The organism is Anoxybacteroides voinovskiense (genome assembly GCF_014196205.1).
GTDB classification, from domain to species: Bacteria; Bacillota; Bacilli; order Bacillales; family Anoxybacillaceae; genus Anoxybacteroides; species Anoxybacteroides voinovskiense.
In genome coordinates this window covers 57,672-100,759 of the sequence record NZ_JACIDE010000011.1, presented here as the reverse complement: position 1 = coordinate 100,759, position 43,088 = coordinate 57,672, and the positions used below count along the sequence as shown (strand labels likewise).

Here is a 43,088-nt window from a genome sequence, read left to right as displayed (position 1 = left end):
AAAAAGACGAGAAAAGGAAAGGAACCAGAGCTTTACCACTCTGATTCCTTCACGTGAACTGAATTTATACTGTCTACTTTTCGGATCGCAGTGCAAAATGAATACCTATTTGCTCAAGACGAGAACGATTTTGCTCAGTTGTCCCCATGTTTCTAAGAACAGAAAGAATATGTCTAGCTTGATCTCTTTCTTTCCTATAGTAGACCACTCCATTTTTTGAGAGATAAAAAGAGATTTTTCCATCTACCTCTTCAATCGGCTTAAAACCATTTTCAATAAATTGTTTCAATTTATTTGCATTAGCCCAGCCGCTATAGACACGGCAAGCTTTCTGAAGCTTTCCATTCTTTACGACCATCTGATCCTTTCTTATAGGATAAGAAACATCATATCTCTTAGTAATTTCCCTTGTAATATAGCCCGTTTCTTCTACATCTAAGTAATATTGCGTTGGAACAATACTAGTCTCTAGAGATAATTCATCTACCTCACAAGGAAACCCCTCAGGTAATAATATTTCTGAAGGGGGATTAGCTGGTCCATTTTTGGTTATTGAATTTTCTGCAAACCCTTTCCATAGATTACTTTCAGGACGTGTATTTGGATCAACTACATATCCGATAGCTAATCCCTTGAAGTCTACATTTTTTACGTACATGAGAATATATTCATGGTTCACCTTTATATCAAACTGATTATCTGTATGTCCTTCGATATTCCAGATCAGTTGAGCAATAAAATTATCCTCCCCAAATATCTCATCACAAATTTTCTTCAAATTCGCAATTTCATGATCATCAATACTAATAAAAATAACCCCATCTTCCCTTAACAAATTCCTCGCCAGCTTTAACCGTGGGTACATCATATTTAACCAGTCTGTATGATACCGACCGCTTGTTTCGGTGTTTGCTTTTGTTGTTTGCTGCGTCATTTCTTTATAGTTTTTAATGTTATCGCGGAAGTCGTCTTTATAAACAAAGTCTTTTCCGGTGTTGTATGGCGGGTCGATGTAGATCATTTTAATTTTGCCAAAGTATGATTTTTGCAATAGCTTCAATACTTCGAGGTTATCCCCTTCAATATAAAGGTTTTCCGTTGTGTCCCAGTTTTTGCTTGATTGTTTGTCTGGTCTGAGCGTTCCAGTGGACGGCGTTTGCGCGAGTTTCATGGCTTGTGTCTTGCCGTGCCATGTAAATTCGTATCGCTCGTTTCTTTTTTCAATTTCTTCGCCAAGCACAAGCTTTAGTTTCTCAAAATCGATTTTTCCTTCCGTCACGACTTCTGGGAATAGCTGTTTTAATGCTTCAATGTTTGTTTGCACTAAATCCAAAGATTTTCCGTCTAGCTTTTCCATCGTTTTTCCCCTTTCATTTTAATCGTTGTTTTAATTGTTCGATTTGCGTTGTTAATTCGTGAATGTTCATGTTCATTTCTACTTTGCGATTAAATTGCGTTTCTTTTTTTAGCTTCGCTTTCCACGCAGCGATTTCTGTTTCTAGTTGCTTGATTTGTGCGATCAGTTGCTGCGATTGTTCGTTTGCTGCGATATAAAACGCACCAACTGCACCGACATGTTGAAACGCTTGGACAGCACGGTGAATATCTTGATAAAACTGAAAGAAATGCGCAAATGATACGTTTTTCATATGTACGGAAGCGATAAACTGCCGAACGGTTTCATTCGTTTCATTGAGCGGAAACCACGGAGTGTAAGCTTGTTGTTCTAAAACCGCCTGTGACTGGTCCACTTTGTTTCGCCGCTTTATACACGTATGGACTTGGATGTTTTCTTTTTTCGTAAACATGATGACAACCGGATTCGGAAGCGCGCCTTGAATCACTTCACTAATCGTTGAAACATGGTTATCTTTTGCTTCTTCTCTTAGCCGAATGGTAATAAACATAACCCCTTCGTAATGGTACTCTTCATTAATGAACGGCTGGATATTCATGTTGCTTGGCGTTAATACATACGTTAACTCGATCCGCTCCACATATTTCGTAATATAGTCTTTTTCTTTTTTGTTTAAATCCGCAAAATCGTAAAATGTTTTTTTATCCAGTTTTTTGTGAAGCGGACGAACGTGAGAATCCAAACCAATCATTTGATAAAACGCAACTCCAGCCATCATTCTCACCCTTTGATAATAAGATAAGAAACGATTTCAAAATCTTGTAAATTCGTATTAGCTGTTGTCATCAGTTGATCTAAATTTCCTAAGCTGAAAATGTTCAACGTTGCATGTTGATCGATTTTTCCGACAATCTCTTCTACCGCTTGTTCAAGCAATTGTTTATATACGCCCATCTCTTTTCCGTTTTTCGTTTCCTCGTAAAATGCCGCATATAACCGGTTTTCTATTTCGTTTTTTCCGTGGCATAATGACCGGTATAAATCCAAAATTTTTTTCACATGGACGTGGTTGTATAATACTTCTCCATTTTCTTTCATATACACTAAGTAGTACGGGTGAAGGGTGTTTTGTTCATGGGTAGTCGTAAAATGATTGATTTGCTTTAAACAAAAAATAACCCCTAGATGAATGTCGTCTCTTAGTTTTTCATTTTTATTGGTTGTAATACTAAACAGTCCGAAAGGTGCTGTTTCGATCATTTCTTTGTTTTGTTTCATAAAATTCAATAAGTCCATGCGAAAATCATCCATCGTAAAGTCGGTTAGCGAAATATTTCCAGAAATATCTTCTAAATCTATTACTTCGCTTTGTAGTTTTTCCAGTTGTTTTCTCCGATACTCAAGGTCTTTCATTTCGTTGCTGTTGCCAGAAAGGACATCTTCTTCCCCGGTCGATGAAATATCGAGAATTGCCATACGGTCTTTTACTCTACCGACAAGGTTGATGTACTCGTCGAGTTCCATTGGCGGCCAAAAGTTCACAAGCTGAATTTGCTCGTTTTTGCTTCCAATTCGGTCAATCCGGCCAAACCGTTGAATAATGCGCACCGGATTCCAGTGAATATCGTAGTTAATTAAATAATCACAGTCTTGCAAGTTTTGTCCTTCCGAAATACAGTCTGTCGCAATTAAAATGTCAATTTCGTCTGTCATATCAGGCATTAGTTTTCTTCTCTCTTTCGACGTAGGAGAAAAATGCATTAAAACGTTATTAAAGTCCGTTTTTTGCATCGGAAACGTCGTTTTCGGCCGGTCTTTCCCTGTCACTACTGCACAGTGAAGATGGAACTCTTGCCGAATCCAGCGATGCAAATGTTCATATAAGTATTTTGCGGTATCGGCAAACGCCGTAAAAATGAGTATCTTTTTATTTTGTCCATTGATTGGGTGTGCGATTTTCTGTTGAATCATCTTTTTAAGCGTCAACATTTTTTGGTCGCGTTCCGGTGTCACTTGGCTAGCATAATCCAATAACTTTTGTAGAATGGTACGATCATATAGTAAATCTTGCTTCCAACGGATACGATCGATATCACGCAGGGCGATTTTCACTTTTGCCCCGACAAATGCTTCTTCTAATTCATCGTCTTCCATGTCAATCTCAGCCAACTCGCCAATGTTAGTAGCCTCGTTCTCGATCCTAGACAATTGAGTATCAATTTGTTCAATAATACTTTTTAATGTTAGCGAGAAAGAGTAGATGCTGCTTTCTAAACGCTTTAATAAGTTCGTTTTCATTAAATAGACGAGATTGTTTTCACGGTCTGTTTGTTTAAGCACACGTCCATTGGCGACTTTCGTGTCGTATTTTTCGTGATAAAACGCCTGCTTATGCGGTAAAATGTATTTCATCGGCGAATAAAGCGCAAACCGCAAACGTAAAATATCGTTATTAATGATAGCGAGCGATGGGAATTCATGATTTGCATCAATCGTCTCTTTTATATTGATCGGCTTTAACCGTTGCGGGAATTTCCCGATCGCGTTTACATTATAATATTTTTCAATATGACGGCGCGAGCGAGCAATCGTTAGTGAATCAAGCAATGTAAAATAGTCCCAGCTCAGCATATCCAATAGTCGTTCTGTCGTTCGTTCTTCTTCAGGTAAGTTACTCCATTTTTTAAATTGCGACTGTGCACGGCGAATCGTTTGGTTAATGCTTTTAATATTGGCGGTTTCCGCTAATGCTTTATCATTCCCTTCCGTAATGAAAGCAATTTGGTTTTTTAAATCGTCCAGTTTGTTGTTAACAGGAGTTGCGGAAAGCATCAACACTTTTGTTTTCACGCCTGCTTTAATAATATCGTTCATTAAACGTGAATAGCGAGTAATATGGCTTTTCCGCGGGTCATTGTTACGGAAATTGTGCGATTCATCAATGACGACTAAATCGTAATTTCCCCAGTTGACGTATTCTAAATTAATGTTTCCGCTATATCCGCTTTTGCGCGACAGATCGGTATGATTTAGCAAATCATAAGAGAAGCGGTCTTCTAGCAAAATATTTCGCTTGTCATTCGCGCGGTAAATTTCCCAGTTTTCGCGTAGTTTTTTTGGTGCAAGCACAAGAACGCGATGATTTCGTAATTCGTAATATTTAATGATTGCCAATGCTTCAAATGTTTTTCCTAATCCGACGCTATCAGCAATAATGCAGCCTCCATATGTTTCAATTTTATTAATCGCTCCAACCACACCATCGCGCTGAAAGTCATAAAGTTTATTCCAAATCGTTGTCTTTTCAAAGCCCGTTTTCGTTTGTAACGTGCTGTAATCGCGCGTTTCTTGCAGAAAATCTTTAAAAAGATTGTAAAGTGTAACAAAATAAATGAATTCGGGTGTGTGCTCTTGGTACAATACCTCTAATTGGCGCAAAATTTGCTCCTTTACATCTTGCAAGGCATACTCGTTTTTCCAAATATCATCAAATTGGCGTAATAATTCCATATTCTCCTTTTCATCATCCGTAATCGTGTTAATATACATGTTGGACGAGTTGCTGTAGCCTAGTCCTGGGCTCGAAAAAGGAGCGCCACCGACCAATCCAATTTGCGTTCCGTCTTTATTTTGGACATGGTATAGCCCGCCTTCAATTTTGCGCGTAGTAACCGATTTTATTTTCGCTTTTTGCTTCAACCATTTCGCAAACTCTTTTGCTATGTACGCTTGGTTTAGCTCGGCTTTATATTTTTGCTCTTCTTCCACACCGTATAACAATGTTTCGTTTTTTGCGATTTTTTCATTCGCTAAATGATTGCCCCTCACAAATGCTGGTTCCGTAAAAATGAAACGCAACTCCTCGATTTGTGAAAGCTCCTTTTTTAATTCTACAAAAGCATATAACGTAAAATGAGCTGCCGCAATAGAGAGTTTGCTTCCTTTTTGCATATGCTTTTTGAGCGCATCTCCTACTAAACCACGTTGCTTGTTATCAATCATTCCTTTGGACATGTAACATCGGAACTCCTTATTTGTTAGTTAAAACCTATTTCGACATGGTTTTATTGTATCAAAATAAAGATGACAAAAACTGTCGAAATTAGTCGGAAACGTGCGTCAATACGAGAAAAAACTCTGCAACTATAATAAAAAGCAATCCCCCTCCCTCACTGCCAAGGAAGGGGGCATTTCATCAATAAAAACAAAAGGAGCGACACGATGCCGCTCCCTTCTTGACCTGCCGTCCGTATGAACGACAGCGTTTATTCTATGCACAATTATACAACAAAAACACGACATGTCAACACACACCATCCTTGTAACGCAACGAGCTCGCCTATTGCATAGTGGTAAAACAAAAATCCATAGCCCCTCCCGCTATGGATCCACTCCATCCACAAAACTTCAGGCGGGTTGGCACTCCCGCATCTCCATCGAGGGCGATGGCTGCCTGTTCCTCTGAACGCTTTGTGTCATTTTTATCTATTACGCCGGTATTGTCAAGCATTCATGACACCCCAAGCCATGCATACATGAGGAAAAAAACAAAAATCATCGTCAACATCGTACCTAACACGGTTTCATTATGAATGTCTCGACCTTGGTGCAGTTTTTTCAACAACAACACAACATTGAAAAACCATAGCCCTGAGACAATAGGCAAGACGACCAAATGAAGATAAATCATACATTCACTTCCTTTTCTTCCATTATAGCAACAATACAAAAAAGACAGAAGCTATTTTGCTTCTGCCGTTATCCTTTAAACAAGTTCTAGCGCCGCGGTTTCTTTTAAACCAAGCGTTTGCGCGGCGAGCGCTTGGACGTCGCGTAAAAGCGTTTCGTTTTTCATGAGCGACACGCCGTAGGAAGGAATCATTTCTTTAATTTTCGGCTCCCATGCTTTCATTTGTTCTGGGAAGCATTTTTCGATCACTTCCAGCATGACATGGACAGCGGTCGAAGCGCCTGGGGACGCGCCAAGCAAAGCAGCGACGGAGCCATCGTGTGCCGCAACGACTTCTGTACCAAATTGAAGCGTGCCTTTTCCGCCCGTTTCCGTATCTTTAATGACTTGCACACGCTGTCCGGCGACAACTAACTCCCAATCTTCGCTTTTCGCGTTCGGAATAAATTCGCGCAATTCTTCCATACGCTGTTCTTTCGATAACATTACTTGCTCGATTAAATATTTCGTCAACGGTATATTTTTCGCCCCTGCCGCAAGCATCGTCACAAGGTTATGCGGCTTGACAGACGTGAGTAAGTCGAACATCGAGCCGTTCTTTAAAAACTTTGGCGAAAAGCCGGCAAACGGACCGAATAATAGCATTTTTCGATTATCAATAAAGCGCGTATCTAAATGCGGAACGGACATTGGCGGCGCCCCGACTTTCGCTTTTCCGTACACTTTCGCATGATGTTGTTCGACGACTGCTGGATTATTACATACCATAAATAGTCCGCTCACCGGAAAGCCGCCGATGCCTTTCCCTTCAGGAATGCCAGATTTTTGCAATAAATGCAAACTTCCGCCGCCAGCACCGATAAAGACGAATTTCGCCGTATAACGTTCGACTTCCCCGCTCATTAAATGGCGCACTTTGACTTCCCATAAACCATCACTTGTCCGTTTCATATCGTCCACATGACGGTAATATCGAATATCGACCCCTTTGTCCGCTAAGTAGTCAAACAACATGCGCGTTAACGCACCGAAGTTGACGTCTGTACCTGATTCGATTTTTGTCGCGGCGATTGGCTCTGTGACGATGCGATCTTCCATCATGAGCGGAATCCATTCGTTTAGCGTTTGCGGATCATCGGAAAATTCCATTCCGTGAAATAACGGATTGCTCGCTAATGCGTCAAACCGTTTCTTTAAAAACGCGACATTTTCTTCCCCCTGCACAAAGCTCATATGCGGAAGCGGCATAATAAAGTCTTTTGGATTGCGAATGCGGTTGTTTTGTACAAGATAAGACCAAAATTGCAATGACTCGTGAAACTGTTCGTTAATTTTAATCGCTTTACTTACATCAATCGACCCATCCGGTTTTTCGACTGTGTAGTTTAATTCACAAAGTGCGGCATGACCCGTTCCAGCATTATTCCATTCGTTTGAACTTTCATCTGCTGGTTGCCCTAGTCTTTCAAAGACGGTAATGTCCCACCCCGGCGCTAATTCTTTCAGCAATGTCCCTAACGTTGCACTCATAATCCCCGCGCCAATCAAAATGACATCTGTTTTCGTTTGTTTGCTCACCATATGAACCCCCTTGATTTACAAAGCACGCAAGTTGGCTTGCAGCGCCAAACTACGACCTTCCATCCCTTTTCAAATTAATTATAACACAATTAATTAATAGTATGTCACTATTATTCATAAATTTAAAAATGTGCTTATATTATTTTTGTTGTGTAGTAGTTTTTTATCCACTGACACAAATCGACACAATTCTGTCTATATTGATTTTACAAAATCGTTTGATATTTTGCTAGCATGATTTTTATTCACTATTTGGATCACGAAGAGTTATTGCAAACGTCGCATTTCGCTCAAATGGCTTAACAAGGAAAAAAGCGAACAGGCATCGATAGCTGTTCGCTTTTTGTTTACTCTATGTTTATTTCTTGCGCGCGAATAAACTCCTCATAAAACGCTGCTAAGGAAGTGTAAAAGTAAGGGATAAGCCATAATAGTCCGATGCCTAGGGTGAGAATGGCTAAAAGTCCCCAGCCGAAAAAAATTAAATACAATAAAAATAGTTTCCACTTATACCCTTTCATCCGTTTTTTGCTTTCGGTAATGGCTTGGAGCACACTGTATTCTGGATGGTCTTTTAATAGAAAAAAGGTTTGCGAGTATGCGAGCGCCTTAATAATGCCAGGGATGATAAGCAAAAGACTCCATAGAAAGACGAAAATACTGTATAAAATAAACGTGCCGATTAACTTAAACGCCCGTTTTACTGGCGTATACGTGGAAAACATGTGTGAGACGTGAAGGTGTTGTCCTCTGTATACATCTAAAAACACCCAATACATCGCAATGCCTAATGGAATGAGTGCAAAAGAATACAATAAATTAACGATGCTCGCTGCTAACGGCGGATTTTCTTGCTCTATCCATGCGTTCCACCCACCGCTTGCAAAAATTTCAATGGTGGTCGGAACGATCGTGTTCAGGAAAAAGTACACAAGCATAACTAAAACCGCTGCGCCCCATTTTCCTTTTAACGCCTGCCTCGCTTGCCGCCTCAATGTAGATAATGCCATACGAATTCCTCCTACATGATGATATATAGACGAGTTCTTTTCCTAATTTATCACATGTCCTAAAAAAATTCCATATCCTTTTTTATAGAACAAATTTCCCCGATACATCCAAAAAACAACAAATTCACTTTCTAAATGACGATTGCCAAATATTTTTATATAATCATATATATGGAGGTGAAGGGATGAAAAGTATTAAACCAGGGCGCGGACCTTCGTTTCAAGGAGTAGCAGGGAGCATCGTTGCAATTGTGTTCGGCGTTTTTTGGACGGTGATGGCGTTTTCTATTACCGCCGATTCGCCTTTTCCAGCCACAAAGTTTTTTCCTTTCTTTGGTCTCATTTTTATCGGGTTCGGTATTTTTCAGGCGGTTTATCACTATAAAAATGCAACAGGGAAAAACCGTATGTCCGTTATCGACATTGTCGATAGCGAGGAAGAACCAGACCCGCTAAATGCTCGGTTTGGCAAAAATCATTCTTCCGCAGAAAAGATGGAAGCAAGCGGAGAAAATCGGCACTATTGCCCATATTGCGGCCAACACGTGCAAAACGATTTCATTTTTTGTCCAGCATGCGGAAAACGTATTTAAGGGGCTTCTTTTAGCACAACCAACCTCCCCTCTTTTCGTTCACGGATGTACAACCATTCCCTTTCGTATGCTATAGTAGTAAATGGAAGGTGGGATGTTATGCTAAAAGAGTTTAAAGCATTTGCGATGCGGGGGAACATTGTCGATTTGGCCATCGGGGTAATTATCGGCGGAGCGTTTAATAAAATTGTTTCTTCGCTTGTAAACGACATGGTGATGCCGCTCATTGGCTTAGTGCTCGGTGGTGTTAATTTAAGTGGGCTCTCCTTCACGATCGGGGATGCCTCTATTAAGTACGGGATGTTTTTACAAACGATCGTCGATTTTCTGATTGTTGCTTTTTCCGTATTTTGCATCGTCAAAGTGCTCAACAAGTTAAAGAAACAAGAAGAACAACAAAACGCGGCACCGGTTGTCACGAAGCAAGAAGCTCTTCTAACCGAAATTCGCGATTTGTTACAGCAGCGGCAAGTGGGACAATAAGCGAACAGCGTGAAGCTGTTCGCTTATTTGCCAAAAAATCCTTTTAACGCAAAGGCGACGTTTTGCGGCCGTTCGGCGAGGCGGCGCATAAAATAGCCAAACCAGTCGTTGCCAAACGGAACGTAAATGCGCATCGTATAGCCTTCTTTCGCAAGCTGAAGCTGCATGTCTGTCCGGAACCCGTACAACATTTGAAACTCAAACTGTTCTTTCGGAATACCGTGTTCTTTCGTAAATTGCTTCACTTTTTCAATGATATGATGATCGTGCGTCGCAATCGCCGTATAGCTACCGCTTAACAAATGCGTTTGAATAATCGTCATGTAATTTTCGTCAATTTGTGCTTTTTCTTGATAAGCGACTTCCGGCGGCTCTTTATATGCCCCTTTGACTAAACGAAGCGACACGCCTTTTAAGTCTTTTACATCTTGTTCGGCGCGATACAAGTACGCTTGAATGACCGTTCCGACGTTGTCGTATGTTTTGCGAAGTTCGCGCAATAAATCAAGCGTCGCTTGACAACGTGCAGAATCTTCCATATCAATGCGGACGAAGTTGTTATATTGCTTCGCCGTTCCGACAATTTGCCGCATATTGTCTAAGCAAAAGTCAAAGTCAATATCAAGCCCAAGCTGCGTTAGCTTCACCGAAAGGTTGCTTTTTACGCCTGCTTTATGAATCGCTTCGAGCGTGCGTATATTATATTGCGTCGCTTCGAGCGCTTCTTCGCGACTGGAAACAAATTCCCCTAAATGGTCAAGCGTACATACAAGCCCTTTCTCGTTTAGCTCTTTTACTTTTGCCATCGCGCTTTCAATCGTTTCCCCAGCAACGACATGGGAAGCGCCGAAGCGGAGCCCCCATTTGCGCGCTGCTTGATTAAGCATTTTGCTTTTGGAAATCGATAAAAATACATTTTTTGATATCGTTTCAATCACGCTGCTTCCCTCCTAAAACGCCTCACATACCGTTTTTGCTTGCATGTGAAGAAGTAAATAGTCAGGACCGCCTGCTTTGGAATCCGTGCCGGACATGTTAAAGCCGCCAAACGGATGATACCCGACAATGGCGCCTGTGCAGCCGCGGTTGAAATAGAGGTTTCCAACATGGAACTCTTCCCGCGCTTTTTCTAAGTTGGCGCGATTATTGGAAATGACTGCGCCTGTTAGCCCATAGTCCGTGTTGTTGGCAATTTCAAGCGCATGGTCAAAGTCTTTTGCTTTTGTAAACGCAACGACTGGTCCAAAAATTTCTTCTTGCATAAGGCGTGCCGTCGGTGCAACATCAGCAACCACCGTCGGTTGGATAAAGAAGCCTTTCGAGTCGTCCCCTTCGCCGCCTGTCATGAGCTTTCCTTCTTGTTTGCCAATTTCAATGTAGCTCATAATTTTGTTATACGCCGCTTCGTCGATGACCGGTCCCATAAACGTGCGTGGTTCTTCTGGGTTGCCGACGGTTAATTGCTTCGTTAACTCGACGACGCGATTCAATACTTGATCGTACACGTCTTCAAGCACAATTGCCCGCGAACATGCCGAGCATTTTTGCCCAGAAAATCCGAACGCCGAAGCGACGATCGATTGTGCGGCTAATTCTACATCTGCTTCTTTGTCGACGATAATCGCATCTTTTCCGCCCATTTCGGCAATGACGCGTTTGAGCCATTTTTGCCCCGGCTGAACGATCGCCGCGCGCTCGTAAATCCGGCAGCCAACCGCGCGCGATCCGGTGAACGAAATAAAGCGCGTTTGCGGGTGCTCGACTAAATATTCGCCAACTTCTGCCTCACCGCCTGGCAAATAGTTCAATACCCCACTAGGAAGACCTGCTTCTTCCATCACTTCGACGAATTTTGCCGCAACGATCGGTGCGCGATCCGATGGACGTAAAATAACGGGATTGCCAGTGACGATTGCCGCCACCGTCGTTCCTGCCATAATGGCGAGCGGGAAGTTGAATGGGGAAATGATGAGTCCAACACCTAGCGGAATGTAACGGAACGTATTACGTTCCCCGCTTCGGCTAAGTACCGGAACCCCGTTTTCTAACGAAAGCATTTGCCGTGCATAATATTCAAGAAAATCAATCGCTTCGGCTGTGTCCGCATCCGCTTCTTTCCACGGCTTGCCAACTTCTTTCACTAAATAAGCGGAAAATTCATGTTTTCTTCGCCGCAAAATGGCAGCCGCGCGGAATAACACGTTGGCGCGCGCTGCTGGCGTTACGTTTTTCCACGTTTCAAACGCACGAAGCGCCGCTGTCATCGCCTCGTCTGCGAGCGCTTTCGTCGCTTTCGAAACAATGCCGACGACTTCTGTTTTCTTCGCCGGGTTATAGGAAACGACTTTCTCTTCCGTCGTTACGCGCTTTCCACCGATGATGAGCGGATATTCTTTTCCAAGTTGTGTTTGCACGTATTGCAGTGCCGATTGAAACGCCTCTACGTTTTGTTCGACAGAAAAATCGGTAAACGGTTCGTGCTGATAACGTACTGCCAATGTTCTCGACCCCTTTTTGTCCATTTTATGAACATTATAATGAATATTTTGTGAAAATTCTTTGTTCACGGTCGCTAAGGATTGTACGGTTCGTTTGTGCACAGCACACAAATCAACCCTTATACTGGAAAAAAAGGATGTCGAGATAGAGCATCATTCGTTGTTCAAAGTCTGATAGCGAAAGACCGGTAAGCTCTTGAATTCGTTTTAGCCGGTAATGGAGCGTGTTTGGGTGCACATATAAATGTTCCGCCGTTTTTGTCGCATTGCCGTCATATTTGATGTATTGCCTTAATGTTTCTAATAGCTCCGTTTGGTTTTCTTCGTCATATTTTTGTAGCTTCCGCAGCTGCTCATTTTTATAGCCTTTTCGCTTATATTGCTCGTAAACAACCGGAAGCCAACGGTAAATGCCGAGCGACTCGTAAAAGTGGGCAAGCGGTTCTTGAAATTGTTGCTTAATGTTCATCACTTCCGCCGCTTCCGCGTAGCTTTTTCTTAAATCAAGCAAACTTCGATATGCCCGGCCGACACCGACAACGACATCCCGTTGCAAATCGCAATGAAAATCGTTTTCTAACTTTTCAAGCAACGTGTTCGCTTGATTTTTAGCCACGATTGGCTCGCTCATCGTTCCAATAATGACCATCCATTGGTCGTGATGTTCGATAAAAAAGACAGGATTGCCGAGCGATTTCGTTAAAAACGTCATATACTGATGGAGCGTTTCTTTTTTTTCCTCGGCTAACACGCGAAAAAGCAGGACAACGAAAGCAGCGGGCAACCGCACCCCTTTGAACTGTGCTTCCATTTTCACATCGTGCTCGCTAACGTCATCCGGTTGAAGCAACCGTAATAGCCAGTGCTGAATTTCTTCTTGTCGCTTTTTCGTCACGCTCATCTTTTGTTCTAGCAGCTTCGTTGCTGTTTTTGCTGCGTACAGTAAAAAGTTTCGTTGTTCTTCGTTCAGTTCACCGTTCGTTTCTTGCACCCATAAATAACCGTATATATGTCGGTCGCTTTTTAAGCAAACAACCGTACGTGAACCAAGTCCAATTTCCGGCAATGGCGGGATTTTCACGATACCATCTGCTTCTTCAATGCGCTGAATCCAACCTTTGTCATGCAAATAATGGACGACGTGCGCCGCTGCCCGTTTGCCTAGAATGGTGCTCATCCGCACCGCATCAGGCGCATTATGGTTGCCGCTGTACGCCATTAGCTCTAAATCGCGCGATTCAATCGTCACTGGACAATGAATCGCTGCGGAAATAAAATCGACAAGTTCATGCAAGGAGGCAAACTTTCGCTCATCCGCCGACCAGTTTCCCTTCATCGTTCATCCCCCCTCGCTTTTATTATACACGAAAAAGAAAAAACGCCCGCTAGCAAACAGGCGTTTATGTATTCGCTTTCATTCCGTTGGTGGCAAAAACGTCTTCGGCATGACGACGGCGACCACTTCACCGCGAGCGCAAAGGGTATCCCCTGCATACACTTCCGTCTTTACTTTCCATTTTTTCGGATGAATTTCTTCGACCGTCCCGATCGCCTTTAGCGGAACGCCTTGTGGAGTCGGCTTGAGAAACTCTACATTCAACGAAGCAGTCACAAAGCGTGGCGGTGCTTCTCCGCTTCCTAGTTCATAGCCGTTTTTCCGATGCAACGCAAGCGCGGCAGAACCTGTCCCGTGGCAGTCAATGAGCGACGCAATCACCCCGCCGTACACAAAGCCAGGAATGGCGGTATGTTCTGGACGTGGTGTGTAAATCGTTACCGTCTGTTCTCCTTGCCAGCCGGTGCGAAAGTGATGACCATGCTCGTTCAAACGTCCGCACCCATAACACCACGCAAAATCGTCCGGATACTCATCTTGCACAGCATGTACAACTTTTTCTTCCATGAATCATCTCCCCCTTTTCCATAGTATAGCGTAGTTTTCACACGCTAGACAAGAAACAGAGCGGTTCTTTTTTTGAACCGCTCCTTATTTATTATTCTACTTCCGGTTTTTCTGCGGTAACGCCAACATCTTTCCACGTCAACTTCGAGCTTGGGTCGACGGTGAAGTTTTTCACTCGGTTGTTTACTGCATACAGCGCTGAGCGATAAAGCGTTGGAATGACAGGAACTTCCTCGTTCATTAACGCTTGCCATTCGTTGTAAACCTTTTTCCGGTATTCTTTATCAAACGCTTGTTCCGAATGCCCTTTTTCGAGCAGTTCATCGTTTTTCTCGTTCACCCAACGCGAGTAGTTGAACATGACGTTGCGTCCATATAGTCCGTATGGGTCGACGTCCGTGCCTGTTCCCCATGCAGCGGCGAATACATCGACTTTCGGGTCGTCTTTTTCGACCATATCATAGAACGAGTTAAACTCCGCTAGCCGCCCGTCGACTAATTGAACGTCTAGTCCGACATCTTTCCAACATTGCATATAAAACTTCGCTAACGGTTCGGCTACATCAGAACCGCTCATCGAAAGGAAATGAATCGTAAATTTCTTTCCGTTTGGATCTTCGCGCAGCCCATCGCCATCTTTATCTTTATACCCTGCCTCATCCAACAGCTTTTTCGCTTTTTCTGGGTCATACGAATAGCCTTTTGCCTCTTTATCATGGTAGCCTGGGAACGATGGTGGGATGAGCGTTGTCGCAGGGAAACGCAGCCCGTGATACAGTTTGTCGCCAACAGACTTGTTATCAATCGCGTATGCCATCGCTTGACGCAGCTTTTTATTTTGGAATTTTGGATTGTCCATGACGTTTTCTTGCTTTTTCGCATCCCAATGCCCGAGCTTAAAGCCGATATAGTTGTACGCTAAGTCGATTTTGCCAACGAATTGAATATTTTTCGTTCCTTTTGCCCCAACGTATTGGTCGGTTGGGAATTCGGCAAGATCAATTTCGCCTTTTTTCAAGGATTGAAGGACGACTTTCGGGCTGACGACTTTCACAATGACGCCTTTTAAGTTCGGCTTTCCGCCGTAATAGTCATCGTTGCGCACCATTTCCACCGATTCGCCTGGGACGATTTTCTTCACTTTGAACGGTCCGAACCCAATCGGATTTTTGCGAATTTTATCGGATTGAGCCAATTGCTTAATTGGAATATCTTTTAAATAATGCTTTGGCAGCGGATATGCCCAAATGCCGGTTAGCACTGATGGATTCGCATGTTTCCACGTAATCGTAAGCGTTTTTTCATCGATGACTTTAATACCAGAAATCGTTGACGCTTTTCCGCTATGGTACTCATCCATGCCGACAATATCTTGCATGAGCGCATCGCCATAACGCACCCCTGTATAATCTTTATTGCCGATGACTAAATACGCATACTCTAAATCTTCTGCCTTCACCGGCTCCCCATCATGCCACTTCACGTTGTCTTTAATTTTGATCGTCATCGTTTTTTTGTCTGCGGAAAGCTCGTACGTTGCCGCCCCATCATTCGTAATCTCGTAATCTCCGTTTGTGCGGAATAGCGATTCATCAAAAAACTGCAAAATTTCCGCATCTGGCTGCCCTGTGTAAAATGCGTAGTTCAGCGTCCCCTCAAACGGTGTATCTGACACTAACCCATACGTAAGGACTCCGTCGACAATCTTTCCATCGTTTTTGACCGTCATCGGGAAATTGCCGATGTCCTCTTTTGGTGCGGTTTGCTCTGTCTTTTTGCCTTTGTCATTACTGCTTGTCGAGCTAGTGCATGCCGACAATACAAGCGAAAGCCCGGCTAGCACACTGAAAAACTTCCAATACCTCTTTTTCATTTGCATCTCCCCCTTTTATCCTAATCGTTGTCTTGCATCAGCCGCACGTTTTAACGCTTGGCCGATAAAATTTATACACAACATCATTACTAAAATAAGCAACGATGCTGGTAACCAAACCCACCATTTGTTTTGCAATACGTCGGGATTTGTCGCATAGCTGACTAACGTCCCTAAGCTTGGCGTGCTTTCTGGGAGACCAAATCCTAAATAGCTTAATCCTGACTCAATTCCGATATTGCCTGCAAGATTCAATGTTAAATTAACGATAATGATCGAGCTTAAGTTCGGCAATATTTCCCGAACGATAATTTTCCAATCGGGCGTGCCGAGCGTCTTCGAGGCGCTCACATAGTCCAACTCTCGTTCCGCTAACGTCTTTGCGCGAATGAGCCGCGCTTTTCCTGTCCAGAGAAAGGCGCTCATAATCAAAATAAACGTAAACACGTTATATTTCGGAACGATTGCCACGAAAACAATGACTAACATTAAAAACGGCAAAATAAGGATAAAATCAATGATACGCATAATCACGTTATCGATTACTCCACCGAAATAGCCTGCAATTAAGCCGACCGTTAATCCGATCAACCCTGTCAGCAACGTAATGGCTAACCCAATCGTAAACGAATTTTTCGTTCCAATGATGAGTTGCCCTAAAATATCCCTTCCACCGTAGTCTGTTCCGAGCCAATGCTCAGCAGACGGCGGGGCGTAGATGGACAAAAGATCGACTTTGACGATTTCTTCTTGATCCAACACAATGGAAGCCCCGTATACAATGAAGAGAATGAGCGAAAGAAGCAAAAGAGAACTAAGCGCCAGTTTATCTTTTACTACTTCTCGCCATAGAACAGAAAAGGGTGAATGTTCTGTTTTTTTCATTCTTATCCCCCCTCCTCTACTCAATTCTTATCCGCGGATCGACCGCGCTTAAAATGATGTCCGATAGCAATGTTCCGACTAATGTCGCGAGCCCGGAAATCATGACAAGTGCCGTCACGACGCTATAATCCCGCTGCATAATCGATTGTAGGAAAAGCTGGCCAATCCCTGGATAACTAAAAATCGATTCTAAAAAAACAGATCCGCCAATTAGTCCAGTAATTTCATAGCCTAAAAATGCGGCAATCGGCAAAAACGAATTGCGCAAAATATGGCGCGAATAAATTTTCGCTTCCGGCACTCCTTTTGCCCGTGCCGTGCGGACAAAATCTTTTACTTTCGTATCAATAATTTCGCTTCGCAAATATTGAATGATTCCGACCGTACTAATTAACGCGCCTGATAAAGAAGGCAATAAAAGATGGTTAAACTTACTTATGTAATACTCCCATGTCCCTTCTTCTAGTTGAATATCGACGCTACCGCCCGTTGGAAACCATCCGAGCTTAAATCCAAACAGAAAAAGCATGATGAGCGCGAAAATAAATAGCGGGGTCGCAAAGCTAACATAGCTATATCCGACAATCAGTTTATCTGCCCACGAGTCTTGCCATCGGCCGGAAATCACTCCTAGCGGAACGGCAATCGCGTATGTCAGCACTAAAATACATACCGAAAGCAAAATCGTATTCCACATTCTCCCTGCTAATAAATCGGTCACAGGCTGTTGGTGGACGTAGGACATGCCTAAATCCCCGTGGAGCAAGTTTTTTATCCAGCGTGTATATTGAACATATAACGGATCGTTTAGCCCTAATTTTTCTCGCATCTCGGCTAACGTTTGCGCATCCATTTTTGGGTTGTTCGCTAGCTGACCAGTTAAAGCATCGCCAGGCATCGCTTTTGCTAGCAGGAAAATAAGCACACTTAAAATAAATAGTTGCGGAATCATCATGACGATACGTCGCAATATAAATTTGACCATCCTCTCGACTTCCTCTCTTACGGGATCGCAACCGAATGGGTTTTGGAAATGCGTTTTAGCGGATATGCTCTTCCTTCGACATCAAAATAGCGAGAATACGATTGTTCATATTCTTTTTCGATTTGTTGCCGCAGTTTTTGCTGCTCTTGCCGTTTTAACGGGTCAGCGTTCGGAATAGACGACAGCAGCCTCTTTGTATAAATATGTTGCGGATTTTGAAATATTTCTTCCTTCGTCCCTTCTTCGACAAATTGCCCGCGGTACATAATGCCGATCCGGTCACACATATGGCGAATAATTCCTAAATCATGGCTAATAAACAAATACGTCAACTGAAATTCTTTTTGAATGTCTTTCATGAAATTTAACACTTGCGCCTGCACCGATACGTCAAGTGCTGAGACAGGTTCGTCGGCAATAATTAGCTTTGGATTGAGCGTTAGAGCGCGAGCAATGCCGATACGCTGCCGTTGACCGCCGGAAAATTCGTGCGGATATTTATAGATGGACTCCGGATGCAGCCCTACTTTTTCAATAAAATGTTGCACTTTTCGCTTTTCTTCTTGCGGAGATAGTTTGTCAAAATTGCGCAACGGTTCGGCAACAATATCTAATACTCGTTTTCTTGGATTAAGAGAAGAGTATGGGTCTTGAAAAATCATTTGAATGTCTTTTCGATGCTGGGCGAATTCACGGCGGCTTAGTTTCGTCAAATCTTTTCCGTCGAACAAAATTTCTCCCGCGGTCGCTTTCACTAAGCCAATTATCGTTCTCCCCGTCGTCGTTTTCCCGCATCCTGATTCCCCAACCAATCCGTACGTTTCCCCTTTTTGTAATTCAAAGCTAATTTGATCGACCGCTTTCACATGCCCGATGACCGTTCGAAAAAACCCACCGCGCACTGGATAATATACTTTTAGGTGATTGACTTGGAGAAATGTCATGCTCTTTCACCTCCGTCGGGAAAGTAAAAATGTTGGTAGCATGTGCAGCGAACCCAATGATTTGGCTCGACTTCTCGCAATATAGGATGCGATTCGTGGGTGGACTCGTCCATCCAACTAATTCTTGCACGGAATCTGCAGCCAGTTCTCGGAAGTTTCGTCAATGGTGGCACAATCCCTTGAATGACATGGAGCGTTTCTCTTGAAGTTTGCGTGGAAGGGACAGACTGCAATAACGAGCGGGTATACGGGTGCAATGGCCGGGTAAATAGTGTATATACATCTGCAAGCTCGACAATTTCGCCTGCATACATGACAGCGACGCGGTCGGCCATTTCCGCAACCACCCCTAAATCATGGGTAATTAAAATAATTCCTGTGTTCATTTGTTGTTGCAAATCTTTTAATAAACGAATAATTTGTGCTTGAATCGTGACATCTAACGCGGTCGTCGGTTCATCGGCGATAATGACCGCTGGATTACAAGCAATCGCAATCGCAATGACTACGCGTTGCCGCATCCCTCCTGACAATTCATGCGGATATCGGTCATACGTCTGTGCGGGATTTGGAATGCCGACACGCTCAAGCAGTTCTAACGTTCGTTTCCGTTTTTCCGAGGCGGAAAGCGTCGTATGATAGTCCATGCTTTCCTCAATTTGCTTGCCGACGGTCATGAGCGGATTTAACGCCGTCAGCGGGTCTTGAAAAATCATGCCGATATCTTTTCCACGAATTTGATTTAACGCTTGTACCGACTGCGTTAACAGATTATTCCCTTTAAACATGACCGCCCCTTCTAGCTTCGTTCGTTCAGGCGGATGCAAGCCGATAATCGAAAGAGCGAGCGCGCTTTTCCCACAGCCTGACTCCCCGACAATCGCAAGCACTTCGTTTTCATGAACAGTTAACGAAACATCATCGACCGCCGCGTAATATTCCTCATGAATTCGGAAAGAAACTCGCAAATGTTCGATTTGTAACACGGACTGTTTCAACAAATGACCACCCTCTATTAAACTGAAAATTATGTATTTTTCGATTTCTATATAAGTATATTATTACAATCTTTTTATTATTTCAACAATTTTTCTCTTTTATTCCACCAGTAATATATAAATTGAAACCAAAACCAATCATTTCGTTATTTTGCCATAAAAAATTCTCCCTTAGCCACGCTAAGGGAGAATGCGTTCTACAGTTTAAACTTCTCCACCGCTTCAAATAAGTCTTGCGCTTTGTCGTTAAGCGATTGTACGGAAGAAGAGATTTCTTGCATCGACGCTAACAGTTGTTCGGAAGCGGCGGCGACCATTTGTGTTTGCTGGCCTGATTCTTTCGAAATGTGCTCGGTTTCTTGAATCGTCGCAGACAGTGACTGGAGCGATGTTTCCATCAACGAAAGTCTTGAGGACACATCGTTAATTTGTTCGGTGACGTCATATGTTGCTTGTAAAATTTTCCCGAAAATCACGCCTGTATGGTTTGCGACTTCCACCCCTTTTTCCGCCTCTTGTAAGACGTGCTCCATCGCTGTCATTGAATGGGACGTATCGTGTTGGATTTCGCTCAACAGCTGATGAATTTGTTTCGCAGATTGCGATGATTGTTCTGCGAGTTTCCGCACTTCATCCGCAACGACCGCAAAGCCGCGTCCGTGCTCGCCAGCTCTTGCCGCTTCAATTGCCGCGTTTAACGCCAACAAATTCGTCTGTTCGGCAATCGCAGTAATCATTTGCGTCATTTGACCGATATTATTCGAACGTTCATGAAGCGTTTGAATAAGGTGGGACGACTGCGAAACGAGTTCGTTCACATTCGCCATTTGCTGAATCATTTGTTGCACCGAATCGCTCCCACTTTGTGCTTCGTTCGTCATCGCGACAGAAGAAGACGCCACTTGTTTCGCGCGATCCGCAATATAGTGGGTATCATGAAGCAACTCTTGAATCGATTCAGTGTTTTGTTCAGCATGTTTCAGTTGTTGCTCAGCGCCAACGGCGACGTTTTCGATTGTTGTTGCTACTTGTCCAGTCGCCTGCATCGTTTCTTCCGTAATCGCTGTTAGTTCTTCCGACGCTGCCGACACTTCTTCTGTCATTTGCTGGTTAACGGAAATAATCGCACGGAACGATTCAATGAGCTCGTTAAACGACTGGGCAATTTGCGCAAACTCGTCGTTCGTCCGAACATTCATTTTTACCGTTAAATCGCCGGTTGCCGCTTGTTTCATCTTCGCTTCGATGAGCGTAATATGATGGCGAACCGAAAAATAAAATGCCACAAACAAATAGACCATCAACACCGACGCAAGCACGATAATCGAAATCGTTAGCCATTTGCTCGTATTTAACGACTCATAACGATCGTTAATTCGCTCTGCTAATAACTTCATCATAAATTGTTCCATGTTGTATAGCTTTTCATGGGCGCGATTCGTCCGTTCGTACAGCTCGTTCGGTTTTATGGATACTTGTCCAACCATTAAAAACTCTTTGTTCATCATGCCCGACATGCTAATGACTTCGGTCATCGCCGTGCTTTTATATTCATCAAATTTGTTTTGCAACGGCTTATCGTTCATAAACATGAGCGACGCCGAGTGGTTGAGCGAGTTAAGCGAATTGTCAATCGCATTTAAAAAATACGTCATTTTTTGCTGGTCCATCTCGTAAATTTGTGTGCTAAACGACATTTTCACACCGAGCGCTTGCGCGGAGCTAATCAGTTCCGTTAGCGCGGGAATTTTTTCGACCATCAGGCGCGATAAATAGTTGTTATCAATGTTGCTATCGAGCGTTAAATTGGAGCGATCAGCTACTGTCATCATCATTTCTATTAAATTATTGATAATAATGTTATGGCGCGACACCGTTTCGTCCATCGTATACGTTTTCCAGCCACTTTTCATTTGTTGCCAAGTGTTTGAAAAATCTTTCCATTGTTTTTGGATAGCAAACGGGTCATTCTCTCGTTGTTGCATCGTTTGCACGTGCTTGATGAGCTGTTCTAATTGTTGCTCCGCTTTTTTCGCCTTTTGTTCACTCGCTGTATCTCCAGACAAGTAAAGCAACGTCGCTTCTCGATGTTGTTGCAACGCCTGCAATCCTGTGAAAAACTCTCCCATATATACTAAACCTGTCTTTTCATGTTCAACAAACGCTGCCTTTTCCCCTAATGAGCGAATGTAAAACGTACCAATTGTTGCAAGCGAAAAAATAAAAATCGTAAATAAGAGCATAAATTTTTTTCCGAATTTCAATCGGTTTAATAAAAGCGACCCCGGCTGAAACAGTTGCATTTTCTTCCTCCTTGCCATCGTCTTTTTATGAAAATTAAGATTACTTTTTATTTTATCAAAAAAGCAACAAAATGAAAAATACTATTTTTGTGATAAAAATATAATACCCCCGCCCATCAACGATCAAGGGGGGATGATCTTGATGAACGAGGGCTATGCAATTAATGAGTTTGTTTTTTCCGGCTTGCGATATCCATCCATACTGCTAAAATTAAAATACTTCCTTTTACAATATATTGCCAAAATGTTTCCATTCCTAATAGCGACATGCCGTTATCAAGCGATGTCATGACCATCGCCCCGATAATCGCACCAACAATTGTTCCCGAGCCGCCCATTAACGACGTCCCGCCGATAACGCAAGCGGCAACAGCGTCTAACTCATACATTTGCCCTGCGGAAATCGTCGCTGATGATAGGCGAGCAGTTAGGACAAGTGCCGCAATGGCTGACAGCAAACCCGTAAAGACGAACAACATCATCGTATGGCGTTGGATGTTAATCCCTGACAACCGAGCTGCTTCGGAGTTGCCGCCGATGGCATATACGTGACGACCGAATGTCGTTTTCGTGGCGATAAACGTGAAAATGAGCGCAAGCGCAATGACGAAAATAATCGGGAACGGAATTCCTTTATAGCTATTCATCGTAAAAACGAACAAGACGATTAATGCGCTAATCGCTGCTACTTTCGCAATATCAAGCGAAAGCGGCGCAACGGAAAAGCCGTATTGCAGACGGGACTGCCGCTTTTTCCATGTCATAAATACAACCGCGGCAACTGCTACAATAGCCAATACTAATCCAAAACCGCTTGTAAAATACGCGCTTCCTAACGCGATAAAATTCGCATCGGAAATAGAGATTGTCGTTGATTTCGTAATCCCCATTAGCACTCCACGGAAAATCATCATCCCACCGAGCGTGACGATAAACGCTGGAATGGCGCGATATGCGACAAGCCAGCCTTGCAACATCCCAATTAATGCCCCCGCAACTAGCGTACCAATAATGACAACGCCTGTTGGAAGTCCCATCCAGTTGCTTAAAATTGCGGCAATGCCTCCTGTTAAGCCGACGATCGAACCGACAGATAAGTCAATATGACCTGCGACAATGACAAGCACCATGCCGATTGCCAAAATCGCTGTCACCGACATTTGCGTAAACAAGTTCGAAAGGTTACGAGCGCTTAAAAACGTATCGTTTAAAAAGCCGAAGAAAATCCAAATGGCTACTAATGCGCCAATCATCGTATAGGCGCGAATATCAATCTTACCAAATAACGGTTTGCGTTGACGTTCATGGACGACTGCTTTTGCTTCCATGGTCATTTCCCTCCTGTCGCCGCCATCATAATGTTTTCTTGTGTCGCTTCTTCATGGGTCAATTCTTTTACAAGCTTCCCTTCACGCATGACGTAAATGCGGTCGCTCATTCCTAATATTTCTGGAAGTTCAGACGAGATCATGATAATCGCGACCCCTTCTTCCGCTAGCTTGTTCATTAAATGGTAAATTTCATATTTTGCTCCAACGTCAATACCGCGTGTCGGTTCGTCTAAAATTAAAATTTTCGGTTTCGCCATGAGCCATTTTGCCAAAACAACTTTTTGCTGGTTGCCGCCGGATAACGTGCCAACCGGTGTTTCTAATGAAGCGGTTTTCGTTTTCAATTCATCGACATATTTTTGGCTCCATTTTAATTCTTCGTTTTGGTTAATGACTTTCCATTTGCTAATCGCTGCTAAACTAGCAAGCGTCGTATTATTTTTGACGTCCATGCCAAGCACTAGTCCAAGCCGCTTCCGGTCTTCCGTCACAAGGGCAATGCCGGCGCGAATTGCATCTTGCACCGAGCGAATATGCACTTGCTGTCCTTCAATCCATACTTCGCCTTCCGCTTTTCCTTCATACGCGCCAAATAAACTCATCGCCAATTCCGTCCGTCCAGAGCCCATCAACCCAGCAATACCGACAATTTCCCCTTTGCGGACGGTCAAGTGAATGTTTTGATTTACTTTCATCGGTTTATCTTTATGCCAAACCGAATAGTTTTTCACTTCTAGTACGACTTCTTTTGGCGTTCGCTTCACGTATGGGTAACGTTCTGTTAACTCGCGACCGACCATCAATGATACGACTTCGTCTTCGTTCGTTTCCGCCCGCGATAATGTCGCAATCGATTTTCCATCGCGTAAAACAGTGATAGAATCTGCAAGGCGAAACACTTCTGGCATTTTATGAGAAATATAAATACAAGCAACCCCTTGTTTGCGCAATTGCTCTAAAATGCCCATTAAAATTTCAACTTCACTTTCCGTAAGCGCGGCTGTCGGCTCATCTAAAATTAAAATTTTCGCTTCTTTCGAAAGTGCTTTGGCGATTTCGACAAGCTGCTGCTGCCCGATTCCTAACGAGTGAATTTTCGTTTGCGGAGAAATGTTTAAGCCGACTTTTTCCAGCCATTTTGCTGCCTCGTAATACAATTCGTCCCATTGAATAACACCAAACTTTTTCGGTTCACGACCGAGAAAAATGTTTTCACCGATTGTCATTTCTTTCACAAGCGCAAGTTCTTGGTGAATAATCGCAATTCCAGCTTTCTCCGCATCGACAATGTTGCGAAACTCCATTGGCTGGCCATCGATGCGAATTTCACCTGAGTACGTTCCGACTGGATAAAGTCCGCTCAACACTTTCATTAACGTCGACTTACCCGCACCGTTTTCGCCGCAAAGGGCATGAATTTCTCCCTTTTTCACTTTGAAACTGACACGGTCGAGCGCTTTTACACCGGGAAATTCTTTCGTGATTTCGCTCATTTCTAACGCATACATTCGTTTCACTCCCGTTGTATCAATCTTGAAAACGAGGGGTGACGATGCGTCAGCCCCTCACGTTATTTATTGTTTTGGCCATTGATCTTTTGGCACGTTTTTATATACGTCTTCTAATTTTTGATAGCCATCTTTAATGACTGTATCTAAAATGTTGTCTTTTGTGACAGCGATTGGGTCAAGCAATACAGAAGGAACGTCGATTTTGCCGTTTGATACGGTTTGGTTTGTTTCGATTTTCTCACCTTTTGCAAGCGCAACAGCCATTTCCGCTGCTTTTGTCGCAATCGCTTTAATTGGTTTATAAACGGTCATTGTTTGTGTGCCTTCGACAATGCGTTGAAGCGCTGCAAGCTCTGCATCTTGACCAGAAACTGGTACTTTACCAGCTAATCCTTGTGCTGCTAATGCTTGAATAACACCACCAGCTGTTCCGTCGTTCGCTGCAACAACTGCTTGAATGTTGTTGTTGTTCGCTGTTAACGCGTTTTCCATGTTTTTCAACGCTTCTTCTGGCTTCCAATCTTTTGAGAATTGGTCGTAAACGATTTTAATATCGCCTTTTTCTTCTAACGGTTTTAAGACGTTCATCGCTCCTTGACGGAATAAGTGCGCGTTATTGTCCGTATCCGCGCCGCCGATGTATACGTAATTTCCTTTCGGTGCTTTTTCAACGATCGCTTTTGCTTGCATTTCCCCGACGCGTACGTTATCGAACGATACGTAGTAGTCAACGTCGGAATTTTTAATTAAACGGTCGTACGAAATAACAGGGATGCCTTCTTTATGTGCTTTTTCAACAATCGCAGCTGACGCTTCTGCATTATGCGGCACGACAACAAGTACATCGACACCTTCCGAAATAAGCTGTTCTGCTTGGCTTAACTGAGCGGCATCGTCGCCATTCGCCGCAAGCGTTTTCACTTCTGCGCCGAGTTCTTTCGCTTTTGCTTCGAACATTTCTTTGTCATGTTGCCAACGTTCTTCTTTCAACGTGTCCATTGAAAAACCGATAACGATTTTGTCGTCTTTTTTCTTTTCTTCTTTTTTCGCTGTGTCATTACCGGAAGAAACGACACCGCACGCAGTTAATGCGGACGCTAGCACAAACGTCGCTGCCCCTTTTGCTGCACTTCTCCACCACTTCACTACATATTCCCCCTTTAATGAATTCTCGTATTGACAAATTAAGCATACCACGAAAAAAGAAACCGCTTTCTTTCCATCTTCTTCACTTCTTTGTCACACCATCGCACAAATAAAGCGCTTTCTTTCTGAAAATGAAAAAAGAACTAGCATTTTTTTGTGTTAGAACAAAAAAGTGCTAGTTCTCTGAATGTTATGAACGGCTGCTATATTGCTGCCGATATTCTTTCGGAGTGAGGGTTGTCCATTTTTTAAAGACGCGGCTAAAGTAGTTCGGGTCTTTATAGCCGACGTCATAGCAAACTTCTTTTATATTTAGCCGCTCGTCACGAAGTAGTTCTTTCGCTTTTTCGATGCGCAATGTTGTTACGTAGTCAATAAACGTTTGTCCTGTTTGTTTTTTAAATAGTTTGCTAAAGTAATGCGGCGTTAAATGGACAGACGCTGCTACTTCTTCTAACGAAAGGTCACGGTGATAGTTTTCGTGTAAAAACGCTTCGACTTGCTCGATCATCGACTGATGTGTCTCAATCGCCAGCGGGTTAATTGGCTCGGCGCTTTCTGTTAATGGGACGTCATGAATGTGCTGCACACGGCTAAACGATGGTAAATAGTAAAGCGCCAATGCCGCTTCTTTATACGATTGTTTTAACCCATCAATGCCGCTTTGAATCGTACCAATCCCCATTTTTATCGGCGTCTGCGCTAGTTTTTCGAGCTGTTTCAATAGCCGCTGAGCGAACGGAATCGTTTTTTCTTCCCCGTCATCCGTTGCTTGGAAAAAGAGGGAAAAATGGTGGCCAACGAGCGGGCTGCATAAACACTCCCCGACGCTTTTGGCGTAGTCCCTCATTTGCTCTAATACTTGCTTTTGTTTCGGTAGCGCCTCTAGCTGAATGGCGACGGCAAAACCTTTATGGAAATCGAGTGGGGCTTGCTTCGGATCAAAATCGTCAATTCTCCCCATTAAAAACAACGTAAACGTCGTTTCGCTTAACGTGTAAAGTTGTGCTAGTTTTTCTTTTGTTTCTAATTGTGCGTCACGCATCTTTTTTTCCGTCGCAATCTCTTCGGTCAGCTTGTTTAATACGGCAACAATTTGCTCTTTTTTCACCGGTTTTAACAAATATTCGTTGACGCCTAACGAAATCGCTTCTTTTGCATACGTAAAATAGTCATAGGCAGTTAAAATGACGATTTTCATCGCTGGATACGTTTTTCGGATTTCCGCAATCGCCTCCAATCCGTGAATACCAGGCATTTTAATATCCATGAAAACGATGTCCGGCCGCTGCCGCTCCACTTGTTGGATGGCGCTGCGCCCATTTTCTGCATGAAAAATGAGAAACTGCTCGGGAAGCATTCGCTGAATCATAAGCTCTAATCCTTCCCGCTCGAGCGGTTCATCATCGGCAATAAGTAGCTTATACATTCACATCCCCACCTCTCCTTCTTGGCAACGTCAAGACGATAGTTGTTCCTTTATTTGGTTCACTATGAATTTTCACGAGTTTTTCAATTCCATAAAATAGTTGTAACCGTCGTAATACGTTCGACATGCCAAGTCCGGTCGAATGCCCTTTTTTCGAAAACGAGTAAGATGACGAGCGCAAAATTGCTTGGCGAACGTCTTCTTCCATACCGACGCCGTTATCAGCGATCGTAATGCGAATATAGTTTTTGCGTGGACGAATCGCCAGTTGGATGACCGCTCCTTCCTCCATCCCTTCAATTCCGTGCACGAACGCATTTTCTAGTAACGGCTGAAGCGTTAAACACGGAATGACTTGGTCAAGGCACGTTTCATCAATGTCGAGCTGGAACGTAATACGGTCGCGAAAGCGTGCTTTTTGGATCGAAAAATATTCTTTTGCATGCTCGACTTCGTCACGCAACGTCACCGGTTCATCGAGTTTGCGCAAATTGTAGCGCAACAAATTCGACGTTGATATCGTTAGCTCGCTCGTTCGTTCCGCCCCTTCAATATACGCAAGCTTCGAAATGACGTTTAACGTATTAAATAAAAAATGGGGGTTAATTTGGCTTTGGAGCGCCTTTAGTTCTAACTCACTCACCAACTTTTCCTTTTCTAGCATTTCCATGTTTTTGGCGATGAGTTGGCGCAAGTTTTCCATCATTTGCTGGAACGTTCGGCCGAGCAGCCCCATTTCGTCATTTCCGTCTAACAATGGAATGTGCGTTTCTAAATCGCCCGCTGATATTTTTTTCGCCGCATCGACGAGCCGGCGGATTGGAATAACAATGGTACGTGACAGCCAAATCGCAAACACAATGCTTAATACCGTCGTTAACACAAACAGCGTCCCACCAAGCTCATTCATCCGTCCGACATTGACAAGCATTTGTTTATACACAGGTTGATACGTACTTAGCTCTAAATCGACAAGCGTTTGGCTGTCTTCACGAATAAAACTAGAAATTTTTTCAATTTCGTTATACGAATCGGCATAATCAGCAAATTGTCGGTTGTTCAGTTTACGAACAATCGATTGTTCTAACTCAAGAAATTCATGAATCATATTTTTATAGTTTTCAAGCGTTAGTGCATCATTTCCTTCTAAATGATGGGCAAGAAGTATTGTTTGCAATCGTTCTAGTTCTTTTTGATGTGCTGTTAACAACTGTTGGCTCGTTTCATCTTGATGAATTAAATAGCTGCTCAAAAATCGTAAATTTTCTTGCGTTTCCATCGATAGCTGTTTGTATAAAAAAATGCGTTGCATCATGACGTCGTAGCTTTCTTGCACTTTTTTACCGCTTTGAAAAATGAAAAAAGCAATAACATTTAACAACAATACGAGCAGCGGGATGAAAATAAACAATTTCGTGCGAATTTTCATTTCGTTCCCTCCTGCTCGATGTTTGTCGCATCGACAATTTCTGTTGCCGTAAAATATTCGTTCGCAATCGGTTTCCCTGCCAAATGTTCCACCATTAATTTGACAGCAGAAAATCCCATATCGTACGGTTTTTGAATGACTGTCGCTACAATTTTTCGTTGTTTAATCGCTTCTAACGTTTCTTCGACATCGTCAAAACCAAAAATTTTAACATCTCGACGATCTAAATTTTTTGTTGCCATTAAAATACCGATTGCATCTAACGCGCTCGTGCCAACCATTACGGTAATGTCCGGATGTGTTAGCAACATTTTTTCTGCTTGAATCGATGCTTGAATGCGCGAAATGTTCGACGCGGAAACAACGGTGATGGACAGCTCTGGATGTTGGGTGATAATCGACTGAAATCCTTGCAAGCGTAGCTGTTGGTTTGCTGATGTTTCGCTACCGATAATAACACCAATTTTATTTTTTCCTGCAACGCGCGACGCAACCGCTTTGCCGAGCAGTTGCCCTGCCTCAAAATTATTCGTACCGACGTACGCAAGGCGATGGCTTTTTGGGGCGTCTGTATCGATTGTAATGACTGGAATGTTGCGAGCCATCGCTTTATTAATGAGCGGCGTAAAACGGGCATCGTTTAAGCTTTGGACAATAATGCCGTCCACTCCGGAAGCAATCGCTTTTTCTAGCAGCTTCATCTGCTCATCCATGCTTGTCCTTAACGGTCCTATGTACTCGACGTTCACATGATATTGCTTCGCTGCTTCTTTTGCACCTTGTTCGACTTTACGCCAATACGGGTTGTCAAACTCTTGGGAAATGAGCACAAAATGCGGCAACGATTCCGCCTTTTTGCTCGTCTGTTTTAGCTTCTCTACCGTTCGTTCCATCTCTTGCGTCGCCGCGACAAAGTGAAAAAGCACGTAAAGAAAGAGAAAAAATAACACTATTAAACTAATCGTCCATCGTTTATTCGTCATAACATTCACCTAGTTTTACTATAATTCGTTTTGGAAACGGTTACAAGTAAAAAGTAAGACTGCTCGCTTTCGCGAACAGCCTTACACTGTAAATTGGCGCACCGTTTGTTGCAAATGATCAGAAATAGCATTTAGTTGTTGGGCGGTAGCGGCAATTTCTTGCGCGGAAGCGGTCAATTCTTCCGTAGATGCAGTTACTTCTTCCGTTGCCGCAGAGTTTTCTTCTGCCACTGCACTAATTTGTTCGACTTTGCCAATGACGTCATCTTTCGCCTTCACAATTTCCCCCATCGCTTCATCCGTCCGGTTTAGCAGTGGGGCAATTCGGCTAATGGAGGCAAGAATATCGCCAAACGAGCGAACCGTTTTTTCGACGGCACCTGTTTGTCGGTCAATAAACTGCTTCACTTGTTGCGACGTGTTTGTCACGTTCGAGGCGTCTGTTTGAATCGAAGAAATAAGCTGGACGATTTCTTCTGTCGATCGTTTAGCTTGTTCAGCAAGTTTGCGCACTTCATCGGCAACAACTGCAAATCCTTTTCCAGCTGTTCCAGCGCGCGCTGCTTCAATCGCCGCATTTAATGCTAATAAGTTCGTTTGTTCAGAAATCGTGGAAATCATTTCGGTAATATGGCTAATTTGTTGCACCGATTGTGTTAAATTCGCTACTTTTTCCACGACTAAATCAAACGCCTGTTTCATTTCGTCAATGGCGGCAATCAGTGCGTCCATTTCTTGTTTGCCGATATCTGCTTTATCGGCCGTACGGGTCGTTTCCTCTTTCACTTTGCCTAATTCAACATATACATTTTCCACTTTTTGTGTTAAGTATGCGAGGGAATGCGCGATTTCGGTCAAATCGTTCGCTTGATTCGCCGCCCCTTCCGCTACTTGCTGCATCGTCGACGCCACTTCTTCGGTCGAGGACGACATTTGTTCCGACGTCGCCGCTAAGGTATTCGCTTGATTTCCGACGCTTATCGATTGCTGCTGAATGTTCGTTACCGCTTCCTTCATTTTCGTCTGCAATTCATTTAATGCTCGCAGCATTTCGCCAAATTCATCGTTAGAAGTAAGCAATTCGTTTGGAAACTCGGTCGTAAAGTTTCCTGTTGCCATCGTGTGTATATAATTTTTCGCAGCAGTTAACGGTTTCATAATCCGCATGGAAATAAGAAGATGGTACAATCCAATCCCAATCACTAGTGAAATGAGCGAGATAATGATAATTTTCCAAATTACAGCGTTCACATCTTTGTTCACCACTTCTTGTGGGATACCAACAAAAAACATGCCAATGACGTTACCGCTATCATCTTTAATTGGCAAATAACTCGTAATATACGGTGTCCCAACAACATCTGCTGTTCCGATGTAATCATGTCCTTGTTTCAGCACCTCTTGCACGACCACTGCCGCTGCTTTTGTACCAATTTGCCGCTCCCCGTTTTTTTCAACCGTTGTCGCAATTCGTTCGTCGCCTAAAAAAATGGTGCTGTCAGCATGTGCCATTTGCTTGACGTAATCAACAAGTTCGTTGTTTTCGCGTACTTTTATTTCCCCTTTATACAGCTCGCCGTCTTTTAGTTGCCAGCTGCCTTCGTACTTCGCATCCATCAATTGCAACGCCATTTGCGCATCCATACTAATGACTTTATGGGCAATTAATGACTGGAATTGAAAATAAATAACGACATTAATAATCGCGATCAAAATGACTACCGTTACAATATACATCGACACAATTTTCCCGCGCGTTTTCATCTAAGTCCCTCCTATTCTTTATGTGAACAAACGAACATTTTTTATTTTAGCAAAAAATAACAAACTATGCATTGGTTTTTTATTGTATAATAGAATTTGACTACGTTACATATCACTTCTTGTTTTTTCGACAAAAAACAACAAAAAATTAAATATTTTCGACAAAAAAATCGACAATTTTTTCATGATACGTGGTAATATAGTAATAGTCAATAATGGCTATATTTTCATAGAATGGAGTTGCTCACTCATGCATTTATCGCCGTATATTCCATTTTATTTTTGGATGCCTGCGATGCAATTTATTTTAGACATAGATGGACATATATTGGATGTGAACGAATTTGCCGCTCGGTATTTAGGATACGAACGCGAACAGTTAATTGGCCAATCTGCCTTAATTGTCGTTCATCCGGATGACAAAGAAAAAGTAACAACGCAACTGAAACAGCTTCGTGATGGCCAACTCGGCGACATGCACCATTTAGAGTTCCGAAAAATAAAAAGAAACGGCGAAATCATCTATGTGCAAGAAACGATGTATCGAATGGTAACAGAAGACAGCAAGACGATTTTTCTCGTTTCTTGTCATAACGTTTCGGCAGAAAAAAAGACGAAAGAGTTGCTTGCGGGACAGAAAAAAATTTTAGAATTCGTCGCAAAAGAAATGCCTCTCTCCTATATTTTATGCGAAATTACCCGCACCGTCGAAACGATTCGTCCTCATCTCCTTTGTTCGATTTTACTATTAAACGACGAAACGAACCGGCTTTATCATGGGGCAGCGCCAAGTTTGCCAGAAAAATATATCGAAGCGATTAACGGTTGCCAAATCGGCCCTGAAGTCGGGTCGTGCGGCACCGCTGCCTTTCGCAAAGAGTTCGTCATCGTTTCTGATATCTCCACCGATCCGCTTTGGCAGCATTATAAAGAAGTAGCGCTCGCGCACGGGCTGCGGTCGTGTTGGTCGCTTCCAATCTTCTCATCCACAAAAAAAGTCATCGGGACGTTTGGCATTTATCAGCGCGACGTCAGTATCCCGCAAGAAGAAGATTTGGAAGTTGTTTCTACGTTTTCTGCCCTCGCTGGATTAGCGATTGAACAAGCGCAAATAAAAAACGATTTGCAAGAAAGCCGCCAGCATTATCAGTCGTTGTTTGAATATAACAAAGATGCCGTCTTTTCGCTTCATTTAGATGGAACATTTTTTGCGGTGAACCGCGCAGCGGCGCAGCTAACTGGTTATCCGCGCCATGAACTATTGAAAATAACACTTCATGACTTAGTCGTGCCAGATGATTTGCCAAAAGTGCTCGATGTGTTAACAGATACAGCAAACGGTTATTCTCGCCATCTCGATTTTCGCCTTCGCCATAAAAATGGAACGGTATTATATATTAATGCAACGCCCGTTCCTGTATGGATAAATAAAAAAATCATTGGTGTATCGATTATTGCCAAAGACATTACGGAGCGAGTCGAACAAGAACAGCGCGTTCGCGAGCTAGCATATTATGATCCGCTCACAAAATTAGCGAATCGCCGGCTATTTTATGACAAAGTAAAGAAAGCGATTTCCGAAGCGAAACAGCATAACAAAACGGTGGCACTTTTATATATGGACATTGACCGGTTTAAATACGTGAACGATTCGCTCGGTCATACGATCGGCGACCGCGTATTGCAAACGATTAGTGCACTTATTCAAGAAAGAGTCGGGCAAAAAGGAACGGTCGCACGGATGAGCGGCGATGAGTTTACCGTTGTGCTGCCAAATCTCCAATACCAATACGAAGCGATCGATGTGGCGAAACATATTTTGCGCGCTTTTCAAGAACCTGTTCGGCTTGATGAATTAGAGCTTTTTCTTACCGCAAGCATCGGTATTTCGTTTTATCCATTCCATAGCGACGATGTCGATACGTTGTTGCAATATGCGGACATGGCGATGTATGAAGTAAAGCGGAAAGGAAAAAACGATTATTTTGTGTATGAAGAGACGCTTTTGCAACAGAAATTGCCGAATTTGATTTTATTAAGCGATTTGCATAAATCGATTCAAAATAATGAGTTGTCTGTTGTTTACCAGCCGATTATTGATGTGCAAACGAAAAAAGTAGAAGCGATGGAAACACTCGTGCGCTGGTATCATCCTGTGCACGGCCATGTTTCCCCTGGACAGTTTATTAGCTTGGCAGAAGAAACAGGGTTTATCGTCACAATGGGCGAATGGGTGTTACGTCAAGCGTGCGAGCAACATGCGGTGTGGCGGAAAATGGGGTTCTCGGTGCGAATGGCGGTAAATATTTCTGTGAAAGAGCTGCTTGACCCGCATTTTGCGAAGCGGATTGAGTGGATTTTGCTGGAGAAACAACTATCGCCAAATGCGTTAGAGCTCGAGATTACAGAAAGTATGATGATTTATCACGAATCGGTCATTTTAACGAATTTAACGCGGTTGAAAGAAATGGGCGTAAGGCTTTCGATCGACGATTTCGGGACAGGTTACTCATCGCTTGCTTATTTGAAGCGGCTGGAAGTGGATACAGTGAAAATCGACCAGTCGTTTATTGCCGACTGCCCACATTCGTATTATGGAAGTGTCATTACAAATACGATTATTTCGCTTGCCCATCATTTAAGAATGAACGTGATTGCAGAAGGAGTGGAGACTTTAGAGCAGCTTCGCTATTTAGAAGAAAGAGGCTGCCAAGAAGCGCAAGGCTATTTATTTAGCGTGCCGCTTCGTGCGGAAGAAGCAACACAATTATTACGTCATGGGATTCGGCATCTAAAATAAAGAGGAGGTCGCAACCGACCCCCTCTTTTGTTTATTTAAACGCCATTGCGGCTTTGACGGCTTTTTTCCATCCTTCGTATAAAGCCGATTGTTGGTTGCTCGGCATTTGTGGTTCAAACGCACGCTCTAATTGCCATTGTGTGGCAATTTCTGATCGGTCTTTCCAATAACCGACGGCAAGCCCGGCTAAATAAGCAGCGCCAAGCGCAGTTGTTTCGTTAATGACTGGGCGCTCCACCGGCACACCGAGAATGTCGCTTTGAAATTGCATAAGGAAATTGTTTTTCACCGCACCCCCATCGACACGCAACGTTTTTAGCGAAATGCCGGAGTCTGCTTCCATAGCGGTGAGAACATCTTTCGTTTGGTAAGCGAGCGATTCTAATGTCGCGCGAATAAAGTGCTCTTTTGTTGTACCACGCGTGAGACCGAACACGGCACCACGTACATCGCTATCCCAATATGGTGTTCCTAAACCGACAAAAGCTGGAACGACGTATACGCCGTCTGTCGACGCCACTTTTTCCGCATACGCTTCGCTATCTTGTGCTTGCTTAATCATTCGCAAACCGTCGCGCAGCCATTGAATGGCAGAGCCAGCGACGAAAATGCTTCCTTCTAGTGCATATTCGACTTTTCCGTCAATCCCCCATGCAATCGTTGTTAATAACCCGTGTTGAGATTGCACTGCTTTTTCGCCTGTGTTCATTAACATGAAGCAACCAGTGCCATACGTATTTTTGGCCATTCCTTCTTCAAAGCATGCTTGCCCGAACAGCGCTGCCTGTTGGTCACCAGCCGCCCCAGCAATTGGCACTTCTTGACCAAAGAAATGATACGGTACCGTTTTGGCGTATACTTCCGAAGATGGGCGCACTTCTGGAAGCATCGATTTCGGAATGTCTAATATTTCTAAAATGTCATCGTCCCATTTTCGTTCATGAATGTTAAATAAAAGCGTTCGCGACGCATTCGAGTAGTCAGTGACATGGGCTTGGCCGCCAGAGAGTTTCCAAATGAGCCACGTATCGATCGTTCCGAACAATAAATCCCCTTTTTCCGCTTTTTCCCGCGCTCCTTCGACGTTGTCTAAAATCCATTTCACTTTCGTTCCCGAGAAATAAGCGTCAATTAATAAGCCTGTTTTGGCACGGAATAGTTCATCATATCCTTGTTGCTTCAACTGCTCGCAAATGCCAGCCGTTTGCCGTGATTGCCAAACAATGGCGTTATAAACCGGCAAGCCAGTATGTTTATCCCAAACAACGGTCGTTTCGCGTTGATTCGTAATACCAATAGCAGCGATTTGCTCTGGTTTTACGACAGCCTCTGACAACACTCCGGCAATAACCGCTAAAATCGAACCCCAAATTTCATTCGCATCATGCTCCACCCAGCCTGGCTTTGGAAAATGTTGCGTAAACTCTTTTTGCGCAATATGCACAATCTCCCCTTTTCGATTGAACAAAATCGCCCGCGAACTCGTCGTTCCTTGATCTAGCGCAAGAATATATTGCTCCATAGGCATTCCTCCCTCTACTACACACCAAAAATACAAACCCCACACATCTCCTCCATTCCAGAGGAATATGTGTGGGTCTCCGAATCTCCGCCACATTTATTAACTTGATTATAATGATAAGGCGTTTTGTAAGCGTTGTCAATATAAGTTTTTAAATTTTTTTCTCTTTTGGCACAATTTGAATATAGTCAAAATCGAGCGTGTCGATGGCGTCTTCGATATGCAAACGAGTAATAAACCGATATGAAACACCTGGCTGGGACGGTGCGATTTCAGCTGGAAGCTCGTAGCGAAACGGCAATATTTTCGTCTCCTCTTCTTCGATGACGAATTCTCCTGCCACTGGAATTGTCGCAATTACTGTATCTTCTTCTTTCCCATTGCGTGTTATTTTGCAAACGAAATCCACATCAAGCTTTTCAATTTTCTGATCGACCGTTCCGCCGCAAATATAAAGCTCTCCTTCCATCACATCTCCCGGCTGTAATACATGTCTATTTAAACGCAAGTCGACATACGCCGAACCGACACCTAATTTTGACATCATTTTTCGCAACAACATATTTCTTCACCTCTTGTCTATCTCTTATTCATCATACGCATGAAACAGCCATGCGTTTCACTCATTCGAAAAAAAGAGAAAAAGACCTATGCCTTTTTTGGCAAAGGTCCGCTAAAAAAATGATAACGCTTTCAACATGGCTTACCTATAATTTATTCCATCATCCCCCATTTGTCAACTGTTATTCGTAGACATTTTCGTTTTCAATCACATAATCAACCCGAATGACCGGAATGTCATGGTTTTCTACTTCCGCCACAATTAAGCCGATATGATCATGAAAAATCCCGAACGTCCGTTGCCCTTTTTTAAACGCCGTTTCTCCATAAGAAAGCACAGCATGATACAGTTTATGGTCATCTGCATATTGCGACTTTACTTTTTTCCCTAAATGGATAATCACTTCTTTTCCGTTCATCGTTCCGCGATACATACGACTCCTCCTCTCCTATTACCAATGTATGCCACTCGCTAACTATCTATACATATTTATTCGACAACTTCTATCCATTTCCCTGCCGTTCAAACGAATGCCAAAAAATTTGCAAATTTTTTCTGAATTTCATCTGCTTTTCCTTGACGATGCCGTTTCATTAGTGTATAGTAAAGACATCATTTAACAGAATATATTTCAACCGATGCAGCATGAAGCACTCACCTTAGACTGCTGTGGAGTATATTCCGTTATTTGATAAAAATTTTTAAGCTAGCCGTAAGGTGCTAAAGGTATTAGGAGGAATTAAGTATTATGCAAAACGGTAAAGTAAAATGGTTTAACAACGAAAAAGGCTATGGGTTCATCGAAGTAGAAGGCGGAGCGGACGTATTCGTTCACTTCACAGCAATCCAAGGAGAAGGCTACAAAACATTAGAAGAAGGTCAAGAAGTTTCTTTTGAAATCGTTCAAGGAAACCGCGGACCACAAGCTGCGAACGTCGTAAAATTATAATTAAGCGCTCGTTGACATATAAAGGCGCTCGCCTATCGGCAAAACTCGCTTGTAAAGCAAGCTAATGGCGCCTAAAAACATATAGGAAAGACGAGATCAGGCTGGCATACGCCAGCCTTTTTCTTATGGAATTTGTACAATGCCATACATATTTTCATGCCGGCAACAAACACTACCCTCTAGGAGGTGGGTGTAATGGAACTTCACACTGGCTACAATGATTTGAAACAGCTTGAAATGTTTGTCGACACGGCGCAAAAAATGGTCGGTTCGGCAACGATGAGCCTCGACCGCGACATGCTCGCGGAAGCTAAACAATCAATTACGAACGCCTATGAACAATTAACACGCATTCGTAGCGAACGAACGGGCGTCGATGACTCGTTCCTCGCCAAATGCGAACAGCGATTGAAACAAGCCGAACATCAACTAAACGAAGCGCTGCAGTAAAAAGGCTGCCCATTAAGGTCAGCCTTTTATCGAGAAACCGCCAATAACATTTCTCCGTACCCTTTTATCTTTTCCCCAACCGTACACTTCGTAATGCAAAACGACTGCGCATACGTTTTTCCGATTTCTTTGCGAAACGTAGCTTTTAGAAAACACCCTTCACAATACGAATGATGGAGGTCGTTTAGTTTTTCTAATATTTCTTTTCGTTTCGAAAGCTTTTCTTCTTTACTCATCACTGTCGTTCCCTTTCTTTGCAAGCTCGATCGTACTCGTAACCATTTTCCCCTCGAGCGCTTGGCTCGCCAGCTGATCCGCTTCTTTATTTTGTTTGCGCGAAATCGGCTCATAAATCGGCTGAATGCCAAGCTCGTTTAGTTTCTCCTCGATGCGGTCAAGCCATGCACTCGACTCTTTTTCAAAACACGGCCACGCCCCAGATAACTGATTGAGCACAACGTGCGAGTCGCCGCGAAAAACAACAGGCAAATGATGCACCCCGAGCTCCTCTAACATCTGCACTAAAAACCAAAACGCCGCATACTCCGCCTCGTTATTCGACGTCAGTTGCCCTAGCCGTCGATTCGCCCGCAGACGATACGGCTGCTGGTTTTGTTTGTAATAGACAACCGCTCCGACTCCTGCCTCTTGCGTTTCTTTATCGAATCCCCCATCAAAATAAGCAACAATATCATGTGGCTCTGTTTCAATTTCTTGTAATAGTTTGGCTAGTTCTTTTTTCGTCCACTCGGTATTGCGCCGGTCAATAAATACTAATTCTTTCACGCGCCCCGTTTTTTCCAAATCTTCCGCTAATAAAAGCGCTTTTTCCGCCGGGAGAAGGTCAGAAGTGAACACCACTTCTTGTTTTTTCGGCGTTATGTACGTCCACTGAATGATTACGTCCACTGTTCGTCATCCTTCCACCATCATTCTTCTTTTTATTATACAACAAACCTTTCCCAAACATAACTACTCCCCCGTTTTTAGAAAAAAGGATGGAAATTTTCCGAAAATGATGGTAAAGTAACATTAGTTTCATTTAGATTTACGTCTATATTTTGTCATTTATGTATATGAAAGGGATGAAAAATGAAAAAACAATGGGGTGCTGATGTTAGTTTACTTTTCGTTGCATTTGTCTGGGGGGCGACGTTTGTCGTCGTGCAAAACGCCATTTCTTTTTTGCCGCCACTTTCGTTTAACGCTGTTCGGTTTTGGCTCGCAGGAATTTTTTTGCTCGTTTGGGCATGCCTCTTTCATCGCCCGTTGCTTCGGTCGATCAACCGACCAGTACTCATTGCCGGAGGATGGATGGGCGTTTGGCTTTTTAGCGGCTACGCGTTACAAACGATTGGGTTGTTATATACAACGTCCGCAAACGCAGGGTTTATTACGGGGCTTAGCGTCGTTATCGTTCCGTTTCTCGCCTTCCTTTTTCTAAAACAAAAACCGACCGCCAACGCCGTACTCGGGGCGATGATGGCGACGGTCGGCTTATATTTTTTAACGGTGAACGGCGGAGAATGGTCCATCAACCGCGGCGATTTATTCGTCTTTTTTTGCGCCATTTCGTTTGCCTTCCATATTGTCATTACCGGAAAATATGCCAGTCATTATCCGGCACTATTATTAACGATCGTACAAATTTTTACTGTTGCCGTGACATGTTCTATTTTTGCCGTTCTATTTGAAGAACCGACATGGAATTATGCTATTTTCGCGCGCAAAGAAGTGTGGACAGCACTGCTCATTACGTCGTTATTTGCTACTGTCGCCGCCTTTTTAATTCAGACGAATTTTCAAAAATATACGACCCCTGCCCGCGTTGCTCTTATTTTTTCGATGGAACCAGTATTTGCTGCTATCACTGCTTATATTTGGGCGGGCGAACGGCTTTCAGCATTCGACCTCATCGGCTGTAGCGGCATTTTAATCGGCATGGTCATCGCCGAACTCCCGCTTTCCTTATGGCTAGAAAAGCGGCGGAAAAACGGGTTCACTTTATAAACCATCCTCGCATCGCTTGAGGATGGTTTTATTCGTGAATAAATCCTCAGGCGTGTTGATTAACCATTAAAAACCAGTTGAAATCGCTCTATTCCTAGCTTTTCTGCCGTAGTCGGCAAGCGGTTCGCTTGCCGACTGGGAGTATTAGCATGCCCTCCTCGAACAATGAACGCTTTGCGGGCAAATGACATTTGCCCGCCGGCGTTCTTGTTCGAGGGAAGAGGCAGAAAAGCTTGTGTTCAGTCAAATGATTCTGTGTTTTTAGTAAAATAATGGATAATCAACACTCGTGATAAATCCTTTTTCTTTCATAAACAAACGCGCTTGTTGGCGCGTTGTAATTTGCTGTTGCTTCCACTCCTCTAATAACGCAAGAAAAAAACTCCCATCAAATTGGCGCTGCACTTTCAACGTCCATTCAAGCGCGATAATCGTCAGTTCGTCGCTTGCCTGCGCATATTGTTGTCCAAACTGCACGAAACGAAATACGTCTTCCTCTAAACGAAAACCTTTGCTTTCAAGAAACGCAAAATATTGCGCGATCGTTTGCTTCCCCATACTCTCTCTCCCAACTCATGTAGTCGCTTTCATCTTATCGCATTTTTTCGACGATGGCTAGCTTTTTCGAGCGAATACATACGACAAGAAACCTGTTGCCATTCCAAGCAGCGCCCCGCCAACGACCTCAATTGGTTGATGACCAAGCCGCTCGCGAAGACGTGCCTGCTTTTTCTCATATAGCGTTTCTTTCGGGTTTTGCTCGAGGCGCATTACATCTTCCGCCAACTCATTGAGGCGAATCGCCAGCTCCCCTGCTTGCCGTCGCACCCCTTGAGCGTCATACATGACAATTAAGCCAAAAAGAGCCGCGAGCGCAAAATCAACCGTTCGTATCCCACGCTTCAACGCAATAAACGTTGCTAGCGACGAAACGCCTGCGGAGTGGGAGCTTGGCATCCCACCCGTTTCAAAAAAATGCGCCCAACACCACTTTCCAGTCTCCCATTTTTTCAACGGGATTTTTAAAAATTGGGCAAAGGCAATCGTCCATAATGCTGTTTTTAACGCACGATTCATCGTCTTCTCTCCTCCCTATAGAAATGTTGATATATCAAGGTTTCTTGCATCTTATGGTTGCCAAAAAAATATTTTCGACAAAGCTTTCTTAAACATAGTTTTTCACCGATAGGCAACGATATCCATAAGGGGGTGAAAACAATGGCGAAAAATGGTGGAAAAAATCGCGGAACGAAAGCACCAGGCGTTAATCCACAAGGGTTCGGACAAGACGGATGGACACCTGACCCAAAAAGCGAATTAGAAAATGCGGCAAAACGAAGCAATAAAAAATAGTCTTTTTCTAACAAAAAGGGTGCCCAACAAGGACACCCTTCTTCATTATTTCTGATGCAATTTTTCGCGCAATACCATTTGTAAAATACCGCCGTGACGGTAGTAGTCAATCTCGACTTCACTATCGAAGCGGACGAGCACTTCAAATTCTTTTTTGTTGCCTGCTTCGTCAGTTGCCGTTACTTTTACATAATCGCGCGGTTTGACGTTTTCATCAATGTGAATTTCGAACGTTTCTTTTCCAGTAAGCCCAAGCGTTTCCGCATTTTCTCCGTCTTTAAACTGAAGCGGCAAGACGCCCATTAAGACGAGGTTCGAGCGGTGGATGCGCTCAAAGCTTTCGGCAATTACCGTTTTAATGCCTAACAAGAATGTCCCTTTTGCCGCCCAGTCGCGAGAGCTTCCCATTCCGTAGTCTTTGCCGGCGATAACGACAAGTCCTGTGCCTTCTTGTTTATATTTCATGCACGCATCGTAAATCGACATTACTTCGCCTGTTGGCCAATAAGTTGTATACCCGCCTTCTGTGCCTGGCGCGATTTGGTTGCGAATACGGATGTTCGCAAACGTTCCGCGCATCATTACTTCGTGGTTGCCGCGGCGAGAACCGTAAGAGTTGAAATCTTTCGGATCGACGCCTTTCGAAATGAGGTATTGGCCTGCTGGCGTGTTTTTGCCGATGGAGCCAGCTGGTGAAATATGGTCGGTTGTCACCGAGTCGCCAAACTTGCCGACGACACGCAAGCCTGTAAGCGGCTGAACTTGGCGAACTTCCGGAGAAAGCCCTTCAAAGAACGGCGGATTTTGAATGTATGTCGAATCCTCGTCCCATTGATAGAGCGGTTCGTCCGTTGTTTCGATGGCGTTCCAACGTGCATTGTCATCGAACACGCGCTCATATTCTTTCCGGAACAGCTCTGGTGTGACGGTTTGTTTCACGACTTCTTTTACTTCTTCTGTCGTCGGCCAAATGTCGTTAAAGTATACGTCATTGTCGTCTTTGTCTTTGCCGATCGGCTCATTTAATAAGTCGATGTCGACCGTGCCAGCTAAAGCGTATGCAACGACAAGCGGCGGCGATGCTAAGTAGTTTCCTTTCACAAGCGGATGGATCCGCCCTTCAAAGTTGCGGTTACCAGAAAGGACGCTTGTGACAAGCAAGTCGTTTTCCGCAATCGCTTTCTCTAATTCAGGTGCAAGTGGTCCTGAGTTTCCAATACATGTCGTACAACCGTAGCCGACGATGTTAAAGCCGATTTGCTCTAAGTACGGAAGCAAGCCAGAATCTTTTAAGTACCCTGTAACGACTTTCGAACCTGGAGCGAGCGATGTTTTTACGTATTTCGGAACTTTTAATCCTTTTTCGACCGCTTTTTTCGCCACTAAACCAGCACCGATTAACACGTATGGGTTCGATGTGTTCGTACAGCTTGTAATGGCGGCAATCGCAATCGCGCCCGTTTTCATTTTCACTTCTTCGCCGTTTAATGTAACGGTCATTTCTTTATCAAGATCCGCTTCTGTCAAGCCGAATCCTTGGTTTCCTTGCGGCGCTTTTACCGCTTCACGGAACGATTCTTTCATTTTCGAAAGCGGAATTAAATCTTGCGGACGTTTTGGACCAGAAAGATTTGCTTCAATATCAGACAAGTTGATTTCCACCACATCTGTAAACACTGGCTCTTCTGCGTCCGGCGTATAGAATAAGCCGTTTGCTTTGCAATATGCTTCGACGACTTGCACATG

Annotated in this window: 38 protein-coding genes and 1 pseudogene (1 of these 39 only partly in view); 7 read left to right on the top strand and 32 right to left on the bottom strand. The window is 43.5% G+C overall.

What is annotated here, in order from left to right; translation table 11 throughout:
• Window positions 1-634: 634 nt before the first annotated feature.
• From GGR02_RS17845 to GGR02_RS09465, 6 genes and pseudogenes are all read right to left on the bottom strand, one after another.
• A pseudogene (locus GGR02_RS17845) lies at window positions 635-1,357 on the bottom strand (site-specific DNA-methyltransferase); the annotation flags it as partial.
• Between the two features lie 13 nt (window positions 1,358-1,370).
• Window positions 1,371-2,132: a DUF4391 domain-containing protein gene (locus GGR02_RS09485; protein WP_183184491.1), complete on the bottom strand. Its 762-nt coding sequence runs from the start codon at window positions 2,130-2,132 to the stop codon at window positions 1,371-1,373.
• A 5-nt stretch (window positions 2,133-2,137) separates the two neighbouring features.
• Window positions 2,138-5,371, bottom strand: a complete 3,234-nt coding sequence (locus tag GGR02_RS09480; protein ID WP_183184490.1) for a helicase-related protein — start codon at window positions 5,369-5,371, stop codon at window positions 2,138-2,140.
• Window positions 5,372-5,867: 496 nt separating this feature from the next.
• Window positions 5,868-6,047: a hypothetical protein gene (locus tag GGR02_RS09475; protein WP_183184489.1), complete on the bottom strand. Its 180-nt coding sequence runs from the start codon at window positions 6,045-6,047 to the stop codon at window positions 5,868-5,870.
• Window positions 6,048-6,122: 75 nt separating this feature from the next.
• Entirely contained in the window at window positions 6,123-7,628 is a 1,506-nt protein-coding gene (locus GGR02_RS09470; RefSeq protein ID WP_183184488.1) for a malate:quinone oxidoreductase, read from the bottom strand.
• A 347-nt stretch (window positions 7,629-7,975) separates the two neighbouring features.
• The gene (locus tag GGR02_RS09465; protein ID WP_183184487.1) at window positions 7,976-8,638 is read right to left on the bottom strand and encodes a DUF975 family protein; all 663 of its coding nucleotides are present in this window, start codon (window positions 8,636-8,638) and stop codon (window positions 7,976-7,978) included.
• Between the two features lie 185 nt (window positions 8,639-8,823).
• Between GGR02_RS09465 and GGR02_RS09460 the strand changes: the two genes are divergently transcribed.
• Both GGR02_RS09460 and mscL read left to right on the top strand, forming a co-directional pair.
• Entirely contained in the window at window positions 8,824-9,231 is a 408-nt protein-coding gene (locus tag GGR02_RS09460; protein ID WP_183184486.1) for a zinc ribbon domain-containing protein, read from the top strand.
• Between the two features lie 99 nt (window positions 9,232-9,330).
• Entirely contained in the window at window positions 9,331-9,714 is a 384-nt protein-coding gene (mscL, locus tag GGR02_RS09455; protein ID WP_183184485.1) for a large conductance mechanosensitive channel protein MscL, read from the top strand.
• 23 nt (window positions 9,715-9,737) lie between these two features.
• Here the strand turns inward: mscL and GGR02_RS09450 are convergent, their stop codons facing one another.
• The 17 genes from GGR02_RS09450 to GGR02_RS09370 all read right to left on the bottom strand — a co-directional run bounded on the left by GGR02_RS09450 (window position 9,738) and on the right by GGR02_RS09370 (window position 31,696).
• A complete protein-coding gene (locus GGR02_RS09450) occupies window positions 9,738-10,601 on the bottom strand; it encodes a proline dehydrogenase family protein (protein ID WP_221210787.1) in 864 nt (287 codons plus the stop codon).
• A gap of 63 nt (window positions 10,602-10,664) precedes the next feature.
• Window positions 10,665-12,236 (bottom strand): L-glutamate gamma-semialdehyde dehydrogenase, encoded by a 1,572-nt coding sequence (gene pruA / locus GGR02_RS09445; RefSeq protein ID WP_373286601.1) that lies wholly within the window; start codon window positions 12,234-12,236, stop codon window positions 10,665-10,667.
• An 88-nt stretch (window positions 12,237-12,324) separates the two neighbouring features.
• Window positions 12,325-13,548, bottom strand: coding sequence for a PucR family transcriptional regulator (locus GGR02_RS09440; RefSeq protein ID WP_229706031.1), 1,224 nt, complete (start codon window positions 13,546-13,548; stop codon window positions 12,325-12,327).
• A gap of 78 nt (window positions 13,549-13,626) precedes the next feature.
• Window positions 13,627-14,115, bottom strand: coding sequence for a PaaI family thioesterase (locus GGR02_RS09435; RefSeq protein ID WP_183184482.1), 489 nt, complete (start codon window positions 14,113-14,115; stop codon window positions 13,627-13,629).
• A gap of 91 nt (window positions 14,116-14,206) precedes the next feature.
• On the bottom strand, window positions 14,207-15,988 hold the full coding sequence (gene opp4A, locus GGR02_RS09430; RefSeq protein ID WP_183184481.1) for an oligopeptide ABC transporter substrate-binding protein: 1,782 nt from the start codon (window positions 15,986-15,988) through the stop codon (window positions 14,207-14,209).
• Window positions 15,989-16,003: 15 nt separating this feature from the next.
• On the bottom strand, window positions 16,004-16,873 hold the full coding sequence (locus GGR02_RS09425; protein ID WP_183184480.1) for an ABC transporter permease: 870 nt from the start codon (window positions 16,871-16,873) through the stop codon (window positions 16,004-16,006).
• A gap of 16 nt (window positions 16,874-16,889) precedes the next feature.
• Window positions 16,890-17,858: an oligopeptide ABC transporter permease gene (gene opp4B, locus GGR02_RS09420; RefSeq protein ID WP_183184479.1), complete on the bottom strand. Its 969-nt coding sequence runs from the start codon at window positions 17,856-17,858 to the stop codon at window positions 16,890-16,892.
• Window positions 17,859-17,875: 17 nt separating this feature from the next.
• Complete coding sequence (locus tag GGR02_RS09415) at window positions 17,876-18,802, bottom strand: ABC transporter ATP-binding protein (protein WP_183184478.1); 927 nt, start codon at window positions 18,800-18,802, stop codon at window positions 17,876-17,878.
• Entirely contained in the window at window positions 18,799-19,803 is a 1,005-nt protein-coding gene (locus tag GGR02_RS09410) for an ABC transporter ATP-binding protein (RefSeq protein WP_183184477.1), read from the bottom strand. Before GGR02_RS09410 ends, GGR02_RS09415 begins: the two co-directional genes overlap by 4 nt.
• Before the next feature lie 194 nt (window positions 19,804-19,997).
• On the bottom strand, window positions 19,998-22,103 hold the full coding sequence (locus GGR02_RS09405; protein WP_183184476.1) for a methyl-accepting chemotaxis protein: 2,106 nt from the start codon (window positions 22,101-22,103) through the stop codon (window positions 19,998-20,000).
• Between the two features lie 161 nt (window positions 22,104-22,264).
• Entirely contained in the window at window positions 22,265-23,431 is a 1,167-nt protein-coding gene (locus GGR02_RS09400) for a sugar ABC transporter permease (RefSeq protein WP_183184475.1), read from the bottom strand.
• 2 nt (window positions 23,432-23,433) lie between these two features.
• Window positions 23,434-24,942: a xylose ABC transporter ATP-binding protein gene (locus tag GGR02_RS09395; protein WP_183184474.1), complete on the bottom strand. Its 1,509-nt coding sequence runs from the start codon at window positions 24,940-24,942 to the stop codon at window positions 23,434-23,436.
• A gap of 66 nt (window positions 24,943-25,008) precedes the next feature.
• The gene (gene xylF / locus GGR02_RS09390; protein ID WP_183184473.1) at window positions 25,009-26,091 is read right to left on the bottom strand and encodes a D-xylose ABC transporter substrate-binding protein; all 1,083 of its coding nucleotides are present in this window, start codon (window positions 26,089-26,091) and stop codon (window positions 25,009-25,011) included.
• Between the two features lie 190 nt (window positions 26,092-26,281).
• The gene (locus GGR02_RS09385; RefSeq protein WP_183184472.1) at window positions 26,282-27,520 is read right to left on the bottom strand and encodes a response regulator; all 1,239 of its coding nucleotides are present in this window, start codon (window positions 27,518-27,520) and stop codon (window positions 26,282-26,284) included.
• Complete coding sequence (locus tag GGR02_RS09380; RefSeq protein WP_183184471.1) at window positions 27,513-28,949, bottom strand: sensor histidine kinase; 1,437 nt, start codon at window positions 28,947-28,949, stop codon at window positions 27,513-27,515. The genes GGR02_RS09385 and GGR02_RS09380 overlap by 8 nt, the downstream gene beginning before the upstream one ends.
• Window positions 28,946-29,932 carry a sugar-binding protein gene (locus tag GGR02_RS09375; protein WP_183184470.1) on the bottom strand — a complete coding sequence of 329 codons (987 nt, stop codon included), beginning with the start codon at window positions 29,930-29,932 and terminating at the stop codon, window positions 28,946-28,948. Before GGR02_RS09375 ends, GGR02_RS09380 begins: the two co-directional genes overlap by 4 nt.
• Before the next feature lie 81 nt (window positions 29,933-30,013).
• A complete protein-coding gene (locus tag GGR02_RS09370) occupies window positions 30,014-31,696 on the bottom strand; it encodes a methyl-accepting chemotaxis protein (RefSeq protein WP_183184469.1) in 1,683 nt (560 codons plus the stop codon).
• A 250-nt stretch (window positions 31,697-31,946) separates the two neighbouring features.
• Here GGR02_RS09370 and GGR02_RS09365 point away from each other — a divergent pair, with 250 nt between their 5' ends.
• The gene (locus tag GGR02_RS09365) at window positions 31,947-34,496 is read left to right on the top strand and encodes an EAL domain-containing protein (protein WP_183184468.1); all 2,550 of its coding nucleotides are present in this window, start codon (window positions 31,947-31,949) and stop codon (window positions 34,494-34,496) included.
• A 31-nt stretch (window positions 34,497-34,527) separates the two neighbouring features.
• Here GGR02_RS09365 and glpK read toward each other — a convergent pair whose 3' ends face one another.
• The 3 genes from glpK to GGR02_RS09350 form a co-directional block, all read right to left on the bottom strand.
• Window positions 34,528-36,018, bottom strand: a complete 1,491-nt coding sequence (gene glpK, locus GGR02_RS09360) for a glycerol kinase GlpK (RefSeq protein WP_183184467.1) — start codon at window positions 36,016-36,018, stop codon at window positions 34,528-34,530.
• Window positions 36,019-36,169: 151 nt separating this feature from the next.
• Window positions 36,170-36,580 carry a sporulation protein gene (locus GGR02_RS09355; protein ID WP_183184466.1) on the bottom strand — a complete coding sequence of 137 codons (411 nt, stop codon included), beginning with the start codon at window positions 36,578-36,580 and terminating at the stop codon, window positions 36,170-36,172.
• A gap of 181 nt (window positions 36,581-36,761) precedes the next feature.
• The gene (locus GGR02_RS09350) at window positions 36,762-37,013 is read right to left on the bottom strand and encodes a hypothetical protein (RefSeq protein WP_183184465.1); all 252 of its coding nucleotides are present in this window, start codon (window positions 37,011-37,013) and stop codon (window positions 36,762-36,764) included.
• Between the two features lie 315 nt (window positions 37,014-37,328).
• On the opposite strand from GGR02_RS09350, the gene cspD reads away from it, so the two are divergent.
• Window positions 37,329-37,529: a cold-shock protein CspD gene (cspD, locus tag GGR02_RS09345; protein ID WP_027408825.1), complete on the top strand. Its 201-nt coding sequence runs from the start codon at window positions 37,329-37,331 to the stop codon at window positions 37,527-37,529.
• Between the two features lie 195 nt (window positions 37,530-37,724).
• The gene (locus tag GGR02_RS09340; RefSeq protein ID WP_183184464.1) at window positions 37,725-37,979 is read left to right on the top strand and encodes a DUF2564 family protein; all 255 of its coding nucleotides are present in this window, start codon (window positions 37,725-37,727) and stop codon (window positions 37,977-37,979) included.
• A gap of 26 nt (window positions 37,980-38,005) precedes the next feature.
• Here GGR02_RS09340 and GGR02_RS09335 read toward each other — a convergent pair whose 3' ends face one another.
• Together GGR02_RS09335 and GGR02_RS09330 are read right to left on the bottom strand one after the other, a co-directional pair.
• The gene (locus GGR02_RS09335) at window positions 38,006-38,215 is read right to left on the bottom strand and encodes a zinc-finger domain-containing protein (RefSeq protein ID WP_183184463.1); all 210 of its coding nucleotides are present in this window, start codon (window positions 38,213-38,215) and stop codon (window positions 38,006-38,008) included.
• Window positions 38,208-38,888 carry a ribonuclease H family protein gene (locus GGR02_RS09330; protein ID WP_183184462.1) on the bottom strand — a complete coding sequence of 227 codons (681 nt, stop codon included), beginning with the start codon at window positions 38,886-38,888 and terminating at the stop codon, window positions 38,208-38,210. Before GGR02_RS09330 ends, GGR02_RS09335 begins: the two co-directional genes overlap by 8 nt.
• A gap of 183 nt (window positions 38,889-39,071) precedes the next feature.
• On the opposite strand from GGR02_RS09330, the gene GGR02_RS09325 reads away from it, so the two are divergent.
• Window positions 39,072-39,989, top strand: a complete 918-nt coding sequence (locus GGR02_RS09325) for a DMT family transporter (RefSeq protein WP_183184461.1) — start codon at window positions 39,072-39,074, stop codon at window positions 39,987-39,989.
• A 59-nt stretch (window positions 39,990-40,048) separates the two neighbouring features.
• On the opposite strand, the gene GGR02_RS17530 is transcribed toward GGR02_RS09325, so the two are convergent.
• From GGR02_RS17530 to GGR02_RS09315, 3 genes are all read right to left on the bottom strand, one after another.
• Entirely contained in the window at window positions 40,049-40,180 is a 132-nt protein-coding gene (locus GGR02_RS17530; RefSeq protein WP_260175046.1) for a hypothetical protein, read from the bottom strand.
• A gap of 70 nt (window positions 40,181-40,250) precedes the next feature.
• Entirely contained in the window at window positions 40,251-40,547 is a 297-nt protein-coding gene (locus GGR02_RS09320; protein ID WP_183184460.1) for a DUF6123 family protein, read from the bottom strand.
• Between the two features lie 57 nt (window positions 40,548-40,604).
• Window positions 40,605-41,066: a divergent PAP2 family protein gene (locus GGR02_RS09315; protein ID WP_183184459.1), complete on the bottom strand. Its 462-nt coding sequence runs from the start codon at window positions 41,064-41,066 to the stop codon at window positions 40,605-40,607.
• A 141-nt stretch (window positions 41,067-41,207) separates the two neighbouring features.
• On the opposite strand from GGR02_RS09315, the gene sspL reads away from it, so the two are divergent.
• Entirely contained in the window at window positions 41,208-41,342 is a 135-nt protein-coding gene (gene sspL / locus GGR02_RS09310; protein ID WP_183184458.1) for a small, acid-soluble spore protein L, read from the top strand.
• Between the two features lie 45 nt (window positions 41,343-41,387).
• Here sspL and acnA read toward each other — a convergent pair whose 3' ends face one another.
• On the bottom strand, window positions 41,388-43,088 hold the 3' portion of the coding sequence (gene acnA / locus GGR02_RS09305) for an aconitate hydratase AcnA (RefSeq protein ID WP_183184457.1). Its footprint extends 1,011 nt past the window's final position; only the last 1,701 of its 2,712 coding nucleotides appear in the window; its start codon lies beyond the right edge, outside the window; its stop codon occupies window positions 41,388-41,390.

Bases quoted from the DNA above. Each gene is read 5' to 3' on its own strand.
- GGR02_RS09485 (WP_183184491.1), bottom strand. From the start codon at position 2,132: ATGGCTGGAGTTGCGTTTTATCAAATGATTGGTTTGGATTCTCACGTT.
- GGR02_RS09480 (WP_183184490.1), bottom strand. From the start codon at position 5,371: ATGTCCAAAGGAATGATTGATAACAAGCAACGTGGTTTAGTAGGAGAT.
- GGR02_RS09475 (WP_183184489.1), bottom strand. From the start codon at position 6,047: ATGATTTATCTTCATTTGGTCGTCTTGCCTATTGTCTCAGGGCTATGG.
- GGR02_RS09470 (WP_183184488.1), bottom strand. From the start codon at position 7,628: ATGGTGAGCAAACAAACGAAAACAGATGTCATTTTGATTGGCGCGGGG.
- GGR02_RS09465 (WP_183184487.1), bottom strand. From the start codon at position 8,638: ATGGCATTATCTACATTGAGGCGGCAAGCGAGGCAGGCGTTAAAAGGA.
- GGR02_RS09460 (WP_183184486.1), top strand. From the start codon at position 8,824: ATGAAAAGTATTAAACCAGGGCGCGGACCTTCGTTTCAAGGAGTAGCA.
- mscL (WP_183184485.1), top strand. From the start codon at position 9,331: ATGCTAAAAGAGTTTAAAGCATTTGCGATGCGGGGGAACATTGTCGAT.
- GGR02_RS09450 (WP_221210787.1), bottom strand. From the start codon at position 10,601: ATGCTTAATCAAGCAGCGCGCAAATGGGGGCTCCGCTTCGGCGCTTCC.
- pruA (WP_373286601.1), bottom strand. From the start codon at position 12,236: ATGGACAAAAAGGGGTCGAGAACATTGGCAGTACGTTATCAGCACGAA.
- GGR02_RS09440 (WP_229706031.1), bottom strand. From the start codon at position 13,548: ATGAAGGGAAACTGGTCGGCGGATGAGCGAAAGTTTGCCTCCTTGCAT.
- GGR02_RS09435 (WP_183184482.1), bottom strand. From the start codon at position 14,115: ATGGAAGAAAAAGTTGTACATGCTGTGCAAGATGAGTATCCGGACGAT.
- opp4A (WP_183184481.1), bottom strand. From the start codon at position 15,988: ATGAAAAAGAGGTATTGGAAGTTTTTCAGTGTGCTAGCCGGGCTTTCG.
- GGR02_RS09425 (WP_183184480.1), bottom strand. From the start codon at position 16,873: ATGAAAAAAACAGAACATTCACCCTTTTCTGTTCTATGGCGAGAAGTA.
- opp4B (WP_183184479.1), bottom strand. From the start codon at position 17,858: ATGGTCAAATTTATATTGCGACGTATCGTCATGATGATTCCGCAACTA.
- GGR02_RS09415 (WP_183184478.1), bottom strand. From the start codon at position 18,802: ATGACATTTCTCCAAGTCAATCACCTAAAAGTATATTATCCAGTGCGC.
- GGR02_RS09405 (WP_183184476.1), bottom strand. From the start codon at position 22,103: ATGCAACTGTTTCAGCCGGGGTCGCTTTTATTAAACCGATTGAAATTC.
- GGR02_RS09400 (WP_183184475.1), bottom strand. From the start codon at position 23,431: ATGGAAGCAAAAGCAGTCGTCCATGAACGTCAACGCAAACCGTTATTT.
- GGR02_RS09395 (WP_183184474.1), bottom strand. From the start codon at position 24,942: ATGTATGCGTTAGAAATGAGCGAAATCACGAAAGAATTTCCCGGTGTA.
- GGR02_RS09385 (WP_183184472.1), bottom strand. From the start codon at position 27,520: ATGTATAAGCTACTTATTGCCGATGATGAACCGCTCGAGCGGGAAGGA.
- GGR02_RS09380 (WP_183184471.1), bottom strand. From the start codon at position 28,949: ATGAAAATTCGCACGAAATTGTTTATTTTCATCCCGCTGCTCGTATTG.
- GGR02_RS09375 (WP_183184470.1), bottom strand. From the start codon at position 29,932: ATGACGAATAAACGATGGACGATTAGTTTAATAGTGTTATTTTTTCTC.
- GGR02_RS09370 (WP_183184469.1), bottom strand. From the start codon at position 31,696: ATGAAAACGCGCGGGAAAATTGTGTCGATGTATATTGTAACGGTAGTC.
- GGR02_RS09365 (WP_183184468.1), top strand. From the start codon at position 31,947: ATGCATTTATCGCCGTATATTCCATTTTATTTTTGGATGCCTGCGATG.
- glpK (WP_183184467.1), bottom strand. From the start codon at position 36,018: ATGGAGCAATATATTCTTGCGCTAGATCAAGGAACGACGAGTTCGCGG.
- GGR02_RS09355 (WP_183184466.1), bottom strand. From the start codon at position 36,580: ATGTTGTTGCGAAAAATGATGTCAAAATTAGGTGTCGGTTCGGCGTAT.
- GGR02_RS09350 (WP_183184465.1), bottom strand. From the start codon at position 37,013: ATGTATCGCGGAACGATGAACGGAAAAGAAGTGATTATCCATTTAGGG.
- cspD (WP_027408825.1), top strand. From the start codon at position 37,329: ATGCAAAACGGTAAAGTAAAATGGTTTAACAACGAAAAAGGCTATGGG.
- GGR02_RS09340 (WP_183184464.1), top strand. From the start codon at position 37,725: ATGGAACTTCACACTGGCTACAATGATTTGAAACAGCTTGAAATGTTT.
- GGR02_RS09335 (WP_183184463.1), bottom strand. From the start codon at position 38,215: ATGAGTAAAGAAGAAAAGCTTTCGAAACGAAAAGAAATATTAGAAAAA.
- GGR02_RS09325 (WP_183184461.1), top strand. From the start codon at position 39,072: ATGAAAAAACAATGGGGTGCTGATGTTAGTTTACTTTTCGTTGCATTT.
- GGR02_RS17530 (WP_260175046.1), bottom strand. From the start codon at position 40,180: ATGTCATTTGCCCGCAAAGCGTTCATTGTTCGAGGAGGGCATGCTAAT.
- GGR02_RS09320 (WP_183184460.1), bottom strand. From the start codon at position 40,547: ATGGGGAAGCAAACGATCGCGCAATATTTTGCGTTTCTTGAAAGCAAA.
- GGR02_RS09315 (WP_183184459.1), bottom strand. From the start codon at position 41,066: ATGAATCGTGCGTTAAAAACAGCATTATGGACGATTGCCTTTGCCCAA.
- sspL (WP_183184458.1), top strand. From the start codon at position 41,208: ATGGCGAAAAATGGTGGAAAAAATCGCGGAACGAAAGCACCAGGCGTT.